Source organism: Rhizobium rosettiformans W3 (assembly GCF_004912135.1).
In the GTDB taxonomy this organism is placed as follows: Bacteria; Pseudomonadota; Alphaproteobacteria; order Rhizobiales; family Rhizobiaceae; genus Allorhizobium; species Allorhizobium rosettiformans.
Genome location: NZ_STGU01000003.1, coordinates 169,979 through 226,649, shown reverse-complemented (window position 1 = coordinate 226,649; position 56,671 = coordinate 169,979). Strand labels below are relative to the sequence as shown.

Annotated in this window: 56 protein-coding genes (2 of these 56 cut by a window edge); 45 read left to right on the top strand and 11 right to left on the bottom strand. The window is 63.3% G+C overall.

The window, feature by feature from the left end; translation table 11 throughout:
• The 4 genes from FAA86_RS07175 to FAA86_RS07160 form a co-directional block, all read left to right on the top strand.
• On the top strand, positions 1–264 hold the 3' end of the coding sequence (locus FAA86_RS07175) for an ABC transporter substrate-binding protein (protein WP_136539349.1). The gene continues 723 nt to the left of window position 1, outside the view; only the last 264 of its 987 coding nucleotides appear in the window; its start codon lies beyond the left edge, outside the window; its stop codon occupies positions 262–264.
• Between the two features lie 100 nt (positions 265–364).
• Entirely contained in the window at positions 365–1,918 is a 1,554-nt protein-coding gene (locus FAA86_RS07170) for a sugar ABC transporter ATP-binding protein (protein ID WP_136539348.1), read from the top strand.
• Between the two features lie 53 nt (positions 1,919–1,971).
• Positions 1,972–2,943, top strand: a complete 972-nt coding sequence (locus FAA86_RS07165; protein ID WP_136539347.1) for an ABC transporter permease — start codon at positions 1,972–1,974, stop codon at positions 2,941–2,943.
• 81 nt (positions 2,944–3,024) lie between these two features.
• A complete protein-coding gene (locus FAA86_RS07160; protein ID WP_136539346.1) occupies positions 3,025–4,041 on the top strand; it encodes a zinc-binding alcohol dehydrogenase family protein in 1,017 nt (338 codons plus the stop codon).
• 63 nt (positions 4,042–4,104) lie between these two features.
• On the opposite strand, the gene FAA86_RS07155 is transcribed toward FAA86_RS07160, so the two are convergent.
• The gene (locus tag FAA86_RS07155) at positions 4,105–4,713 is read right to left on the bottom strand and encodes an alpha/beta hydrolase (protein WP_136539345.1); all 609 of its coding nucleotides are present in this window, start codon (positions 4,711–4,713) and stop codon (positions 4,105–4,107) included.
• A 59-nt stretch (positions 4,714–4,772) separates the two neighbouring features.
• Positions 4,773–5,705, bottom strand: a complete 933-nt coding sequence (locus tag FAA86_RS07150) for a ring-cleaving dioxygenase (RefSeq protein ID WP_136539344.1) — start codon at positions 5,703–5,705, stop codon at positions 4,773–4,775.
• Positions 5,706–5,828: 123 nt separating this feature from the next.
• Between FAA86_RS07150 and FAA86_RS07145 the strand changes: the two genes are divergently transcribed.
• On the top strand, positions 5,829–6,740 hold the full coding sequence (locus tag FAA86_RS07145) for a LysR family transcriptional regulator (protein WP_136539343.1): 912 nt from the start codon (positions 5,829–5,831) through the stop codon (positions 6,738–6,740).
• A 6-nt stretch (positions 6,741–6,746) separates the two neighbouring features.
• On the opposite strand, the gene FAA86_RS07140 is transcribed toward FAA86_RS07145, so the two are convergent.
• Positions 6,747–7,433: a type 1 glutamine amidotransferase gene (locus FAA86_RS07140; protein ID WP_136539342.1), complete on the bottom strand. Its 687-nt coding sequence runs from the start codon at positions 7,431–7,433 to the stop codon at positions 6,747–6,749.
• A gap of 71 nt (positions 7,434–7,504) precedes the next feature.
• On the opposite strand from FAA86_RS07140, the gene FAA86_RS07135 reads away from it, so the two are divergent.
• Positions 7,505–8,281 (top strand): GntR family transcriptional regulator, encoded by a 777-nt coding sequence (locus tag FAA86_RS07135; RefSeq protein WP_246035016.1) that lies wholly within the window; start codon positions 7,505–7,507, stop codon positions 8,279–8,281.
• 14 nt (positions 8,282–8,295) lie between these two features.
• Here FAA86_RS07135 and FAA86_RS07130 read toward each other — a convergent pair whose 3' ends face one another.
• Positions 8,296–11,001 carry a cation-transporting P-type ATPase gene (locus tag FAA86_RS07130; protein WP_136539339.1) on the bottom strand — a complete coding sequence of 902 codons (2,706 nt, stop codon included), beginning with the start codon at positions 10,999–11,001 and terminating at the stop codon, positions 8,296–8,298.
• 380 nt (positions 11,002–11,381) lie between these two features.
• Between FAA86_RS07130 and FAA86_RS07125 the strand changes: the two genes are divergently transcribed.
• Positions 11,382–15,629 carry a hypothetical protein gene (locus tag FAA86_RS07125; protein WP_136539337.1) on the top strand — a complete coding sequence of 1,416 codons (4,248 nt, stop codon included), beginning with the start codon at positions 11,382–11,384 and terminating at the stop codon, positions 15,627–15,629.
• Positions 15,630–15,668: 39 nt separating this feature from the next.
• On the opposite strand, the gene phnF is transcribed toward FAA86_RS07125, so the two are convergent.
• Positions 15,669–16,388 (bottom strand): phosphonate metabolism transcriptional regulator PhnF, encoded by a 720-nt coding sequence (gene phnF / locus FAA86_RS07120; protein ID WP_136539335.1) that lies wholly within the window; start codon positions 16,386–16,388, stop codon positions 15,669–15,671.
• 102 nt (positions 16,389–16,490) lie between these two features.
• Here phnF and phnG point away from each other — a divergent pair, with 102 nt between their 5' ends.
• From phnG to FAA86_RS07030, 18 genes are all read left to right on the top strand, one after another.
• Positions 16,491–16,961, top strand: a complete 471-nt coding sequence (phnG, locus tag FAA86_RS07115) for a phosphonate C-P lyase system protein PhnG (RefSeq protein WP_136539333.1) — start codon at positions 16,491–16,493, stop codon at positions 16,959–16,961.
• Positions 16,961–17,569 carry a phosphonate C-P lyase system protein PhnH gene (gene phnH, locus FAA86_RS07110; RefSeq protein WP_136539331.1) on the top strand — a complete coding sequence of 203 codons (609 nt, stop codon included), beginning with the start codon at positions 16,961–16,963 and terminating at the stop codon, positions 17,567–17,569. The genes phnG and phnH overlap by 1 nt, the downstream gene beginning before the upstream one ends.
• 3 nt (positions 17,570–17,572) lie before the next feature.
• Positions 17,573–18,679 carry a carbon-phosphorus lyase complex subunit gene (locus FAA86_RS07105; protein ID WP_136539329.1) on the top strand — a complete coding sequence of 369 codons (1,107 nt, stop codon included), beginning with the start codon at positions 17,573–17,575 and terminating at the stop codon, positions 18,677–18,679.
• On the top strand, positions 18,676–19,569 hold the full coding sequence (locus FAA86_RS07100; RefSeq protein WP_136539327.1) for an alpha-D-ribose 1-methylphosphonate 5-phosphate C-P-lyase PhnJ: 894 nt from the start codon (positions 18,676–18,678) through the stop codon (positions 19,567–19,569). The genes FAA86_RS07105 and FAA86_RS07100 overlap by 4 nt, the downstream gene beginning before the upstream one ends.
• On the top strand, positions 19,566–20,342 hold the full coding sequence (phnK, locus tag FAA86_RS07095; RefSeq protein ID WP_113459016.1) for a phosphonate C-P lyase system protein PhnK: 777 nt from the start codon (positions 19,566–19,568) through the stop codon (positions 20,340–20,342). Before FAA86_RS07100 ends, phnK begins: the two co-directional genes overlap by 4 nt.
• 11 nt (positions 20,343–20,353) lie before the next feature.
• Positions 20,354–21,061 (top strand): phosphonate C-P lyase system protein PhnL, encoded by a 708-nt coding sequence (gene phnL, locus FAA86_RS07090; protein WP_136539325.1) that lies wholly within the window; start codon positions 20,354–20,356, stop codon positions 21,059–21,061.
• Positions 21,058–21,672 carry a DapH/DapD/GlmU-related protein gene (locus FAA86_RS07085; protein ID WP_136539323.1) on the top strand — a complete coding sequence of 205 codons (615 nt, stop codon included), beginning with the start codon at positions 21,058–21,060 and terminating at the stop codon, positions 21,670–21,672. Before phnL ends, FAA86_RS07085 begins: the two co-directional genes overlap by 4 nt.
• Before the next feature lie 121 nt (positions 21,673–21,793).
• A complete protein-coding gene (phnC, locus tag FAA86_RS07080; RefSeq protein WP_136539321.1) occupies positions 21,794–22,651 on the top strand; it encodes a phosphonate ABC transporter ATP-binding protein in 858 nt (285 codons plus the stop codon).
• Between the two features lie 78 nt (positions 22,652–22,729).
• The gene (gene phnD / locus FAA86_RS07075) at positions 22,730–23,635 is read left to right on the top strand and encodes a phosphonate ABC transporter substrate-binding protein (RefSeq protein WP_113459020.1); all 906 of its coding nucleotides are present in this window, start codon (positions 22,730–22,732) and stop codon (positions 23,633–23,635) included.
• Between the two features lie 82 nt (positions 23,636–23,717).
• Positions 23,718–24,680 carry a phosphonate ABC transporter, permease protein PhnE gene (gene phnE / locus FAA86_RS07070; protein ID WP_136539319.1) on the top strand — a complete coding sequence of 321 codons (963 nt, stop codon included), beginning with the start codon at positions 23,718–23,720 and terminating at the stop codon, positions 24,678–24,680.
• A gap of 7 nt (positions 24,681–24,687) precedes the next feature.
• Positions 24,688–26,214: a phosphonate ABC transporter, permease protein PhnE gene (phnE, locus tag FAA86_RS07065; RefSeq protein ID WP_136539317.1), complete on the top strand. Its 1,527-nt coding sequence runs from the start codon at positions 24,688–24,690 to the stop codon at positions 26,212–26,214.
• A gap of 50 nt (positions 26,215–26,264) precedes the next feature.
• Positions 26,265–26,966, top strand: coding sequence for a DUF1045 domain-containing protein (locus FAA86_RS07060; protein WP_136539315.1), 702 nt, complete (start codon positions 26,265–26,267; stop codon positions 26,964–26,966).
• 4 nt (positions 26,967–26,970) lie between these two features.
• Positions 26,971–28,107, top strand: coding sequence for an alpha-D-ribose 1-methylphosphonate 5-triphosphate diphosphatase (locus FAA86_RS07055; protein ID WP_136539313.1), 1,137 nt, complete (start codon positions 26,971–26,973; stop codon positions 28,105–28,107).
• Entirely contained in the window at positions 28,107–28,706 is a 600-nt protein-coding gene (phnN, locus tag FAA86_RS07050; RefSeq protein ID WP_136539311.1) for a phosphonate metabolism protein/1,5-bisphosphokinase (PRPP-forming) PhnN, read from the top strand. The genes FAA86_RS07055 and phnN overlap by 1 nt, the downstream gene beginning before the upstream one ends.
• Before the next feature lie 265 nt (positions 28,707–28,971).
• Positions 28,972–29,286, top strand: coding sequence for a 50S ribosomal protein L21 (gene rplU, locus FAA86_RS07045; RefSeq protein ID WP_113377745.1), 315 nt, complete (start codon positions 28,972–28,974; stop codon positions 29,284–29,286).
• A gap of 36 nt (positions 29,287–29,322) precedes the next feature.
• Positions 29,323–29,592: a 50S ribosomal protein L27 gene (rpmA, locus tag FAA86_RS07040; RefSeq protein WP_110791351.1), complete on the top strand. Its 270-nt coding sequence runs from the start codon at positions 29,323–29,325 to the stop codon at positions 29,590–29,592.
• Positions 29,593–29,718: 126 nt separating this feature from the next.
• Positions 29,719–30,357 carry a GNAT family N-acetyltransferase gene (locus FAA86_RS07035; RefSeq protein ID WP_136539309.1) on the top strand — a complete coding sequence of 213 codons (639 nt, stop codon included), beginning with the start codon at positions 29,719–29,721 and terminating at the stop codon, positions 30,355–30,357.
• Entirely contained in the window at positions 30,354–30,941 is a 588-nt protein-coding gene (locus FAA86_RS07030) for a GNAT family N-acetyltransferase (protein WP_136539307.1), read from the top strand. Before FAA86_RS07035 ends, FAA86_RS07030 begins: the two co-directional genes overlap by 4 nt.
• 33 nt (positions 30,942–30,974) lie before the next feature.
• Here FAA86_RS07030 and FAA86_RS07025 read toward each other — a convergent pair whose 3' ends face one another.
• A complete protein-coding gene (locus FAA86_RS07025; RefSeq protein WP_136539305.1) occupies positions 30,975–31,838 on the bottom strand; it encodes an endonuclease/exonuclease/phosphatase family protein in 864 nt (287 codons plus the stop codon).
• A gap of 86 nt (positions 31,839–31,924) precedes the next feature.
• Between FAA86_RS07025 and obgE the strand changes: the two genes are divergently transcribed.
• The 10 genes from obgE to FAA86_RS06975 all read left to right on the top strand — a co-directional run bounded on the left by obgE (position 31,925) and on the right by FAA86_RS06975 (position 41,903).
• Complete coding sequence (obgE, locus tag FAA86_RS07020) at positions 31,925–33,013, top strand: GTPase ObgE (protein WP_167494916.1); 1,089 nt, start codon at positions 31,925–31,927, stop codon at positions 33,011–33,013.
• Entirely contained in the window at positions 33,013–34,188 is a 1,176-nt protein-coding gene (gene proB / locus FAA86_RS07015) for a glutamate 5-kinase (RefSeq protein WP_136539303.1), read from the top strand. Before obgE ends, proB begins: the two co-directional genes overlap by 1 nt.
• On the top strand, positions 34,181–35,464 hold the full coding sequence (locus tag FAA86_RS07010) for a glutamate-5-semialdehyde dehydrogenase (RefSeq protein WP_136539301.1): 1,284 nt from the start codon (positions 34,181–34,183) through the stop codon (positions 35,462–35,464). The genes proB and FAA86_RS07010 overlap by 8 nt, the downstream gene beginning before the upstream one ends.
• Positions 35,465–35,501: 37 nt before the next feature.
• Positions 35,502–36,098 (top strand): nicotinate-nucleotide adenylyltransferase, encoded by a 597-nt coding sequence (locus FAA86_RS07005; protein WP_210309902.1) that lies wholly within the window; start codon positions 35,502–35,504, stop codon positions 36,096–36,098.
• Positions 36,099–36,225: 127 nt separating this feature from the next.
• Complete coding sequence (gene rsfS, locus FAA86_RS07000) at positions 36,226–36,636, top strand: ribosome silencing factor (protein ID WP_183954621.1); 411 nt, start codon at positions 36,226–36,228, stop codon at positions 36,634–36,636.
• Between the two features lie 103 nt (positions 36,637–36,739).
• Positions 36,740–37,222, top strand: a complete 483-nt coding sequence (gene rlmH / locus FAA86_RS06995; RefSeq protein ID WP_136539297.1) for a 23S rRNA (pseudouridine(1915)-N(3))-methyltransferase RlmH — start codon at positions 36,740–36,742, stop codon at positions 37,220–37,222.
• 148 nt (positions 37,223–37,370) lie between these two features.
• On the top strand, positions 37,371–38,786 hold the full coding sequence (locus FAA86_RS06990) for a murein hydrolase activator EnvC family protein (protein WP_136539700.1): 1,416 nt from the start codon (positions 37,371–37,373) through the stop codon (positions 38,784–38,786).
• Positions 38,776–40,095, top strand: coding sequence for a S41 family peptidase (locus tag FAA86_RS06985; protein WP_136539295.1), 1,320 nt, complete (start codon positions 38,776–38,778; stop codon positions 40,093–40,095). The genes FAA86_RS06990 and FAA86_RS06985 overlap by 11 nt, the downstream gene beginning before the upstream one ends.
• Positions 40,096–40,180: 85 nt before the next feature.
• Positions 40,181–41,362 (top strand): divergent polysaccharide deacetylase family protein, encoded by a 1,182-nt coding sequence (locus FAA86_RS06980; protein WP_136539293.1) that lies wholly within the window; start codon positions 40,181–40,183, stop codon positions 41,360–41,362.
• A 7-nt stretch (positions 41,363–41,369) separates the two neighbouring features.
• A complete protein-coding gene (locus FAA86_RS06975) occupies positions 41,370–41,903 on the top strand; it encodes an RNA pyrophosphohydrolase (RefSeq protein ID WP_136539291.1) in 534 nt (177 codons plus the stop codon).
• A 9-nt stretch (positions 41,904–41,912) separates the two neighbouring features.
• Here the strand turns inward: FAA86_RS06975 and FAA86_RS06970 are convergent, their stop codons facing one another.
• Complete coding sequence (locus tag FAA86_RS06970; protein WP_136539289.1) at positions 41,913–42,320, bottom strand: rhodanese-like domain-containing protein; 408 nt, start codon at positions 42,318–42,320, stop codon at positions 41,913–41,915.
• Between the two features lie 97 nt (positions 42,321–42,417).
• Between FAA86_RS06970 and ftrA the strand changes: the two genes are divergently transcribed.
• A complete protein-coding gene (gene ftrA / locus FAA86_RS06965; RefSeq protein ID WP_377344217.1) occupies positions 42,418–43,416 on the top strand; it encodes a transcriptional regulator FtrA in 999 nt (332 codons plus the stop codon).
• A 24-nt stretch (positions 43,417–43,440) separates the two neighbouring features.
• Here the strand turns inward: ftrA and FAA86_RS06960 are convergent, their stop codons facing one another.
• Together FAA86_RS06960 and FAA86_RS06955 are read right to left on the bottom strand one after the other, a co-directional pair.
• A complete protein-coding gene (locus FAA86_RS06960; protein ID WP_136539287.1) occupies positions 43,441–44,190 on the bottom strand; it encodes an SDR family oxidoreductase in 750 nt (249 codons plus the stop codon).
• A gap of 109 nt (positions 44,191–44,299) precedes the next feature.
• Positions 44,300–44,743 carry a metallopeptidase family protein gene (locus FAA86_RS06955; protein WP_113459038.1) on the bottom strand — a complete coding sequence of 148 codons (444 nt, stop codon included), beginning with the start codon at positions 44,741–44,743 and terminating at the stop codon, positions 44,300–44,302.
• Between the two features lie 159 nt (positions 44,744–44,902).
• Here FAA86_RS06955 and FAA86_RS24905 point away from each other — a divergent pair, with 159 nt between their 5' ends.
• The 5 genes from FAA86_RS24905 to bfr all read left to right on the top strand — a co-directional run bounded on the left by FAA86_RS24905 (position 44,903) and on the right by bfr (position 51,815).
• Positions 44,903–45,835 carry an ImuA family protein gene (locus tag FAA86_RS24905; protein WP_246035015.1) on the top strand — a complete coding sequence of 311 codons (933 nt, stop codon included), beginning with the start codon at positions 44,903–44,905 and terminating at the stop codon, positions 45,833–45,835.
• Between the two features lie 40 nt (positions 45,836–45,875).
• Complete coding sequence (locus FAA86_RS06950) at positions 45,876–47,303, top strand: Y-family DNA polymerase (RefSeq protein WP_246035028.1); 1,428 nt, start codon at positions 45,876–45,878, stop codon at positions 47,301–47,303.
• Positions 47,304–47,313: 10 nt separating this feature from the next.
• Positions 47,314–50,676, top strand: coding sequence for an error-prone DNA polymerase (locus FAA86_RS06945; protein ID WP_136539283.1), 3,363 nt, complete (start codon positions 47,314–47,316; stop codon positions 50,674–50,676).
• A 117-nt stretch (positions 50,677–50,793) separates the two neighbouring features.
• Entirely contained in the window at positions 50,794–51,117 is a 324-nt protein-coding gene (locus FAA86_RS06940) for a (2Fe-2S)-binding protein (protein ID WP_136539281.1), read from the top strand.
• A 212-nt stretch (positions 51,118–51,329) separates the two neighbouring features.
• Positions 51,330–51,815, top strand: coding sequence for a bacterioferritin (gene bfr, locus FAA86_RS06935; RefSeq protein WP_113459042.1), 486 nt, complete (start codon positions 51,330–51,332; stop codon positions 51,813–51,815).
• A gap of 101 nt (positions 51,816–51,916) precedes the next feature.
• Here bfr and FAA86_RS06930 read toward each other — a convergent pair whose 3' ends face one another.
• Positions 51,917–52,756 (bottom strand): AAA family ATPase, encoded by an 840-nt coding sequence (locus tag FAA86_RS06930; protein ID WP_136539696.1) that lies wholly within the window; start codon positions 52,754–52,756, stop codon positions 51,917–51,919.
• Positions 52,757–53,120: 364 nt separating this feature from the next.
• Here FAA86_RS06930 and FAA86_RS06925 point away from each other — a divergent pair, with 364 nt between their 5' ends.
• The 4 genes from FAA86_RS06925 to FAA86_RS06915 all read left to right on the top strand — a co-directional run bounded on the left by FAA86_RS06925 (position 53,121) and on the right by FAA86_RS06915 (position 56,113).
• Positions 53,121–53,402, top strand: coding sequence for a cold-shock protein (locus FAA86_RS06925; RefSeq protein WP_113459187.1), 282 nt, complete (start codon positions 53,121–53,123; stop codon positions 53,400–53,402).
• Positions 53,366–53,503: a hypothetical protein gene (locus FAA86_RS24535; RefSeq protein ID WP_167494915.1), complete on the top strand. Its 138-nt coding sequence runs from the start codon at positions 53,366–53,368 to the stop codon at positions 53,501–53,503. The genes FAA86_RS06925 and FAA86_RS24535 overlap by 37 nt, the downstream gene beginning before the upstream one ends.
• 122 nt (positions 53,504–53,625) lie before the next feature.
• The gene (locus FAA86_RS06920; RefSeq protein WP_136539279.1) at positions 53,626–54,279 is read left to right on the top strand and encodes a thiamine diphosphokinase; all 654 of its coding nucleotides are present in this window, start codon (positions 53,626–53,628) and stop codon (positions 54,277–54,279) included.
• A 4-nt stretch (positions 54,280–54,283) separates the two neighbouring features.
• Complete coding sequence (locus tag FAA86_RS06915) at positions 54,284–56,113, top strand: ABC-F family ATP-binding cassette domain-containing protein (protein ID WP_136539277.1); 1,830 nt, start codon at positions 54,284–54,286, stop codon at positions 56,111–56,113.
• 18 nt (positions 56,114–56,131) lie between these two features.
• Here FAA86_RS06915 and FAA86_RS06910 read toward each other — a convergent pair whose 3' ends face one another.
• Positions 56,132–56,671: the end of an ABC transporter ATP-binding protein/permease gene (locus FAA86_RS06910; protein WP_136539275.1), read on the bottom strand. Its footprint extends 1,239 nt past the window's final position; 540 of the gene's 1,779 nt are visible here — the last part of the coding sequence; its start codon lies beyond the right edge, outside the window; its stop codon occupies positions 56,132–56,134.

Genomic DNA, 56,671 nt, shown 5'->3' with positions numbered 1-56,671 from the left:
GCCGAAAACAAGCTCGGCGACAAGATCAAGGTCATCGGCTTCGACTCGGATGAAAAGACCGTCGGCTTCCTCAAGGAAGGCGTTCTCGCCGGCCTCGTCGTCCAGGATCCGTATCGCATGGGCTACGACGGCGTGAAGACCGCGCTCGCCGTGTCCAAGGGCGAGAAGGTCGAGACCTTCGTCGACACCGGCGCAAACCTGGTGACCCAGGCCAACATGGCGGACCCGAAGATCGACGCCCTTCTGAACCCGAAGGTCAACTGATCGAGACTTCGGCACGCGCGGCATCCGTCGCGCGTGCCGGACCGGAAACGGCAGGCGCGGGAGGCGTCGGCCGCTTTCATAGACTGACGGGAGGAATGACATGACTTCGCTGCACGATGTGAGCCACCGGCACGACAATCAGCCCGAGCTGATGGAAACCGACCGCATTCCGCCGGGAACGCCGATCCTCGAACTCGTCGGCCTGCAGAAGAAGTATGGCGCCGTCGAGGCCCTGAAGCCCGCGACCGTCACCTTCCTCGCCGGAGAAATTCACGCCATTGTCGGCGAAAACGGCGCCGGCAAATCCACCCTCATCAAGCTTCTGACCGGCGTTATTCCGCGCACCGCGGGCGAGATCCGCTGGTGCGGCAAGCCGGTTGCGCTTGCCACCCCGAACGAAGCGATCAATCGCGGCATCAACGCCGTTCACCAGGAAGTCGTGTTGTGCGCGCATCTCTCCGTCGCTGCCAACATGTTCCTCGGCGACGAGATGTCCTCGGGCGGCATCATGCGCCAGCGCGCCATGACGCAAGCCGCGCAAAACGTCCTCGACGACCTCGGCTTCAACCTGCCAGCCGGCGAAATCCTCGACAACCTCACGATCGGCCAGCAGCAGCTGGTGGCCACCGCCCGCGCCGCGATGCGCGGCATTCGCTTCCTGATCTTCGATGAACCGACGGCTTACCTGACACGTCAGGAATCCGCCCAGCTCTTCCGCCTGATCCGCCGTCTGCAGTCGGAAGGCGTGACCATCGTCTATATCAGCCACCGCATGGAAGAGGTCTTCGAACTGGCGGACCGCGTCTCGGTCCTGCGCGACGGCACCCATGTCGGCACCCGCCTGATCAGCGAGACGAACGATGCAGAGCTGATCTCGCTGATGATCAACCGTTCGATCGAGCAGACCTACCACAAGGAAAAGCTGCCGATCGGCGCGACCATACTCGAGACGAAAGGCCTGTCTGGGCCCGGCTTCTCGGATGTTTCGCTGACCGTCCGCTCCGGCGAGATCGTCGGTCTCTACGGCCTGATCGGCGCCGGCCGCAGTGAATTTGCGCTGGGCCTCTATGGTCGGCACAAGCCGACGGCCGGCGAGGTCTATTGGGACGGCAAGAAGGTCGTCATCGATACCGAGCGCAAGGCCATGGACCTCGGCATTGCGCTCGCCCCCGAAAGCCGCCGCGACCAGGGGCTGTGCCTCAACCTGCCGATCGGCCTCAACATCAACCTGCCGGTCTTTGGCCGCTTGAGCCGAGGGGTGACCATCAGCCCGAAGCTTGAAGCCAACAATGCCGACAAGCAGATCGACGACCTTAAGATCAAGACACCGACACGCGGGGTTCTGGCCTCTGCCATGTCTGGCGGCAACCAGCAGAAGATCGTCATCGGCAAATGGCTGAGCCATGGCGCTCGGCTCTTCATCTTCGACGAGCCGACCGTCGGCGTCGATGTCGGCACGAAGGCCGAGATCTACCGGCTCTTCGCCGAGCTGCTGAAGCAGGGAGCGGGCATCATCCTGATCTCGTCTTACCTGCCCGAGGTTTATGAACTGGCGGACCGGCTGCATGTCTTCCGCCAGGGCAGGCTGGTAGCAAGCCACGATTACCGGACCGCCTCGCACGAGGATGTGCTGACCGAGGCGATCGGCGTCTGAGACGAGATGCCCTGAAGAACAAGCGACATGAAAAGACGACTGGGAGGACACCAATGAGCACCGATAACACCGAGACCAAGGTCGCGCCGAAGAGGGGCATGAGCATCCTCTTCAGCCTCACGCTGCTCGGCCTCCTGCTCTTCCTCTGGCTACTACTCGGCTTTGCCACCAACAGCTTCTGGACGCCCAACAACATCAGCAACCTACTGCGCCAGGGCGCGATGACGGCAATCCTCGCCGTCGGGCAGACCTTTGTCATCATCACCGCGGGCATCGACCTCTCCGTGGGCGCCGTGGTCGGCTTTGCCAGCGTCATCATCGCCTGGTTGCTTGCAGCCGGCGTTCCGGTCTGGATCGCCATCATCCTGACGCTGCTGATGGGCGTCGCGATTGGCATGTTCCACGCCTTCGGCATCGTCCGCATGGGCCTGCCGCCCTTCATCATCACGCTCGCAACGCTCACCTCGCTGCGCGGCATCGGCCTCTTGATCACCAATGGCTCGACGATCTCGATCTCCAACGAGGCCTTCACCAACTTCGCCCGCGCCGACTTTCTCGGGGTCCCGAGCCTCTTCTGGATGGTCATCGTGGTGGCGATCCCAGCCTATGTCTTCCTGCACCTCAGCCGCTGGGGACGCTACCTCTTTGCAGTCGGCTCCAACAGCGAAGCCGCCCGCCTCTCCGGCGTCAACGTCACCCGCACGATCTACACCGCCTATATCCTGTCCTCGACCTGTGCTGCCTTCGTCGGGATCCTGCTTGCCTCGCGCATCGGGATCGGCAACGCCACCCAGGCTGAAGGCTGGGAACTGCAGGCGATCGCCTCCTCGGTCATCGGCGGTACCAGCCTGTTCGGCGCGGTCGGTTCGGTCCAGGGCCCGCTGCTCGGCGCCTTCATCCTGGCAACGATCAACAACGGCGCCAATCTGATGAACGTCAACTCCTTCTGGCAGCGCATTATCACCGGTGCTCTGATCATCCTGATCGTTTATTTCGACCAGCTGCGCCGCCGCGGCAGCCGCTGATTTTTCCCAAGGTGGGGGATGTCGCGAATGGCATCCCCTTTTTTTTCGTCAAACCTTGCCGGGTCACCGAAAGGAACCAGCATGAAGGCCGCATTGTGTGTCGAACCGGGCCGATTGGACGTCGTCGATCGCGATCCCGCCCCCCACCCGAAACAGGGTGAGGCCCGGATCGCCATCAGCCATGTCGGGATCTGCGGGACGGACTACCATATCTTCGAAGGCAAACACCCCTTCCTCGAATATCCCCGCGTCATGGGCCACGAGATCTCGGCGACGGTCCGCGAAGCCGGCGAAGGTGTCGATCTCGCCGTTGGCACGAAGGTGATCGTCAATCCCTACATCGCCTGCGGCACCTGCATTGCCTGCCGCAAGGACAAGCCCAATTGCTGCACCAACATCCGCGTGCTCGGTGTGCATACCGATGGCGCCATGTGCGAGGAAATCACCGTTCCTGCCATCAACCTTTATCCCGCTGACGACCTGTCCCCGGAAGCCGCAGCCACCGTCGAATTTCTGGCCATCGGCGCCCATGCCGTGCGTCGTTCCCTGGCTCCCGCCGGATGCAGGGCACTGGTCATTGGGGCCGGCCCCATCGGCCTCGGCACGGCGATCTTCGCCCGCATCGCCGGCCACGAGGTCACCTTGCTCGACACCAGCCGCGAGCGCCTGTCGATGGCAGCGAACCGCCTCGGCTTCACATCGGGTCTTCTCGCCGATGAGGGCCTCGAGGCTGCGGTCGCGGACCTGACCGGGGGCGATGGCTTCGATGTCGTCTTCGACGCCACAGGCTACCGCGCCTCGATGGAACGCGCCTTCCGCTTCGTCGCCCATGGCGGTGCGCTCGTCCTGGTCAGCGTCGTGAAGGAGGACATCACCTTCTCCGATCCGGAATTCCACAAGCGCGAGATGATGCTGATCGGCAGCCGCAACGCGACCCGCGTCGATTTCGATCACGTGCGCAAGTCGATTGCGGACGGCCTGGTGCCGATCGACCAGCTGATCACCCATCGCACGACGCTGGCAGATCTTGCCACGGATCTGCCGCGCTGGGCGCGCGAAAAATCCGGCCTGATCAAGGCCCTGATCCAGATCGGCTGAAAACCAGACACGCAAAAGGCCCGAAGCTCTGCCTCGGGCCTTTTCAATTCGATGTTCCTGAGCTCAGGCCTTCTGCAGGAAGGCTGCGATCGCATCGACCTCGCCTTGCGAGACTTCATGCCCGCCCTGATGCAGAAAGGTCTCGACCGATGCCCCCTGCGCCTCGAAGTAGGCGATCAGACGCTCGGTGAGCGGCAGCGGGCAGATCGGGTCGCGCTGGCCGGCCGTGACAAGGGCCGAGAGGGTTTGAAGCCCCGCCTGCGCCGGCGGATCGAAGGGGATCAGCGGATGCATCAGCACCACACGATCGAAGAGATCGGGGGCTCCGAATAGGACCGAAGCCAGGATATTCGCGCCGTTCGAATAACCGAGCCCGTAGATCGGGCGATCCGGGTTCTGCGCCTTGTGAGCATGAATGAATGCTGCCATCTTCGCCGTCCTCTCGGCGAGGTCGGCCATGTCGTAAACGCCTTCGCCTGTGCGCTTGAAAAAGCGAGCGGCACCGTATTCCGACACGTCGCCGCGCGGCGAGACAATCCCCGCCTCGGGCAGGATTCGGTTGATGAGCCCCGGAAACTGATGTTCGTCTCCACCCGTCCCATGGAACGTGAAGACGAGCGGGGCATCGGCCTGCGGGGCCTGATGGAAATGAATGTAGCTGTCAGTGGACATGTTGGGATCTCCAAAGCAGCCGACGCCCATTGAGAGGGCGCCGGACCACTGGTACGGGATTAGTCCTTGATCGGCGGCAGATGGGCTTCGATCTGCGAGCGATACTGCTGGTAGCGAGTCGGCAGCTTCAGCGCCTCGCCGAGATGTGCGGTGTCTTCGTCGCGGTTAAAGCCCGGCTCGTTCGTCGCGATCTCAAACAGCACGCCGCCTGGCGTGCGGAAATAGATCGCCCAGAAGTAGTCACGGTCGATGACCGGCGTCACCTGGTAACCCGTATCGAGCAGCGCCTTGCGCACGTCGAGCTGGGCCGCCCGGTCTTCAACGGCAAAGGCCACGTGGTGGACCGACCCTGCACCCTGCATGGCGCGCGATGCGCCGGGCAAGACTTCCAGATCGATATAGTCCGCGCCATTGCCGCCGGGGACTGCGTAGCGCACGAACTCGCCCTGCTTGTCGACCGGCTGGTAGCCCATGAACTTCAGGAGTTCACCCGTGGCCCCTTCGTCGCGCAGCCGCATGGTCACGCCCCGGAAGCCATGAATGCCTTCGGAAACACCGACCGGACCACCGGCAAACGGCACGCGGCTGTCGCCGTCGACTTCGGCAAGGGCAAAGCCGTCACCATCGGGACCCGCAAAACGCAGGCGGTCTTCACCGAAGAGCGAATAGGAGCCGAGCTCCTTCACACCTTCCTTCGACAGGCGCTCCTGCCAGAAACCGAGCGTGCCCTTCGGCACGGAGAACACGGTTTCCGAAACCTCGCCGGCGCCGCGGCCACCCTTGCCCATATTGGCAAAGGGGAAATAGGTCATGACCGATCCGGCATTGCCGACTTCGTCGCCGTAGTAGAGGTGGTAGACATCGGGAGCGTCGAAATTGACGGTCTTCTTGACGCGGCGCAGGCCGAGCGTCTTCGTGAAGAAGTCATTGTTTTCCTGGGCATCCGCGGCCATCGAGGTAACGTGATGCAGGCCTTTGATCTCGGTAAGCATGGCTCTGATCCTTTCCCGGCACTCGCGCCGGTCTTGTTCTGTTGAACGGAATATGGGCCATGGCTTTTCCGTTGTGAACCGTTGTAATGTTGCGGATATTATTTCACTGGAGGCAATAATCTGATGGGCGAACTCGAAGCGATCAGAACCTTCCTGACAGTTGCAGATCAAAGCAGCTTCAGCGCCGCCGCCCGCTTGCTCGGCATGACCCCGGCGTCGGTGACCCGTACGGTCTCGGGCCTGGAGGAACAGCTCGGCGTCCAGCTGCTGTTGCGCACCACTCGCAAGGTGTCGCTCACCTCAGCGGGTGCGGCCTATGCAGCCCGCGTCGCGCCATTGGCGGAAGGCCTCGCCCGCGCGACGGAAGAAACCCGCGATCTGCAGAAGGTCACCGCCGGCTCGCTGCGTGTCTCGGCGCCGATGTCGCTCGGCATGAAAGTCCTGCCGACCGTCCTGTCGCAATTTGCAATCATCCACCCGCGCACCAGCGTGGCGATCGAACTCTCCGATCGCTTCGTCGATATCGTCCAGGAAAACTATGACCTCGCGATCCGCATTTCCGGACCTCCGACCGACAAGTCGACCATCTGGCGCAAGATCCGCCCCGTGCCCCGCCTTCTCGTCGCCGCGCCGTCCTTCCTGACGCGCCAAGGCACGCCGAAGGTGCCGGAGGATCTGACGACGCTGGAATGCCTGAGCTATCATGACCAGTCGAAGACCGAGACATGGGAACTGACACGATCGGGGCAGACGAGGACCGTGGAAGCGCGGGGACGCTTCGCCATCAACAACGGGGATTTCCTCTGCAAACTGGCCGTCGAGGGGGAGGGCATTGCGCTGCTTCCCCGCTTCATCGTGCAGGAGGAGCTGCAGAAAGGGGCGCTGGTCGAAGTCCTGCCGGGATGGTCAACGCCGGAAATCTGGCTGACGCTCTACTACCCGCCCTACGAACAGCTGCCGCTGAGGGTGGCAACCTTTTCGGATTTCTTTGAGGCCTTCATCAAGGAAAGCTGGGACGCAGGCCCCACGTCCTGACCGGCTTCAGCGGTCGCGCGTGAAAAACTCGCCGATCTCCTGAGCGATCTTGTCGGTCGCGATTGGCACCTCGACCTTCTTCACCTGCTCGAAAAGCGGTTCCGGAATGGCAGCCTTGCGCGCTTCGGCCAGCCCTTCGAAGAAACGCGGCGAAAACTCCGGATGCGGCTGGTAGGAAAGCCCCCAGTCACCATAGCGGATGACGGCATTCTCGCAGGCATCGGTCTTGCCCACGACTTCAGCTCCCTCGGGCACCTTGATCACCTGATCCTGATGCCAGGCAAGCAGCACCTGTTCTTCGCCCGTATCGGAGCGCTTGTAGGTGACGGGACCGGCAGACCAGCCGCCCTTGAACTTCTCGACATGACCGCCGAGCGCCTTGGCCATCACCTGATGCCCGAAGCAGATGCCGACCATCGGCACCTTGGCTGCATGCACCTGGCGGATGAAATCCTCGAGCTTGCGGATCCATTCATGGTCCTCGTAGACCCCGAACTTCGAGCCCGTCAGCAGCCAGCCATCGGCCTCGTTCGGGCTTTCCGGGAACTCGCCATCCACCACGAAGAAGCGCTTGAACGTGAAGTCGAATTTGCCGAGCAGCGCGGCAAACATGTCGGCATAATTGCCGTACTCATCCGTGAGTTCGGCGGGCGAGTGACCCGTGACGAGAATGCCGATGGTCTTGGTGGTCATGTGAGCTTCCTGCTAAACAGCAAAAGGCGGATTGGGCCCTTGCACTCCGTCTGACTATACCAAATGTTAGTTTGATCAAATTTCAAGAGGGTGAACGCCCGAAGCGCGAGATTCAGCGCTTGGGCGGCATCCGTCAGGACAAGGAATCCGGTCGAACCATGGCGATCGAGGAACGCAGGGCTGAAGAATCGCTGAAGCAGCGTGTCTATCGGACGTTGCGCGCCCGTGTCATGTCAGGCGCCGTCGCCCCCGGTCTGCCCATCACCATCAATGGGGTCGCCGACGATCTGGGCGTGAGCGCCATGCCGGTTCGCGAGGCCCTGCATCGGCTGGTGGCCGATGGAGCGCTCGAATATCTCGACAATCGCCGCGTCCGCGTACCGGAAATGACGCTCTCGAAATTCGAGGAGATCATCGCCGCGCGCACGGCGCTTGAAACGCTCGCAGCGATCCGCGCCCTGCCGCACATCGACGCCAAACGCCTCGCGCGGCTCCAGGCGATCGACACCGAGATAGACGAGGCCTATGCCGCAAACGATCTGTTGCGCTCGACGGAGCTCAATTTCCTCTTCCATCGCACCCTCTACGAACCGGGGGCGAGCGGCGTGCTGCTCGATCTGATGGAATCCGTCTGGCTGCGCCTCGGTCCCTTCATGCGCCTTGCCACCGCCAAGCTTGAGGACAGCTACCGCATAGACCGCCACGCCGAGGCGATGGAGGCGATCCGCAACAGCGACACCGCAGCACTTGCCAGAGCCATCGAAGCCGACATTCAGGACGGCGTCGGCCATCTCGGCCGGCATTTCCTGCGCGAGGAAGCCTCACCCCCGAAACGGGCCACAACCTGATCTGCGGGAAACGCTCAAGCCCGCTTGCGCAGGGCAAGGCGCATCTGCTTTTCGATCTCCACCAGCGCGAAGAAGACCCAACCCAATCCCACGATCACCAGACCATCCATGAGCGGCACGCTTTCGGTGCCGAAGAGCCGCTGCATGAATGGCAGATAGGTGATGGCAAACTGCGCCACCGTCACCGAAATGACGCAGGCCCAGACGACCTTCGTTCCGCGCACCGCGCGCCAGGTCAGCGACGTCCCGTAAATGTTGCGAATGAAGAAGACGTGGAAGATTTCCATGACCACGAGTGTGTTCATCGCCATGGTCCGGGCAAGTTCCGCCGAATGGCCCTTGTCCAGGGCGTAGAAGAAGATCCCGAAGACGAGGGCCGCAAAGAGCATGGATACGAGGAAGATATGCCAGAGCAGGTCCGCCGTCAGCAGCGGCTCGTCGCGTCGGCGCGGCGGACGCTGCATTGTCCCGTCCTCGGAGGGCTCGAACGCCAGCGCCAGGCCAAGGGTCACCGCGGTGACCAGATTGATCCAGAGGATCTGGACGGCTGTTACCGGCAGAGCGAGCCCCGCAAAAAGCGCGATGATGATCGTTGCCGCCTCTCCTGCATTCGTCGGCAATGTCCAGCTGATCACCTTCTTGATGTTGTCGTAGACGGTGCGCCCCTCGCGCACCGCAGCCGCGATCGAAGCGAAATTGTCATCCGCAAGCACGAGCTCGGCCGCTTCCTTGGCCGCCTCGCTGCCCTTGATCCCCATGGCGATCCCGGCATCGGCACGCTTCAGCGCGGGTGCGTCGTTCACGCCGTCTCCGGTCATGGCAACCGTCAGGCCCTGTGACTGCAAAGCCGTGACGAGCCGCAACTTGTGCGCCGGCGAGGTGCGGGCAAAGATGTCGGTCTCGATGGCCGCCAGAGCAAGCGACGCATCGTCCATCCGGTCGATGTCTGCGCCGGTCAGCACGCGATCGCAGCGCTGCAGGCCGATCATTGCGGCAATCGCCCTCGCCGTCGCGGCATGATCGCCGGTGATCATCTTGACCCGGATCCCGGCCCGGTGGCACTCCGCAACGGCAGCGATCGCTTCCGGCCGCGGTGGATCCATGAGGCCGACAAGACCGATCAGGGTCAGCGAACCGACAAGCGCCTCTTGCGTCAGATGACGCATTTCCGGCCGCCATTCGCCGATGGCGACGGCAAGTACACGCTGCCCCTCGGCGGCAAGCATGTCCACCATATGCTCCCAATAGGCAACATCGAGAGGACCTGTCGAACCATCCGGCATGCGCTGACCCGCGCACAGCGCGAGGATCGCCTCCGGCGCGCCTTTGACATGCACGTGGCACTTGCCCTTGTCGTCGACATGGAGGACGGCCATGTAGCGATGGGCTGCATCAAAGGGAATGACGTCAACGCGTCTCCAGCCTTCCGTGAAGGGATCGGCACCCCCGCCAGTGATCTTCCCGGCAAGCGCCATCAAGGCGCCCTCCATGGGATCACCCTCGACCCGCCAGGCACCATTGGCCGAATGCAGCACCGCATCGTTGCAAAGGCCGGCTGCGCGCGCAAAGGCAGTGAGCACGGCGTGATCGCGCGGATCGGCATCCGCGTCCTTCCAGCGCACGGCGCCCTCCGGCGCGTAGCCTTCACCATCGACGGCGTAGACATGACCGGCGGCAACCAGGCTTGCCACCACCATTTCATTGCGCGTCAACGTGCCCGTCTTGTCCGTGCAGATCACCGAAACGGAGCCAAGGGTTTCGATTGCCGGCAGTCGCCGGACGATCGCGTTGCGTCGCGCCATGGCCTGCACCCCGACAGCCAGGGTTATCGTCATCACGGCCGGCAGGCCCTCGGGGATGGCAGCGACCGAGAGCCCGACAATCGTCATGAACAGTTCGGGAAAAGCGAGATGGCCGACGACCAGGCCATAGGCGAGAAGAAGAGCGGCAACGATCAGAATGAAAAGCGTCAGCCAGCGGGCGAAGACATCCATCTGCCTCACCAGCGGGGTCGACAGGGTCTCCACCTTCTGCAGCATGCCGCTGATCTTGCCGATTTCGGTCGCCATACCGGTTGCCACCACCACGCCGCGTCCGGTGCCAGCCGCAACGAGCGTGCCGCTGAACAGCATGGAACTGCGGTCACCGAGTGCAGCGTTGCTGGCCACAGGGTCGCTTGCCTTGTCCACCGGCACCGATTCGCCGGTGAGGGCCGCTTCCTCGACCCTCAGGCTCCGCGCCTCGATCAGCCGCAGATCCGCCGGCACGCGGTCCCCGGCTTCGACCAAGACAATATCACCCGGCACGAGCTCGCTGGCATCGACGGAGGTTCTTCGACCGTCGCGCAGCACCGCGGCATGCGGCGCGAGCATGTCCTTGATCGCGTCCATCGCGGCTTCCGCACGCCCCTCCTGCAGAAAACCGACGATGGCATTGCCGAGGATGACGGCAACGATGACGCCGCTGTCGATCCAGTGCTGCATGAACGCGGTCACCGCGGCCGATGCGATCAGCACGTAGATGAGCATATTGTGAAACTGCGAGAGGAAACGGATGAGCCACCCCCGCGGCGCGACCATCGGGAGCCGGTTGAAGCCATGGATGTGAAGCCTTTCCTCCGCCTCGTCGCTTCTGAGCCCCGATAATCGGGAAGCCGTCACCTCGAGTGCGCCCTCGGAAGGAAGAGCATGAAGCATCGGCATTTCGTGGCTGTCTGTCATGAATCTCCGCTCCAACCGGATCCGAATCACCTGAAACGCGAAAGCTCTCGCTCGATCGCTTGCAGCCCTGGGCTGCAAAACGAGGCAAGCATGGCGGTCCGATCGACCCCTCGCCTTGATCTAAGACAATTCTGGCTATGGCACCGGGAGAACGGCTCTGGCGGCTCCGGCCGGCAACCAACCGGGGGATGTGAAAGCACAGGCTCAGGCAAGCCTTGACCGCTAGAAGCGCATCCATGCTGGGTGGAGTGTCCAACTGCCGGGCAAGACCTTGTGCCGGAAGCCACTGAAAAGGTTGAGACGAATAGCCTCGATCGGACGGATGCCAACCGGTGAAACACTTTTGAGCGCATTCGTTTGAAAACAAGAGGCCGATAGACATGACGTCGTCCATTTCCCTGCTGAGCCCCGCCCAGATCCGGGCGCTCCCCAATTCGACGGTGAGCTCCTGGTCGGAGGAGGAGGTAAGCTACCTCTCGAGCGCGCAGGTGAGCGCGCTGACGTCGTCCCAGATCTCCGCTCTGCAGACGGAAGCAGTTGCTGGCCTCTCGACCACGCAGCTGAAGGCGATCGCGCCCCGCTCGATCACCGGCTTGACCCTCGACCAGATCACCGCGCTCTCGCCGGACGATGTCTCGAGCCTCGTCTCGACCCAGGTAGCAGCAATGTCTGCCACCCAGCTTGGCGGCCTGAGCAGCGAACAGTCGGAGGCCCTGACCCCGGCACAGATCGCACGACTGACAGCGAGCCAGCTCAGCGCCTTCAGCATTGAGGATCTCGCCACCTTCTCTGCCGAAGACATGGCCGCGATCAACACGGCAGCTCTCAGGGGCCAATCGCCGGAGCGGCTGGCCAGTTTCTCGGCGCTACAGATTGCGGCCTTGAAACCGAATCAGATTTCGGCCCTGACACCCACTCAGATTGCAGCACTGACGCCCGAACAGATCGGCGCTTTGTCGAACACGCAAATCGCTGCCATGAGCGCCACACAGGTCGCGGCCTTGACCTCCGAGCAGCTCGATGTCTTGTCGACTTCGCAATTCACCGCGATCAGCACCCGAGCGATCGTTGGATTGAGTACAGAGCAACTCGCCTCACTTGGCGACGAAAAGATCGGCGCGCTGACCACAGGCCAGCTCACAGCCCTCACCTCGAGGCAATTGGCCGCCTTGTCCGTTGAGCAGGTCGCCAACTTCTCAAACACCCAGATCGCCGCGCTCAATCCGCGCGCCATCTCCGGCCTCACCACCGATCGGGTGGCAGGCCTGTCTCCGTCTCAGGTTTCCAGCCTGACCGCCACCCAGATTGCCGCACTGACCCGCACCCAGATGTCGGCCCTTAGTGACGATCAGCTGGCCGCCTTGACGACGACCCAGATCCGCGCCTTGAGCGCCACCCAGATTGCAGCCCTGCCGACGGCCACCGTCGCGGGCTTTACCACGTCGCAAATCGCGGCCCTCACGCCAAAGGCCGTGGCCGGGCTCAATTCCGAGCAACTGGCAGCCCTGAGCGTCGAGCAGTTGCAGAGCCTCAGCACCTCGCAGATCGCCGGAATGACCGCCGCCCAGGTCGCAAGCCTGTCGACGACCCAGATCGCCGGCCTCTCGCCGGCTCAGATCGGCGCCTTCAACTCGCCGGCTGTCACCGGATTCACGCCCACCCAGATTGCCAGCTTGAGCCTCAGCCAGATCGGCGCCATGTCGAGCACGCAGATCGCGGCTTTGAAGGCAGCCCAGGTCGCCGCCTTGACGCCTGATCAGATTGCCGGCTTCACCGCGACCCAGATACGCGGCCTCACCGGCAACCAGATTGTCGCCATGTCCGTCGAAGCCATCGCCAGTTTCTCGGGCGACCAGATTGCAGCACTCAGCGTCCGCGCCATCGCGGGCCTGACGGCCGATCAGATCGGCGCCATGTCCCTGGATCAGCTGGATGGTCTGAGCACCACCCAGATCGGCGCCCTGAGCGCTGCCCAGATTGCAGCACTGCCTTCGGACCTGATCGACGGCATGAGCCCAACCAAGATCGCCGCCATCAGCGCAAAGGCGATCACCGGCCTGACTGCCGAACGCATGGCATCGCTTGGGCCTGAGCAGATTGCCGCTCTGACGACCACCCAGATCCGCGCCTTGAAGGCGGAGCAGATTTCCGGACTGACTGCCTTCCAGACCGAAGCCATGTCGAATGGCCAGATCGGGGCTCTCTCGGCCGCCCAGATCTCGGCCCTGTCCGTGGACGCGGTCAAGGCCTGGTCGCCGACCCAGATTGCTGCCCTTTCTCCGGCCTCGATCACGGGGCTGACCACGGACCAGATCGCAGCCCTCGATGACAGCCAGATCGAGGGCCTGACCGCTGCGCAGATCGCAAGAATGACCGGTCCGCAGATCGGCGCGCTGTCGGAAGCACAGCTTGCAGCCTTCCTGCCGGCGGAAATCGCGGCGATCTCGACGAGCGCCATCTCCTCCATCTCGGCCGACAAGATCGACGGCCTGAGCCTGGAACAGATCGCCAAACTGACCACGGCCCAGATTGCCGCGATGAAGAGCGAACAGGTCGTGGCCTTCACGCCGACCCAGCTCGCTTCGCTGACCGCAAGCCAGCTGCAGTCCGTCACGGCAGCCCAGATCGCGTCGCTGTCGCCGACCAACATCGCCTCTCTTTCGCGGGAACAGATCGCGGGCCTCTCCGCCCGCACCATTGCCGCCCTCAGCACCGATCAGATCGCCGCCATGTCGGCGGATCAGATCGACGCCATGACGGCAACGCAGATTTCCGGCCTGACCGCGGCGCAACTCGGCGCCATGCGCAAGTCCGACATTCTCGCCTTCCTGCCAGCCGAAATTGCCGCCATCAGCACCAGCGCCTTTGCAAGCCTGGACGCTGAGACGATCGCCGCCCTGAACCTCGACCAGGTCGCCGCCCTGACACCGGCGCAACTCGGCGCGATGAGTGCTGACCAGGTGGCGGCCCTCACCCCGACCCAGGTCGATGTCTTGAGCGCAAAGCAGATTGCAGGCTTCGGCGCGACCCAGTCCGCGGCGCTGACCACCGCCGCACTGGGGGCCATGTCTCCCGAGCAGGTCGCAGCTCTGAGCACCTCGGCGATAGCAGCCCTCTCGACCACGCAGATTGCGGCGCTTTCGACCAACCAGATCGAGGCCCTGACCTCGGCCCAGATGGGGGCGCTGACCGCAACGCAGGTGGCAGCCCTCACGCCCACACAGCTCAGCAATCTCTCCACCGCGAAGCTCGCTGCGATCGGTGCGGCCGGCATTGCCGGCATGACGAACCAGCAGATCGCAGCGCTCGGAGCCGACCAGATTGCGGCTCTGACGACGAGCCAGATCGCAGCTCTGACGCCCGCCCAGGTGGGTGCGCTTACGCCGCAACAGGTGACGCTCTTCACCACGACACAGATCGGCGCCCTCAGCGCCAGCCAGGTCGCCGCACTCTCCAACGACAGTCTGGCCACCCTGACGAGCGAGAAGATCGCGGCGCTGAACGTCAAGGCAATCCCGGGACTGACCACCTCCCAGATCGCCTCGATGTCGACGACGCAGATCGACAGTCTCAGCCAGACGCAGATCGCAGCGCTCACCGCAACACAGATCGGTGCGCTCTCCTCTGCACAGCTGGGAACGCTGTCCAACGCAGAGCTCGCAGCCATTGCGCCGACCGCGATTTCCGGCCTCTCGGCCGCCAACATCGCCGGCCTGAGCCAGGAGCAGATCGGCGTGCTGACGGCAGCCCAGGTCGGCGCCTTGACCTTCGACCAGCTGAATGCCCTGCGGCCCGACCAGCTCGGCGTCATGACCGCAACCCAGATCGGCGCGCTGACGGCAACCCAGATCGCATCGCTTTCGGCCGGAACCATCTCCGCCCTCTCGGCGACCCAGATTGCCGCCATCTCCACCAAGGCCATCCCCGGCCTGAGCTCGGCGCAGATTGCCACGCTGACGGCAAGCCAGCTGGACGCGATGACCTCGGCCCAGTTCGGCGCCTTGAGCGCCACGCAGCTGGCGGCCTTCAGCCCCACCGCGCTCGAAACCCTGACCGCCGCGGACATCGCGGCATTGTCACCAAGCGCGATCGGCGGGCTGACGCCTGCAGTCTTTGCAACGCTGCAGCCTGAACAGATTGCGGCCCTGACGACGGGACAGATCGCCGGCCTGAGCTATCATCAGCTGCGGGCGATGACGCAGGATCAGATCGGCGCACTGACGACGGCACAAGTCGGCGCCATGAACGCGATCCAGCTCGCCACGCTTGGAACCGACAAGCTCGCCTGGATGTCGACGAGCCAGATCGCCGCCATGGATCCCAAGGCGATCGGCGGCCTGACGGTGGCGCAGGTCAGCAGCATGACGGCGGACCAGGCGGAAGCCCTGACGCCGACCCAGGTCGCCGGGCTGAACTCGGCGCAGCTGACGGCGCTCGGCGCGACCAACTTCAGAACCTTCTCGACGGAAGACATCGCAGCCATCAGCCAGCAGGCACTTCCCGGTCTGACGGTGAGCCAGATCTCCAACATGACGCCGGCGCAGCTGCAGGCGATCAGCGCCACCCAGTCCAACAATCTGAGTCCTGAGCAGATTGCAGCCATCCTCGCCGCCTACCAGGCTGTCTGAGGATGAAAGAATGAGAGGTCGGCCTGCAGCCGGCCTCTTTCAGTTTCGGATGGTGAACTGCACGCGATCCGCCGGGAAACGGGTCACCGCAAACTGGATCGGGCACCCCTGCGGATCCGTGTTGACGGCCCGCGTGACGAGCACGATCGCGCCCGGCGTCAGCTCCAGATGGGCGACATCATCGGGTTCGGCATGAACGGCTGAAATCTCCGTCACATCGCGCAGATAGTCCTCCACCCCGCAGGCTGAGAGAGCCCGCGTGATCGAGCCGGTTTCGGCGAAGGCCTTGTCGATGCCGGCGAAGCGCTCGGACGGAAACCACATGGTGGAGCGCGAGACGGCCCGTCCGTCAGCCTTGCGGATGCCATCCAGTCTCAAGACCTCCTCACCGCGCGCCAACTGCAGCCGGTCACTCAACTCCGGCGTGGCCACCTCCCTTGAAGAGGACAGGAGAATACCCTTCAGCTCGCGGGCCTGTTCACCGATCCCTTCGGTGAAACGGGTCCGCCGTCCGATCGGGAAATCGAACTTGTCGCGCTGGGTGATCATCGTCCCGCGCCCCTGCGCGGCACGCACGATGCCCTCCTGCGCGAGTGCCGCGAGCGCCGCACGCACGGTATGGCGATTGACCCCGAATTCTTCCGCCAGCGCAGTTTCTGCCGGCACCATACCCGTCCTGTCATAGAGACCTGCCAGGATATTGGCGCGGATCCGATCGGAAATCTGGCGCCAGAGGGCAACGCCCTTCTGTCTCTGCATCACTGTTTTCGGTGTCCTTGTCACAAGCTTGTCACGACCAGCGGTTACTCCTAAAGTAACTTGTATGGTTGTCTATATTACTAGACATTTCGAGGACTGACAATGGACACAGCCAGGGAAATTGAAACAGGCCCGCAGATCGATCGAAAGCGGATCGCCGACCTGCTCGCCAAGGCAACGATAGCAGAGCTCGAGAGCGCACTTGCAGCGCTCGGCCCCATCCCGGACTTCACCGCCTTGCGTGGTCCCGAAACCGGGCTCGTGATGGTCAAGGGCCGGATCGGCGGCGGCGGCGCGCCCTTCAACCTCGGTGAAGCGACGGTCAGCCGGGCCAGCATTCGCCTAGCCGACGGACGTGTGGGCCATGGTTACCGTCTGGGCACCGACCGCAAGGCAGCCCAGTTCTCGGCCGTGCTCGACGCTCTGGCACAGGACGAGGCCGCAAGGAACACGCTCGAAACAGCCCTCTTCGCACCCCTCGAAGCCCGCCTCACCCAAGAGGCCGAACGCCTCGAGGCCGAAACGGCCGCGACGAAGGTCGATTTCTTCACCATGGTTCGAGGAGAAGATTGATGCTCGACCTCACTGAAAGCCTGGACGGCGGCTTCCCCGATGCTGTCACCCACGCCCAAGCGGTTTTTCGCAGCGTCATGGACGCCACGGCCTGCCCGGGAAGCCAGGGCGTGATCGACGTGCCGGTAGCCCCGCCTGCACCGCTTGGCGTGGCAGCAGGCGCCGTGCTCCTGACGCTCTGCGACCACGACACCCCGATCTGGCTGACACCGGTCTTGGCCAAGTCCGCCCTGCCGGGCTGGATCGGGTTCCACACCGGCGCCAGCCTGACATCCACGAAGTCCGATGCGAAATTCGCCTTCGTCGAAGCGGGAGCACCCGTCCCCTCGCTCACGCAGTTTGCGCTCGGCACCCAGGAATATCCGGATCGTTCGACGACGCTGGTCGTCGAGATCGCGGCTCTCGAGGGCGGCCAGCCTCTGCAGCTCTCGGGCCCCGGCATTCGCGACACCGCCATGATCGCACCGAAGGGTCTGCCGGAAACCTTCCTGCGCCAATGGGCCGACAATCGCGCGGTTTTCCCCCGTGGCGTCGACCTGGTGCTGACCTGTGGCCCGCGCTTCATCGCGCTGCCGCGCACGACCAAAATCCGCGAGATGGAGGCCTGAGCCATGTATGTTGCCGTCAAGGGTGGCGAAAAAGCCATCGCCAACGCCCACAAGCTCCTTGCCGACCGCCGCCGAGGTGACCGGGCGCTGCCATCGGTGACGATCGACCAGATCGTCGCGCAGCTCGGCCTTGCCGTCGATCGCGTCATGGCCGAAGCCTCGCTCTATGACTGCGCGCTCGCGGCGCTTGCCCTTAAGCAGTCGCGCGGCGACATGATCGAGGCGATCTTCCTGCTGCGCGCCTACCGCACCACGCTGCCACGCTTCGGCACCTCCCGGCCGATCGAAACAGGTAAGATGCGCGTCGAGCGCCGCGTCTCCGCCACCTACAAGGATCTGCCCGGCGGGCAGCTGCTCGGCCCCACCTTCGACTACACCCACCGCCTGCTTGATCCCTCGCTGCTCGATGACGAGACGGTGGATACCGGCGAGCAGCGCGAGGAAGGCCTGGAGCATGTCATGCGGGTCTCCGACATTCTGGACGGTGAAGGCCTGATCGAGCCGGATGGCGAAATGCCCGAGGATCACGTCGCCGGCGACATCACCCGCGAGCCGATGGAATTTCCGATGCCGCGCGACCTGCGCCTCCAGGCGCTGGCCCGCGGCGACGAAGGCTTCCTTCTGGCACTCGGCTATTCCACCCAGCGCGGCTATGGCCGCACGCATCCCTTTGTCGGCGAAATCCGCATGGGTCTGGTCGAGGTCGAATTCGACGTGCCGGAACTGGGCTTCGCCGTCTCGCTTGGCGAAATCCGCGTGACCGAATGCCAGATGGTCAACCAGTTCAAGGGCTCGGCCAAGGCCCCGCCGCAATTCACCCGCGGCTACGGCCTCGTCTTCGGCCAGAGCGAACGAAAGGCCATGTCCATGTCGCTCGTCGACCGGGCGCTCAGAACCCAGGAATTCGGCGAGGATGTCGTCGCCCCGGCCCAGGACGAGGAATTCGTGATTTCCCATTGCGACAACGTCCAGGCGACCGGTTTCGTCGAGCACCTGAAGCTGCCGCATTACGTCGACTTCCAGGCCGAGCTCGACCTCGTGCGCCGCATGCGGGCAAAGCATGATGCAAGCCGCCCCGAACAGTCAGATTTGAAAGAGGCCGCAGAATGACCGCGCTGGCAACCGAACTCGCCACCTACAACTTCGCCTATCTGGACGAACAGACCAAGCGCATGATCCGCCGCGCGATCCTGAAGGCGATCGCCATTCCCGGCTACCAGGTCCCCTTCGCCAGCAGAGAAATGCCGATGCCCTATGGCTGGGGCACCGGCGGCGTGCAGGTCACCGCCTCGATCATCGGCCGCGATGACACGCTGAAGGTCATCGACCAGGGCGCCGACGACACGACCAACGCCGTCTCCATCCGCGCCTTCTTTCAGAAGGTCGCCGAGGTCGCCGTCACCACCAAGACCAGCGAAGCCACGATCATCCAGACCCGCCACCGGATCCCCGAGGAGAAGCTCCGGGATGGTCAGGTTCTGGTCTACCAGGTCCCGATCCCCGAACCCTTGCGCTTCCTTGAGCCGCGCGAGACCGAGACCCGCAAGATGCATGCGCTGGAAGAATACGGCCTCATGCATGTCAAGCTTTACGAAGACATCGCAAAGCACGGCCGCATCGCCACGACCTATGCCTATCCGGTGAAGGTCGAGGGCCGCTATGTGATGGATCCGTCGCCGACGCCGAAATTCGACAATCCGAAGATGCACATGTCCGAAGCCCTGCAGCTCTTCGGCGCCGGCCGCGAGAAACGCATCTATGCCGTTCCGCCCTACACCGACGTCGTCAGCCTCGACTTCGAGGATCACCCCTTCGAAATCCAGACCTTCGACAAGCCCTGCGCGCTCTGCGGCGCCCACAACGTCTATCTCGACGAGGTCGTGCTCGACGACAAGGGCGGCCGGATGTTCGTCTGCTCCGACACCGACCACTGCGAGACCCGCCAGGCAGAAGGCCATGTCGGCGAAATGCTCGCCCAGAACAAGGAGGCCGCAGAATGAGCGACCAGCCCCTTCTGAAAGTTCGCAACCTTTCGAAATTCTACGGCAACCGCATCGGCTGCTCCGAAGTCTCCTTTGACCTTTGGCCGGGCGAAGTGCTCGCCATCGTCGGCGAAAGCGGATCAGGCAAGACGACGCTTCTGAACTGCCTGTCCACCCGGCTGATGCCGACGACCGGCTGTGTCGACTACCACATGCGCGACGGTCAGTACCGCGAACTCTACCATATGGGCGAGGCCGAACGCCGCTTCCTGATGCGCACCGACTGGGGTTTCGTGCACCAGAACCCGGCTGACGGCCTGCGCATGACGGTCTCGGCCGGCGCCAATGTCGGCGAACGTCTGATGGCTGTCGGTGATCGCCACTACGGAAAGATCCGCCAGACGGCGAGCGAATGGCTGGAGCGCGTGGAAATCTCCACGGATCGCATCGACGACCAGCCGCGCGCCTTCTCGGGCGGCATGCGCCAGCGCCTGCAGATCGCCCGCAATCTCGTCACCGGTCCCCGCCTCGTCTTCATGGACGAGCCGACCGGCGGCCTCGATGTCTCGGTCCAGGCGCGCCTGCTCGATCTCGTCCGCGGCCTCGTCAACGACCTCGGCCTCTCGGCCATCGTCGTCACCCACGATCTCGCGGTCGCCCGCCTCCTCTCGCACCGCATGATGGTGATGAAGGATGGCCATGTGATCGAACACGGCCTCACCGACCGCGTGCTCGACGATCCCCGCGAACCCTATACGCAGCTGCTTGTATCCTCGATCCTGCAGGTCTGACGGAGACACCCATGGCTACGCCTCTCATCGTTTCAGAAGTCGCCAAAAGCTTCACCATGCATTTGCGCGGTGGGCTCGTCCTGCCCGTGGTCGCAAACGTCTCCTTTTCGGTTGCATCAGGCGAATGCGTCGTGCTCGGCGGCCCCTCCGGGATCGGCAAGAGCTCGATCTTGAAGATGCTCTACGGCAACTACGCCGTCGACCAGGGCCAGATCCTCGTCAACCATGGTGGCCGTATCGTCGACATCGCTTCGGCCGACCCGCGCACGGTGCTCGAAGTCCGTCGTGCCACGCTGGGTTATGTAAGCCAGTTCCTGCGCACTGTCCCGCGCGTCTCGACTCTCGACGTGGTCGCCGAACCGCTCGTCGCACGCGGTGTATCGGCAGACGAAGCTCGCGAGCGGGCCAGCGAACTATTAAGCCGGCTAAACTTGCCGCGCGATCTCTGGCAGCTGCCGCCTTCGACCTTCTCGGGCGGCGAACAGCAACGGGTCAACATCGCCCGCGGCTTCATCACCGACCATTCGGTCCTGCTCCTAGATGAACCGACTGCCTCGCTCGACGCCGCAAACCGCGCCGTGGTCGTCTCGATGATCCGCGCCAAGAAGGAAGCCGGCGTCGCCCTGCTCGGCATCTTCCACGACGAGGAAGTGCGCGAAGCCGTCGCCGACCGTATCCTCGACGTCATGCAGTTTTCGCCGCGAAAGACCGCAGCATGACCAAAAAGCTCGGGATCGCCCCCCTTGTCCACGAGACCGCCCGGGTCGTGAATTCGACGCTCGGTCGCTACACGGAAGTCGCTGATCGTTGCCGTCTGGAAGAAGTCGAGATGGGCGACTATTCCTACATCATGCAGGACGGCTCGATCTGGTGCGCGACGGTCGGCAAATTTGCCAACATCGCAGCAAGCGTGCGCATCAACGCCACCAACCATCCGACCTGGCGCCCCACGCTGCACCACTTCACCTACCGCGCCGGCGACTATTTCGACGGCGCCGAAAACGACCACGACTTCTTCGCCTGGCGCCGCGACAATCGCGTCACAATCGGCCACGACGTCTGGATCGGCCATGGCGCGACCGTCCTTCCTGGGGTCACCGTTGGGGATGGCGCAGTGATCGGCGCCGGCGCCGTCGTCTCACGTGACGTCGCCCCCTACACAATCGTCGGTGGCGTGCCCGCGAAACTCATTCGAGAGCGGTTCCCGCAGGCTGTCGCCGAGCGCATGCAGGCGCTTGCCTGGTGGGACTGGGACCACGACCGACTGTTCGGCGCGCTTGAGGATTTCCGTCACATGGATGCGGAACAATTCATCGAAAAATACGCATAATTGCAGCGAAATCAGAATCTTATCTGGTTTCACAAATCCTACACGAAACTGACATTCGCATTTCACGGGCCAAAGCTAATGCCTATCCAGTACCGCAATCAATGACGGCGAAGGAAAGACGATGCTCTTCAGGCTGGACAACCTCACCCGCCAGTTCGGAACCAACAAGGCCGTGGACTCGGTCACGCTTGAGATCCCGGCTGGCCAGATGGTCGGCGTGATCGGCCGCTCCGGCGCCGGCAAGTCGACGCTGCTGCGCATGATCAACCGCCTGGTCGATCCCACCTCCGGCAGCATCCGTTTCGGCGATCTCGAAATCTCGAACCTGCATGGCACGGCGCTGCGCAACTGGCAGCGCGACTGCGCCATGATCTTCCAGCAGTTCAACCTGGTGCCGCGCCTTGACGTGCTCACCAATGTCCTGCTCGGCCGCCTCAACCATCGTTCGACGGCCCTCTCGATCCTCAACGTCTTCACCCGCGAGGAGCGCCTGATGGCGATCGCCGCCCTTGAGCGTCTGGGCATCGAGCAGACCGCGCTCCAGGCCGCCGGCACCCTGTCGGGTGGCCAGCAGCAGCGCGTGGCGATTGCCCGCGCCCTGATGCAGTCGCCGAAAATGGTCCTCGCCGACGAGCCGATCGCCTCGCTCGATCCGCTCAACGCGAAGATCGTGATGGACGCCCTGCGCGACATCAACGAGCGCGAAGGCATCACCGTCATCACCAATCTGCACACGCTCGATACCGCCCGCAATTACTGTGAGCGCATCATCGGCATGGCGCGTGGCCGCGTCGTCTTCGACGGCTCGCCGAACGAACTCACGGCCGAGGCTGTGCATGAAATCTACGGCGCCGACCAGCATGGCGCCGGCATCGACGAGACCATGACCTCGACGAGCATCAACATTGCGCATCAGGACAATGAGCAGTGCAAGATCCCATCCGCTGGCCTCCGCCCTCTCGCCGTCGCTGAGGCCTGAGCCACGAAGATCGCTGGCCCTGCGACACGGGCGATACGTCAAGACATACCCTCATCCTACGAAACAGGAGATGAACTCATGTTGAAGAAGACCCTGCTCGCCACGGCGGCTCTCGTTGCTCTGGCCTCCGGCGTTCACGCCGAAGACCTCAAGGAATTCCGCATCGGCATCCTCGGCGGCGAAAACGAAGCCGACCGCCTGCGCAACTTCCAGTGCATGACCGAAAAGCTTCCGTCGGTTCTCGGCGTTGAAAAGGTCTCGCTCTTCCCGGCCGCCGACTATGACGGCGTTGTTCAGGGCCTGCTGGGCGGCACGCTTGATTACGCCGAACTCGGCGCATCGGCCTTTGCCAAGGTTTACCTCGCCAAGGCTGACGCCGTCGAGCCGATCCTGACCACTGTCCAGACCGACGGTTCCAGCGGCTACTACTCGATCATGGTCGCTCGCAAGGATTCGGGCATCACCAAGGTCGAAGACATCAAGGGCAAGAAGCTCGGCTATGCCGATCCGGACTCCACCTCCGGCTACCTCGTCCCCCTCGTCACCCTGCCGGAAGCGCTCGGCGGCCCGGTTGACCAGGTTGTCGCCTCCACCGGCTTCGGCGGCGGCCACGAAAACCTCGTCCTCGAAGTCGTCAAGGGCACCTTCGACGTTGGCACGACCTGGGGTTCTGGCGTCGGCGAGTTCAAGGACGGCTACACTTCCGGCAACCTGCGCAAGATGGTCGACAAGGGCATCCTGAACATGGATGACCTGGTTGAAGTCTGGAAGTCCCCGCTGATCCCGAACGGTCCGGTCGTCGTTCGCACCTCGATGAACGAAGACATGAAGACCAAGTTCAAAGAATTCATGATGGGCCTGCCGGAATCTGACCCGGCCTGCTTCTCGGCCATCCAGGGCGGCGATTTCAAGGGCTTCACCGAAGTCAACGTCGACTTCTACAAGCCGATCATCGACGCTCGTAAGGCCACCATCGGCGGCTGATCGCTGACGTAAGCAATGGGACCGCCGGTCGGGACACCGCCGGCGGTCTTTCCTTGAAGCCTTTCCAGAAGGAATTGCGGTGATGGCCATGACGGCGACACAGCCCCCCCTGAGCGAGCGCGGCGCCGCCGTCGAGCGCCACTGGCAGGAACTTGCCGCCAAGCGGCGCATGTATACGGGCCTCGGCGCCGTGATCCTGTTCCTGGCGGTGACCGGTTCGCTGTGGTTCGCCAACGAGACCAATGCCGGCAAGTTCTTCGACCGGCTGCCTTATTTTTTCGATTTCGTCGGTGAGCTTGTCCCCCGCGACGGCTGGGAAATCTGGCGTGCTCTGTTCGACCTGCCGTCCCCCTACGACGACGGAAGCCTGAAATACAATTATCCGGAAGGCCGGTTCTACATCACCGAGAGCCTCTACATCCCGGAATACTTCCACAAGATGCTCGAGACGGTGAACATCGCGCTGCTCTCGACCGTGATCGCCATGATCTTCGGCTATGCGCTGGCATTCCTGGCGGCGAAGAACACCATGGCCAGCGCCTGGATTCGCTGGCCGGTACGCCGCTTCATGGAAATCCTCCGTGCCTTTCCGGAAGTGGTCATCGCCGGCTTCTTCCTGGCGATCCTGTCGCTCGGTCCGATCCCCGCCATTATTGCCGTCACGGTCCATACCATCGGGGCGCTCGGCAAGATGTTCTTCGAGGTCATCGAGAACGCCGATATGCGGCCGGACGAGGGTCTGAGAGCCGTTGGTGCGAACTGGTTCGAACGCGTCTGGTTCGCCATCACACCCCAGGTCATGCCTAACTTCATGAGCTATTTCCTGCTGCGTCTCGAGATCAACGTGCGCGCGTCGACCATTATCGGCGCAGTCGGTGGCGGCGGAATTGGTGAAGCACTCCGTCTCTCGATCGGCCAGGGACACGAAGCCAAGACGCTGGCCATCATCCTTCTTCTTCTGTCGACCGTCATTGCCGTCGACCAGTTCTCTGCCTGGCTCCGCCGCAAGCTTGTCGGCGAGCAGGCCTTCCAGTCGGTCACGTGAGGTTCCCATGTCGATGATCAACTCCGCCGAACTGAACCGCCTCGCCGAACGCTACCCGCACGTTCTGGAGCGCAGCCTCTGGCAACGCTACCGGATCCCTTTCTCAATCGGGATGCTATCGCTGTACTTCCTGTTCTGCTGGTGGTTTTTCGCCATCGGCAAGACGCTGTCGGAAGCCAATTGGGGCATCGCGAGCAACTATCTCGCCGACTGGGTATCGTACGAAATCCGTCCCGAATTCGACATTGACCGAGATGGTGCGCTGACGATCAGCTATCCCCGCTTCGATCCGATCGGCCCGAACCCAAACCCGGACTGGATCGAGACGACGCGCACAACGATCACCCGATCAGAAGCGCCAACGCCCTCCGCCGCAGCGCCCGCCCCGACTGCTCCTAAGCCGAGCTCCTCGTTCAGCTTCATGGCTTCCCCCACGCCGCAGGCATCGGCCCCCACAACGGCGGCCGGCAGCGCTGCGGCTGCGCCGGCAGTGACGACGGAGGAGGTGATCACTGAGGCACAGGTCGCCCTTTCAGGAAGCGCCCGAATCGACATCGCGGGTGACCGCGTGACGCTGACCCGCGGCAGTGAGACGGTAACGCTTCTGCTCGACCCGGAAGACGACACCGTGATGATCGAGGGCGCCCGGCCAGACTGGGTGGAGCAGCGCCTCGAAGGCGGTCGCGTCATCGCTTTTTTCGGCTCAGCCGGCTGGATCGACGTCTCCTCCGATCGTGTCCGTGTGCGCAAGCGTTTCTTCGGTTGGGAAAACTTCGTCTTCGACACCAACTCGCCCTTCTTCGGCCTCTCTTCCGGTGAAGTCTGGCAGCAGATCACCTCCGGCGAACGCATCGATCCGAAGATGAGCAATCTGGCACTCGCCTGGAACAACATCCTCTACAACGCGTCATGGCAGCACCTCGACGTCTGGACCAAGTTGTTGCAGACCATCGTCATGGCTTTCATGGGCACCCTGCTCGCCATGCTGGTCGCCTTCCCGCTTTCCTTTATCGCCGCGCGCAACATCACTCGCAACCGACCGGTCAACCAGATCACCAAGCGCTTCTTCGACTTCGTCCGGTCGGTCGACATGCTGATCTGGGCCCTGTTCTTCACCCGCGCCTTCGGGCCGGGACCGCTTGCCGGCATTTCCGCGATTTTCGTCACCGACACCGGCACGCTCGGCAAGCTCTACGCCGAGGCCCTGGAGAACATCGATGACAAGCAGCGCGAGGGCGTGAAATCGGTCGGCGCGCCCTCCGCAGCCGTGCAGCGCTTCGGCGTCCTGCCGCAGGTCATGCCGGTCTTTGCCTCCCAGGCGCTCTACTTCTGGGAATCCAACACCCGCTCGGCCACGATCATTGGCGCTGTCGGCGCCGGCGGCATCGGTCTGAAGCTCTGGGAAGCCATGCGCACCAATTCCGACTGGGAAAACGTCGCCTACATGGTGCTGCTCATCCTCATCGTGGTGTTTCTATTCGATGCCATCTCCAATAGCCTGCGCTCGCGCCTGATCGGCAAGAGTCGCCACTGACATACCGGGCGGGACCAGCCGCCCGCACTTAAGATACGAAAGCCAAAGCCTTGCGTTACGCCCTCTACTTCGCCCCCGCCGCCGATGATCCGCTGAACAGAACGGCAGCGGAATGGCTGGGGCGGGATGCGTTCACCAGGACCGAGTTTCCCAAGGCCGCAGACGGCGGCCTATCGAGCGACGAACTACATGCGCTGACGGCCGATCCGAGACGCTACGGCTTCCATGCAACCCTGAAAGCACCCTTCCACCTGGCCGATGGGCGAAGCGAAGTTGACCTCCTGGACGCGATGAAAGCCTTCACCGCGAAAACGTCCGCCTTCGATATTCCTTCCGTGGTGGTCGGGCAGTTGGGCCACTTCTTCGCCCTGGTGCCGGAGAACCTTCACCCACCCTTGCAGGCGTTCGCGGCAAGCGTCGTGGAAACCTTCGAGTCCTTCCGCGCACCGCTTTCCGAGACAGATATCGCAAGGCGCAAGCCCGACTCGTTGCCGCCACGCCAGCGGGAAAACCTTGTCACTTGGGGTTACCCTTACGTCTTCGACGACTTCCGCTTCCACATGACCCTGACGGGCCCTGTGCCCGAAGCACAGGCGCCGGCCATGGCAGCAATCTTGAGCCGACGCTTCGCTGATTTCATCCGCCGCCCCTTGAGGATCGACGCTCTCGTCCTTTGTGTCGAACCCGAACGCGGTGCTCCATTTTTCGTCCATTCATGGCTGCCCCTGAAGGCGGCCCAACAGAACGGCTGATCCCATGTCTGAACAGATACTTTCAAACGCCCGCATTGTCCTCGAAGACCGGATCATCGATGGCAGCGTCGTCATTCGTGACGGCAAGATCGCATCGATCGACGAGGGAAAGAGCAGCACGGGCGAAGACTTCGGCGGTGATTACCTGATCCCCGGTCTTGTCGAACTGCACACCGACCATCTGGAATCGCACTATTCCCCGCGCCCCGGCGTACGCTGGCACATGACCTCGGCCATCCAGGCCCATGACGCCCAGATCGTCACCTCGGGCATCACCACCGTTTTCGACTGCCTGCGCATGGGCTCCGACGAAGATGGCGGCTTTGACAAGGGCGAGATGCGCGAGATGGCCGACGCCATCCAGGCCGCAGAACGCGACGACCGGCTGCGCGCGGAGCACCTCATTCACCTGCGCTGTGAAGTCGCCTCGGACAATGTGCTCGATCACTTCGCCGATTTCGAGAACGACCCGCATGTGCGCCTCGTCTCGCTGATGGACCATTCCCCGGGCCAGCGTCAGTTCCAGACGATGGACCAGTACACGCTCTACTACAAGACCAAGCGCGGCCTGACCGACGAGCAGTTCTCCCGCTTCGTGGAAAGCCGCCTCTCGCTCTCGCAGAAATATTCCGCGGTCCATCGGGATGCGCTCGCCAAGGTCTGCGCCGAGCGCGGCATCACCGTTGCAAGCCATGACGATGCGACGCTGGCCCATGTTGAAGAGGCCAAGGGACACGGCGTGAAGCTCGCGGAATTTCCGACCAGCTTCGAAGCTGCGGAAGCCTCCCACAAATCCGGCATGAGCGTCTTGATGGGCGCCCCGAACGTCGTGCGCGGCAAGTCGCATTCCGGCAACATCGCCGCCCGCGATCTCGCCAAGCGCGGCGTGCTCGACGTCCTCTCCTCCGACTACGTGCCGCTTAGCCTCCTGCATGCAAGCTTCGTGCTCGCCGACGAAATCGACGGCATCTCGCTGCCCCAGGCGATCGCCATGGTCACATCAACGCCGGCACGCACCGTCAGCCTCGACGATCGCGGCCGCATCGAATCCGGCCTGCGGGCCGATCTCGTGCGCGTCCGGCGGACGGATGGCGTTCCGGTCATCCGCTCGGTCTGGCGAGAAGGGCGTCGGGTGGCTTGATGACGCAAGCAGTCACGGAGCGGTCGGCAGGCACGGACACCGTCAGCGGCACGCTGGTTGCCGTCGTCGGCCCGAGCGGCGTCGGCAAGGACAGCCTGATGGACTTCGCGCGCCTGCACTTCGCCGGTCGCTCGGACCTGCATTTCGTCCGCCGCGTGATTACCCGTCCGCGCGATGCCGTCGGCGAGGACCATGAACCCGTGACGCTCGACCGCTTCGAAGCGCTTTCGCAGGCAGGCGCCTTCGCCGTCAGCTGGCGGGCCCATGGGCTCGGCTATGGCATTCCTGCCGATGTCTACCAGAGCCTCGGCCGTGGAGACGTCGTCATCGCCAATGGATCCCGCTCGGCGCTCGAAGCCTTCCGCTCAGCCTTCGCGAATCTCGTCGTCGTCAATGTCACCGCGCGGCCTGAAGTCCTGGCCAAGCGCCTTGCGGCCCGCGGCCGGGAAACCGCTGCCGACATCGAAGCCCGGCTCGCCCGCGCGACCGAGCCCTTGTCTCCGGACTTGCACGTCGTCGAAATCGACAACAGCGGCGAATTGGACGCGGCCGGCAGAACGCTTGTCGATCTGATCGAGAGCCTGCTACACAAGGACTGAGGAGCCCGTGGCACCGGTTCACTGATAAGCCTGCCACACTCTGAACGCGAAAGCTTCGCCGCCTCGCTTTTTCCAGGCTTTCGGCTTGACTCCCGTCATGCCCTCACGTATGCGACGCTCGACTTAAAGCGTAGGCGAACTGCGCCTTTCGTTCTTCGCGATCTCGCGAAGCGCAACCGGCGGATCGTTTGATCCGCTCCTCCGACTGGCAAAAAGACGGCCCCTCGACAAGGGGAGAGCCGGAACGAACATGAAAGGATAAAAAATGTTCGCAGTCATCAAGACCGGCGGTAAGCAGTACCGCGTTAACGCCAACGACGTGCTGACCATCGAAAAGCTGGAAGCCGAAGCTGGCGCAACCATCGAATTCAACGAAGTTCTCGTCGTCGGCGAAGGCGAATCTGCAACCATCGGCGCGCCCTTCGTGGCTGGCGCCAAGGTTACGGCCGAAGTTGTCGAACAGACCCGCGGCAAGAAGGTCATCGCCTTCAAGAAGCGTCGTCGTCAGAACTCGAAGCGTTCGCGCGGCCATCGTCAGCACCACACCGTGGTGCGTATCACCGACATCGTCGCCGCCTGAAGCGCGTCTAACTACAAGGTTTAAAGGAGAACTCCCATGGCACACAAAAAAGCTGGCGGTTCCTCGCGCAACGGTCGCGATTCCAATTCCAAGCGCCTCGGCGTGAAGAAGTTCGGTGGCGAAGTCGTCATTCCGGGCAACATTATCGTGCGTCAGCGCGGCACCCAGTGGCATCCGGGCGCGAACGTCGGCATGGGCAAGGACCATACCCTCTTTGCACTCACGGCCGGCAATGTGGACTACCGTACGAAGTCGAACGGTCGAGTCTTCGTGTCTGTAATGCCGAAAGCCGAAGCAGCGGAATAAGCCGGTAGCGCTCTAAAACAGCCGGCGTCTCATCGACCCGGCTGACCGCACCAGGTTCAGTCAGACAAAAAGGGGAGATGGGGCGCCATCTCCCCTTTTTTCTTGTCCAACGAAGGAGACTGAACCATGCAAAGTCTGATGATGAGGGACGACCAATCACGGTCGCCCGAAGAACGGCCAAGGCCCGATCGGCCGAGGAGCGATTGCCCTGTCTTATTGTCGCAAAGGCTGGTCCTGCGCGCACCCCACACCGAAGACATCGACGCCCTTGCCCATCTCGCCAACAACGCCGCCATTGCCACCATGGTGGCGCGCATGCCGCATCCCTATACGGCGAAAGACGCGGCCGACTTCGTGCGACGCACGAATATCGGCGAGATTGGCAAGTGCGTCTATGCCATCACAAAAGCGGACAATGGCGAGTTCCTCGGTTGCTGCGCGCTGGAGCCCAATCCGGCCGACGATACTATCCTGGAAATGGGCTACTGGCTGGGCGAACCCTACTGGAACAAGGGTTATGCCACCGAGGCAGCCCATGCCCTGATCGACATGGCCTTCCGCACTCGCGAATGGGTGAGCCGCATTGATGCACGCTGCCGCGTCACCAACATCGCCTCGCGCCGGGTCATCCAGAAGTCCGGCTTCCAGTTCCAGGGCACCGGCATGGTCGGCAACCTTGCCATGGGCGGGCCAGTCCCCGTCGAATGGTACAGGCTCGACCGCAAGACCTGGCTGTCCTTGAAGAGCTGGGGGGAAATGCGATGAGCGCGATGCTGGCCGAAAGACCCGCCACAATGCCGCTGATGCCGGGCGCCTGCCCGGTCATCGAAACGGCACGTCTGGTGCTGCGCCCTCACCGCATGCAGGATGCGGATGCGATTGCGAACTCGCTCAGCGATTTCGCCGTTGCCCGCATGCTGACGCGCGTGCCGGTCCCTTACGACCGCGAGGATGGACGCGACTGGCTGAACATGGTGACGTCGGGCCTCAAGCCCGACTGGCACTTCGCGATCACGCTCGATGGCGTCCATATCGGGGTTGCGTCCCTGGAGCGCCGCCACGGCCTCTGGCACATCGGCTACTGGCTGAACCGCTTCTACTGGAGCAAGGGCATCATGTCCGAAGCTGTCGAGGCAGCCCTCGACCGCTTCTTCTGGCGCATGCCGCAAGCCGAGATTTTCGGCGGCGCCTTTGCCGACAACCCGGCATCGCTTCGCCTGCTGGAAGCCCGCGGTTTTCGCACGGTCGGCGTTGAGGACGTGTTCTCCAAGGCGCGCAATACCATGGCGCCGCTGGTCGAATTCCGTCTGTCCCAGCCGGACTTCGCTGGCCGTAGGAGACTTGCATAGCCGACAATGCTCCGGGCGCCAGCCGCCCGGGGCTCACCCTTCCGCCAGTTCGACCCAGACCGGCAGATGGTCGGAACCACGGGCGGAAGTATCCACCCGACAGGCCTCAAGGCGACCCGCAAGGCCGCCGCTGACGAAACAGTAATCGAGATGCATGCGCCGCGCCCCATCCTCGCTGATCCAGCTATACCCGTCCGCCGGGCGGGCCTTGAGGTATGCCTCCGCGTCCGTCGGAAACCCGGAACGCGGCGCGCGCCCGTAATAGGCGTCGTTGCGGCCGACCATGGCGATATATTCGGGGCTTTCCGGCTCCATGTTGAAGTCGCCCATGATCAGGAAGTCCTGCGGCAGCGGCGGATCCGGCAGGCCGAATTCATTGACGCCGGTCAGGGCGCCCCATTCCTCGCCGTAGAGCTGGACGCGATCCTTGAGGAAGGCGATTTGCGCCAGCCGCTCGTCCGGCGAGACGTGATCGAGATGAACGGAATAGACCCTGAGCGCCCTGCCCGGCGCCTCGATCACCGCCTCCAGTGCGCCCCGTTGCAGATTGAGCCTGTCGAAGGTCCGGTGGCGCGGCAAGAGCAGGTTACGGCTGGCGCGGATCGGAAAGCGCGACAGCACCATATTGCCGAACTGGAAGCGCCGCTCCCGCAGGCGCCCATCGGTGACCGCATGATCGACCAGCACATCGCAGGCCGGTCCGAAGACAGTGAAATAGGTCGGAAAGGCCGCCGAGAAGATCTCGACGAGGTCCGCATAGTCGTTCCGGCTGTAACCGCGGGTGACTTCCTGCAACGCAATCACATCGGCATCGCGGATGCTGTCGGCGATGCGATCGGGGTCGAAACGCCCGTCCTGACCGAAGCCGTATTGGATGTTGTAGCTTACGAACTTCACGATACTCTTTGACCTCCGCGCCAAGCGGCTATATCGATGGCCGCAATCTCCGCGCAGAACCTGACAGAAGAATTGACGGCAGCAAGATGAAATTTCTCGATGAGGCTAAGGTATACATTCGCTCGGGCGACGGCGGCGCCGGTGCTGTCTCGTTTCGGCGCGAAAAGTTCATCGAGTTCGGCGGACCCGACGGCGGCGACGGCGGCCGCGGCGGCGACGTGTGGGTCGAGGCCGTCAACGGCCTGAACACGCTCATCGACTTCCGCTTCCAGCAGCACTTCAAGGCAAAGACCGGCACGCACGGCATGGGCCGCAACCGGACCGGCGCCAATGGCGAAGACGTGACGCTGAAGGTTCCGGTCGGCACCCAGATCTTCGAAGAGGACAACGAGACCCTGATCGTCGACCTGACGGCCGAGGGCCAGCGCTTCCGCATCGCCAAGGGCGGCAATGGCGGCTTCGGCAACGCCCATTTCAAGACCTCGACGAACCAGGCGCCCGATTGGGCCAATCCGGGTCTCGAGGGTGAGGAAAAGACCGTCTGGCTGCGCCTGAAGCTGATCGCCGATGCCGGTCTCGTTGGCCTGCCCAATGCCGGCAAGTCGACGTTCCTGGCCTCGGTCACCCGCGCACGGCCGAAGATTGCCAATTACCCGTTCACGACGCTGCATCCGAACCTCGGCGTTGCCACCGTCGACGAACGCGAATTCATCCTCGCCGACATTCCGGGCCTGATCGAAGGTGCCCATGAAGGCGTCGGCATCGGCGACCGCTTCCTCGGCCACGTCGAACGCACCCGCGTGCTTCTGCACCTCGTCTCCGCCCAGGAAGAGCAGGTCGGCAAGGCCTACAAGACCGTCCGCCACGAACTCGATGCCTATGGCGGCGGCCTCGAAGACAAGCCGGAAATCGTGGCTCTCTCCCAGATCGACGTGCTGGACGAGGCGGAACTCAAGAAGAAGGCAGCGGAGCTGAAGAAGGCCTGCGGCCAGACACCGCTGCTTCTCTCGGCCATTACCAACAAGGGCATGACGGATGCGCTGCGCGCCCTGCGCGATGTAATCGTCGCGGCCCAGGGCAATCAGCCCCTGCCCGAGAAGCGTGAGAAGAACCGGCGGAAGCGGGACGACGACGGCAATCTCGAAGCCGGCTTCGACGAGGAAGGCGACGACTGATGACCACCCGGCTCCGCTCGCTCTCCCGCGTGAAGCGGGTCGTCATCAAGATCGGCTCCGCCCTTCTGGTTGATCGCGGTTCCGGCATGCGCAAAGCCTGGCTCGATGCCATCTGCGATGACATCGCGGCATTGAAGGCAAGAGGCACGGACGTTCTCGTTGTCTCCTCGGGCGCTATCGCGCTCGGCCGCACCGTGCTCGACATGCCCTCGGGCGCCCTGAAGCTCGAGGAAAGCCAGGCCTGCGCGGCCGTCGGTCAGATTGCGCTGGCCCGCCATTGGGCAGAAAGCCTCTCCCGCCACCAGATCGTCGCCGGTCAGATCCTGCTGACGCTGGGCGACACCGAAGAACGCCGCCGCTATCTCAACGCTCGCGCCACCCTCAATCAACTCTTGAAGATTGGCGCTGTGCCGATCATCAACGAGAACGATACGGTCGCGACGACCGAAATCCGCTACGGCGACAACGATCGCCTGGCCGCCCGCGTCGCCACCATGGCCGGCGCCGACCTGCTCGTTCTGCTCTCCGACATCGATGGCCTCTATACGGCCCCGCCCCATCTCGACCCGCAGGCGCAGTTCCTCGACACGATCGAAGAGATCACGCCCGCGATCGAAGCCATGGCCGGCGGTGCAGCCTCGGAACTGTCGCGCGGCGGTATGCGCACCAAGATCGACGCCGGCAAGATCGCAACCAGCGCCGGCTGCGCCATGATCATTGCCTCGGGCAAGACGATGAACCCGCTCGCAGGGATCGAAAACGGCGCCCGCCATTCCTGGTTTGCCGCCTCCAAGTCGCCGGTCACGGCACGCAAGACCTGGATCGCCGGTCAGCTACAGCCGGCCGGTATCGTGCAGGTGGACAATGGTGCCGAAGGTGCGCTGCGCTCCGGCAAGAGCCTGCTGCCCGCAGGCGTGCGATCCGTCTCCGGCGCCTTCCATCGCGGCGATACCGTGTCGATCGTGACGACTGAGGGGCGCGAGATCGCCCGTGGCCTCGCGGGTTATGATGCCGACGAGGCGCGCCGCATCTGCGGGCGCAAGTCCAACGAGATCGAGAAGATCCTCGGTTATCCCGGCCGCGCCGCCATGATCCATCGAGACGATCTCGTCATGATCGAACCGAAACTGCGGGACACCGCAGCGAGTGACCGCAAGGATGCAGCCCATGCTTGATGCCGTGTCGAACCAGAACTCCGTCGAAGGCCTGATGCTCGACATCGGCCGCCGCGCCCGCGCCGCCGCTCGACCGCTGGCCATCGCCTCGACGGATGCCAAGAACAAGGCGCTTCTCGCCATGGCCGAAGCTCTGGTCGCCGCCGAGGCCGAGATCCTTGCGGCCAATGCGCTCGACCTGAAGAACGCGGCAGCCGCAAACCTTGCCGCTTCCTTCGTCGATCGTCTGACCCTGAATTCTGCCCGTGTCGCAGCGATTGCCGAGTCGATGCGCGAGATTGCCGAGCTGCCCGATCCCGTCGGCAGCATGATCACCGAATGGGACCGCCCGAACGGCTTGCACATCGAGCGCGTGCGCACGCCCCTTGGCGTGATCGGCGTGATCTACGAGAGCCGCCCGAACGTGACCGCGGATGCGGGCGCCCTCTGCCTGAAGGCCGGCAATGCCGTCATCCTGCGCGGCGGCTCGGACTCGGTCCATTCCTCGCGGGCGATCCATGCCTGCCTCGTGCAGGGCCTCGTCACCGCCGGCCTGCCCGCCGATGCCATCCAGCTTGTGCCCACCACGGATCGCGCCGCCGTCGGCGCGCTGCTGTCGGGCCTTGAAGGATCGATCGACGTGATCGTGCCCCGCGGCGGCAAAAGCCTTGTCGCGCGCGTGCAGCAGGAAGCCCGCGTGCCGGTTTTCGCCCATCTCGAAGGCCTCTGCCACGTCTATGTCGACGGCTCTGCCGATCTCGACATGGCAAAGAAGATCGTCGTCAACGCCAAGATGCGCCGCACCGGCATCTGCGGCTCGGCCGAAACCCTGCTCGTCGACAGTGCCGCCATCTCCACCCATCTGCAGCCGCTGATCGAAGTTCTGACCGAAGCCGGCTGCGAAATCCGCGCCTCGGCCACGGTGCTGCGGGTCATCCCGGGCTTGAAGCCGGCCACGGAAGAAGACTGGCGCACGGAATATCTTGACGCGATCATCTCGGTGGCGGTCGTTGACGGGATCGGTGGGGCGATCGATCACATAGCCCGCTATTCGTCGAACCACACCGAGGCCGTCATCGCGGAAGATCCCGCCGTCGTCGAGCGTTTCTTCAATGAGATTGATTCCGCGATCCTGCTGCACAATGCATCCACCCAGTTCGCCGATGGTGGCGAATTCGGCATGGGGGCTGAGATCGGCATTGCGACCGGCAAGATGCATGCGCGCGGTCCCGTCGGCGTCGAGCAGCTGACCTCCTTCAAGTACCGGGTTCGCGGCAACGGCCAGGTCCGTCCCTGAGGTGGTGGAAACCGCACTCGCCCATCGCTATACCGTGATGCCGCATGTCGAGCGCGGCATGGTGGTCGGCCTGTTCGGCGGCTCCTTCAACCCCCCGCATCAGGGGCACCTGCTGGTGGCCGAGATCGCCTTGAGACGTCTTGGCCTCGATCAGCTCTGGTGGCTGGTGACGCCGGGCAATCCGCTCAAGAGCCGCAACGAGTTGGCGCCTCTGGCGGAGCGGCTGGAGGCCTGCGAAGCGCTGGCCGAGGATCCGAGGATCAAGATCACCGCCTTCGAAAAGACGCTTGGCACGAGCTACACCGCCCGGACGCTGGACTTCATCCGCGCCCGCAATCCCCATGTCCATTTCATCTGGATCATGGGAGCCGACAATCTGGCCGGCTTCCACCGCTGGCAGCGCTGGCAGAAGATCGCAACGACCTTCCCGATCGCCGTCATCGACCGGCCAGGCTCCACGCTCGCCTATCTCTCGTCGAAGACGGCACGCACCTTCGACTACGCACGGGTCGACGAGGAGGATGCCGGTGTTCTCTGGCAGAAGCGGGCACCGGCCTGGACCTTCATTCACGGGCCGCGCTCGACCCTGAGCTCTACCGCGATCCGGGCCGCGGCAGGCAAGCCGAGATCTTGACGATCCGGACCTTCGGCATTTTCGACCATGCCTTGAAAGTTTAACAGATCGATGCCACCTTTTGGTGGCGATCCGAGTTATAGAATCGCAGACGTGCTGTTCTGTTATTCCAAGGAAAGGACGAACTCTGACAACAGTACACACCAAGGGACGCGCCTCTCGCGCTATCCCGAAGAGCATGGAACGTGGCGCCGATGCTGCAGCCCGTGCGCTTGAGCTGGTCCTCGCAAGCCTCGAGGACTCCAAAGCAGAAGACATCGTCTCTATCGACATTGCCGGCAAATCGGCCCTGGGCGACTACATGGTGGTCGTGTCCGGACGCTCGAACCGTCATGTCTCGGCGATCAGCGAACACCTCATTTCCGATCTGAAGGACGAAGGCCTGGGTTCTGCCCGCGTCGAAGGTCTCGACAGTGGCGATTGGGTGCTGATCGATACGGGAGACATCATCGTGCATGTGTTCCGGCCCGAAATCCGTGAGTTCTACAACATCGAAAAGATGTGGGCGGCTCCGGACATCGAGGATCGCTTGCACTAATACGGCCGGCCGTCCTCAAGGACGGTCCCGAAGCCGGATTGACACGGCAGGGTAGTTCCTGCCGATAGAGATGGTTTTGTGACCTGAAACTGGGACTGCCCGCATGAAAATTGGCATCTATGCCGTGGGCCGGCTGAAAGCCGGTCCGGAGAAGGAACTCGCGTCCCGCTATTTGGACCGTCTTGCCAAGGCCGGGCCGCAATGTGGCCTCGAATTCACCCGCTCCGTCGAACTGAATGAAAGCCGCGCCGGCAATGCCGACACGAGAAAGCGCGAGGAAGCCCAGGAGCTTTCCCGCCAGATCCCCGAAGGCGCGCTCATTGTCGTCCTCGACGAGCGCGGCAAGGCCTTTGACAGTGCCGAATTCGCGAAATTCGTCGGAGACGCAGCCGATAACGGCCAGCGCGACATGGCCTTCGTCATCGGTGGCGCCGATGGCATCGATCCCGAGCTACGCGACCGCGCCCGCCTCGTCCTCAATCTTGGCAAGCTCACCTGGCCACATCAGCTGGTCCGCATCCTGATCGCCGAGCAGCTTTACCGCGCCGTGACCATCCTGACGGGACATCCCTATCACCGCGTTTGACGGCGCCGATCCCCATCGGTGACGCAATGCTTTGCCTTGATCGCAAATCAGCGTATTTTCGCCGCCGAACCGGATAGAGCCCTTGCCCACCGTCACCGAAGACATCGCAGCCGTCCTTCAAGGCCGCCGCCGAAAGGCGGGCCTGGCGATGGCTTGTGTTCTCGGAAGCCTTCTCGCATCGGCCTCGCCGCTTCTGACGCTGGCACAGCAGGCGCAGACCCCGGCAGCCCCAGGCGCCACGACGGGAGCCCTTCCGACCGCCCCGGCTCAGACAGGCGACCGGGTCGTGGCCGATCCGGCACCGGATCCGGCGCTCGAACTGCGCTCCAAGCGCGACCAGGTCAGCGCCGAACTGCAGGCCATTGCCTCCAGCATGAAGCTCTCGGAGGAAAAGGCGGCCGAACTGCAGAAGAGCATCGAAGATCTGGAAAAGACCTCGGAGAGCCTGAAGACGGCCCTGATCGAGTCGGCCAGCCGCCGCAAGGACATCGAGAAGCAGATCAGCGAGGGCGAGAAGCGCCTGGCGGACATTGGTCTTCGCGAAGACGAGATCCGCGCCTCCTTCCGCGAACGCCGGGCCATGCTGGCCGAGGTTCTGGCCGCCCTCCAGCGCATGGGACGCAATCCCCCGCCCGCTTTGCTCGTCAGCCCCGAAGACGCCTTGGGATCGGTCCGCACCGCAATCCTGCTCGGTGCCGTGGTGCCCGGGATCCGCCACGAAACCGACAAGCTTGCCGCCGATCTCGAAGAGTTGATCGCGCTGCGCGAGGCCGGCAGGAAGGAGATGGACGGCATGGTCGCCGCCATTGCCAACCGCCAGGAAGAGGAGCGGCGGATGGATCTTCTGGTGGCGGAAAACGAGCGCCTCGCCCGCACCAACTCTCTCCAGCTCCAGGCAGAACGCAAACAATCGGAAGCACTTGCCGAACGCGCCTCGACCATGGAGGCGCTGATCCGCTCGTTGGAAAACGAGATCACCTCGGTGCGCCAGGCCGCCGAATTGGCGCGCGCGGAAGAGCTCAAACGCAGCCAGATGAGCGAGGAGCAGAGGGCCCGCGCCCTGGAGCTTGCCCAGTCTGGACTGCCCGATAAAAACCGCATTGCGCCAGCATATCCGTTCTCGGAGCTGAAGCAGAAATTGGAATTGCCGGTTGCCGGCGAAACCCTGCGACAGTTCGGTGATCCGGACGGAACGGGCCACCAGGCTCAAGGGGTCGTCATTGCCTCGCAGCCTGGCGCGCTGGTGACCGCACCGGCGGATGCATGGGTGGTGTTTGCTGGAAATTTCCGAAGCTACGGCCAGATGATCATTCTGAACACGGGCGACGGCTATCACATGGTGCTGTCTGGTATGGACCGGATCAGCACGAGCCAGGGCAAGTTTGTTCTCTCCGGAGAGCCGCTGGCGACCATGGGTGAGAAAAGAGTGGCGAGCGCGACGGTATTGGCGCTGGAAACCGATCGGCCAACACTTTACATTGAACTTCGGAAAGACGGTAAACCGGTTGATTCCCGTCCCTGGTGGGCCGGAGGCGATTCTGGAAAGGCACAGAATGATACGTAGGGTCTCTCTTCTCCTCGTCGGCGCACTGATGGGCGCAACCGCGATGAGCGTCATCTATTCGGCAGGTGTTCCGGCGCAAGCGGCGGGCAATTCTACCTACAAGGAACTCTCGATCTTCGGCGACGTCTTCGAGCGCATCCGCGCCCAATACGTCACCCCGCCGGACGAGAACAAGCTGGTCGAAAGCGCCATCAACGGCATGCTGACCTCGCTCGACCCGCACTCGGTCTACATGAACGCCAAGGACGCGGCCGACATGCAGACCCAGACCCGCGGTGAATTCGGCGGCATCGGCATCGAAGTGACGATGGAAGAAGAACTGGTCAAGGTCATCACCCCGATCGATGACACGCCCGGCGCCAAGGCCGGCATCCTCGCCGGCGACTTCATCTCCGAGATCAACGGCGAAAGCGTTCGCGGTCTGAAGCTCGAAGAAGCCGTCGAGAAGATGCGCGGTGCCGTCAACACGCCGATCAAGCTGACCATCCTGCGTGAAGGCGCCGACAAGCCGCTCGACATCACCGTGACCCGCGAAATCATCCCGATCCGCGCCGTGAAGTCGCGCGTTGAAGGCGATGTCGGTTATCTCCGCGTCATCTCCTTCACCGAGAAGACCTATGACGACCTGGAAGCCGCGATCGAGAAGATCAAGAAGGAAGTGCCGGAAGACAAGCTGAAGGGCTTTGTCCTCGACCTCCGCCTCAACCCGGGCGGTCTGCTCGATCAGGCGATCTATGTCTCCGACGCCTTCCTGGAGCGCGGCGAAGTCGTCTCGACCCGCTCGCGTGATCCGCAGGATACCCGCCGCTTCAACGCAACGGCCGGCGATCTGACCGATGGTAAGCCGGTGGTCGTGCTGATCAATGGCGGCTCGGCATCGGCGTCCGAAATCGTGGCCGGCGCCCTGCAGGACCTGAAGCGCGCGACGGTGCTCGGCACCCGCTCCTTCGGCAAGGGCTCCGTGCAGACCATCATCCCGATGGGCGACAAGGGTGCGCTGCGTCTGACGACGGCGCTCTACTATACCCCCTCGGGCAACTCGATCCAGGGAACCGGCATCGAGCCTGACATCAAGGTCGAGCAGCCTCTTCCGGAAGAGCTCCAAGGCAAGGTGCGCACCGAGGGCGAATCCTCGCTTCCGGGTCACATCAAGGGCCAGAACGAGAATGAAGAGGGCTCCGGTTCGGTCGCCTACGTGCCGCCGGAAGCCAAGGACGACGTCCAGCTCAACTACGCGCTCGACCTGCTGCGGGGCGTGAAGACCGATCCGGCCTTCCCGGCAGACCCGCAAAAGGCGTCGCTGCAGTAAACCACTTGAAAATGGCCGCCCGCGTATCGATGATGCGCGGGCGGCCTCTTCGTATCTGGGCCGCCGGCATCACTGGAAATCGCGCATGGACCTTCATGCACCGCTCGGTCAGGAGCGAAAGGACAAACGCCGCGGCAGGTCACGCCTGCGCCTGTCCACCGTGTCTTCCGTATTTGCCGCTCTCGCTCTGCTCGGCCTGTCTGCCTGGACCTCGCTGGCGCCCGTACCGCTTCAGAGCAATCCGCCGATCGGCCTCACACCGGCACCGCCGGAACCGACCAACATCGCCAGCAGTCAGCCCGATCGTGATCCGACCGAGGCTCCGGCAGGCCTTGCGACAAGCGGCCCTGATGACGGCGCCGTCATCCGTCGCACCACGACCGCAGACGGCAATGTCGTTACCACCTTCAGCCCCAATGCACGTCAGGGCCCGGTCGTCATCGGCGCCAGCCGGACCCAGGACCCGCGCCTGGCAGGCCAGCCCAACGAGGACCTGATCGAGGCGACGGACGCCGGTGAACTCCCCACCGTCTCCGCATCGGGCCTGCGCCCTGTCGATTTTTACGCCCGCCCCTGGTCCGGCGCGCGCGGCACCCGCATCGCGATCGTGATCGGCGGCATAGGCCTGAGCCAGACCGGCAGCCAGAAGGCGGTCCAGGACCTGCCTGAGGACATCACGCTCGCCTTCGCCGCCACCGGCAACAGCCTGCAGCGCTGGATGCAGGAAGCCCGTCGCAAGGGCCACGAAATCCTGCTCCAGGTCCCTATGGAGCCCTTCGACTATCCGGCGATCGATCCTGGCCGAGGCACGCTGCTGGCCGAGAAGGCGGCTGCCAGCAATCTCGCCAATCTGCACCAGGCCATGGCCCAGATCACCAATTACACGGGCATCATGAACTATATGGGCGCCCGCTTCCTGTCCGATGACAAGGCCATGGACCCCGTCATGCGTGACATCGGCAAACGCGGCCTGATGTTCCTCGACGACGGCTCGACCGCCCGCTCGCTGTCAGGCGATTACGCCAAGGCGATTGGCTTCCCGCATGCCTATGCCGACGTGATGATCGACGCCCAGGTCGACCGTCAGGCGATCCTGGCCAAGCTCGACGAGTTGGAACGCATCGCAAGGCGCAATGGCCAGGCCATCGGCGTCGGGGCAGCCTTTGACGAAACCATTTCAGCGGTTGCCGAATGGCGCAACGAGGCCGTTGCCCGCGGCATCGAATTCGTCGGCATTTCCGCTCTGGCGAACGAAAACACACCTTGAGGACATCATGACGAAGACCGGAACGACGAAGCCGCAGGTAAAGGCCGAGGATCTGCCCTATCGCCCCTGTGTCGGGATCATGGTGCTGAACCGAGAGGGACTTGTCTGGGCGGGCCGACGCATCCCCGAGGGCAATTCCGAATATGACGGTTCGCCGCAGCTTTGGCAGATGCCGCAAGGCGGCATCGACCCGGGCGAAGATCCGCTGCCGGCCGCCATACGCGAGCTCTATGAGGAAACGGGCATCAAGACCGTTTCGCTGCTCGCCGAGGCCAGCCGCTGGATCAACTACGATCTGCCCGCCGAGCTGATCGGCATCGGCTTGAAGGGCAAGTTCCGCGGTCAGACCCAGCGCTGGTTCGCCTTCCGCTTCGAAGGCGACGAAAGCGAGATCGCCATCAACCCGCCCCCGGGCGGCCATGAGGCGGAATTCGATGCCTGGGAATGGAAGCCCATGCAGGACCTGCCCGGCCTGATCGTCCCCTTCAAGCGCGAGGTCTACGACCAGGTCGTCGCCGAATTCGCCCATCTGGCGGGGTGAGGCTCACCCTCAGGCGTTTTGGAGGCCATGGGCCACGGCAAAGCCTTCATCCGCCCAGCCGGTCATGCCGCCGATCATGACCTTCACCTTCCGTCCAAGGCGGGCAAGGCGGAGCGCTGCCCGGTCGGTGCCGTTGCAATGCGGGCCGGCGCAATAGACGACGAAGAGTGTCTCCTCCGGCCATTCCGCCATGCGCCGCTCCGTCATCTTGCCGTGCGGCAGGTTGATCGCGCCCGGCAAATGTGCCCTTTCGAAGAGCTTCGGTCCCCGCACGTCGAGGAGAACGAAATCGGCCTCACCGCGGCTCATCACCTCATGCACGTCCCAGCAATCCGTTTCGAAGGCGAGCCGCGCGACATAATGCGCTTCGACAAGGGCGGGATCGGCGGCAGGGATTTCGGTGACGAGGCTTGGCATGGGTGGCTCCTTTCGATTTCGGATATCGGGGAGCTTGCCTTTTCCTGCCGTTTGGCGAAATTGGCGCAGATGACAACATGCGTAAAGATCACGCCAAATGCCCGCACCGGTTTCGCCTCTCTCCACCTCCATGCTGACCGGACCAAGGGTCGTTACGCTTGCCTATGACGGGCTCTGTACCTTCGAATTCGGCGTCGCCGTCGAGGTGTTCGGCCTTGCCCGCCTGGAGATGGGCAATGGCTGGTACCGCCACGCCACCGCCGCGATCGAGCTCGGGCCTTTGCGGGCTGCCGGTGGCCTGACCGTCACGGCGGCGGGAGGGCTGGAGCTTCTGGCGGAAGCGGACCTCATCGTTGTGCCCGGCTGGCGCGGCATCGATGAAGCCGTGCCGGTCGCGCTTGTCGATGCCTTGCGCGCAGCCCATGCCCGCGGCGCGCGTCTGATGTCGCTCTGTTCGGGTGTTGCGGTGCTCGCCGCAACAGGCCTTCTCGATGGCCGGCACGCGACCACGCATTGGCGTTATGCCGATGCGATCAGGTCCCGCCATCCGCTGATCCGCCTCGATCCGGATGTGCTCTACGTCGATGAAGGCGAAATCCTCAGCGCTGCCGGCAGTGCAGCCGGGATCGATCTCTGCCTGCATGTGGTGCGCCGGGATTTCGGCGCCGAGGCCGCCAACAGCGTCGCCCGCCGTCTGGTGGTCCCGCCCCATCGCGAGGGCGGGCAGGCCCAGTTCATCGTCAGGCCAGTTCCGCAGGACCGCGAGGGCAAGAGGCTCGGACCGCTCATCGACTGGATCGACCGCAACCTGCAGCGGGAGATCACGCTCTCCGAAATGGCAGCCCGCGCCGGCATGAGCGCGCGCACCTTTCAGCGGCGCTTCCGCGATTTGACCGGCAACAGCCCGGGCGAGTTTCTCCTCGCCCGCAGGCTGCGCCATGCCTGCGATCTGCTGGAGCGCCAGGCAGCGCTCTCGCTCGATGACATCGCGCTTGCCGCCGGTTTCGGCACGCCGGCCACGCTCCGCCACCATTTCCGGACCCGGCTTGCGACGAGCCCGACGGCCTATCGGGCCCGCTTTGGCCATGCGAACTGAGACCGGCCCGCGACAGCGAGGCGATCATTTGACCGCCGAATTGCCGCCGTCGGCGTAAAGGGCGGAGCCTGCAACGAAACTGCCCATGGGCCCGGCGAGGAAGAGGGCGGCAGCGGCGATCTCCTCCGGTTCTGCAATGCGTTTCAGGGCATGCAGGGAGGCCGCCCAATCCTTTTGCGCCTGGTCCCCGGCCATCGCCGTATCGGTCCCGCCCGGCAGCAGGGCATTGGCTCTGACACCCACTGCCGCATAATCCGCGGTGATCCCTTTGACGAGGCCCATCAGTCCAGCCTTCGCCGCACCATAGGCAGCCATGCCGGGCAGGCCGACACTGGTGCCAACGAAGCTGGACACGAAGACAAGCGCGCCGCCGCCAGTCTTGAGCATAGCCGGGATCTGCACCCGAGCCGCCAGAAAGGCGGAGGTGAGATTGCCGCTGAGCACGGCATTCCAGCTGTCGGGATCAAGGTCTGCGAGAGGCGCGATCTGTCCCACGGTGCCGGCATTGTTGATCGCAATATCGAGGCGGCCGAAACACTCAAGCGCCGTTTCAACCAGCCGCATATGCGTATCGGCCAGTGTGACGTCTCCGGGGATGGCCGCAGCCTGGCCACCATCCCGTCGGATCTCCTCCGCCACGCTTTCAAGGGCGTCGACGCCGCGCGCGTTTAAGACGACACTGGCGCCCTCTCTGGCAAACAAGCGTGCCGTTGCCCGCCCGATACCGGATGAGGCACCGGTGATGATGGCAACCTTGCCGTGAAGACGCGTCATGATCAAAACCTCCGTGATTGGGAGGCCGGTGATAGGCGAACGCCAATGCTCGACCCACCCGTTTCCTGCGGGCAGGGCTGCATCGGTCAAAAAAATGAGAGCGAGGGCGTTACCGCTCGGCGGCAGCGGCTTCTTCGGCGCTTTCTTCGATCCGCTCCATGTCGTCGTCGGACAGACCGAAATGATGGCCGATCTCGTGAATCAGCACATGGGTGATGATGTCGCCGAGCGTCTCTTCGTTTTCGGCCCAATAGTCGAGGATCGGGCGACGATAGAGAATGATCCGGTTCGGCATCAGGCCGGTTTCCATCGAAAACCGCTCCGAAATCCCGCGCCCTTCGAACAGGCCGAGCAGGTCGAAGGGCGTTTCCAGCGCCATGTCTTCGAACACTTCGTCGGTGGGGAAATCGGTGATCTCGATGATCAGGTCCTTGGTGAGATCACGGAATTCCTGCGGCAGATGGCCATAGGCCTCGATCGCCAGCGACTCGAATGTGCTGATCGTCGGGGCATGTCGTTCGCGCCAATCCTCGCTCTGGTCTATGCGGGCCATGGATACTCCTTAACTGCCGAACATATAGGGGTTTTGCCGCGCCATTTCGAGAGTGAATTCAGTCAAGGAATAAATTCTTATTTGAATCCGGTTGACTCTTTCCTGAAGCTCTGGAATCCATAGGAACAAATAGAGAACAATTCATCAGGAGAGATCGTCATGGGCGAGAGCCCTCAGGCGCGTGAGACGCTTTTTGCCTTGCGGGAAGCCATTGCCCGGATCGAGGGAAAGCCGGACCATGTCGCGCGCACGGCCGCATCCACGGCCGCATCCTTGCATCCGCAAAGCGGCAATGGCGCCCTTGAGGGAGATCGCAAGGATCTGTTCGACGGCCTGATGAACCAGATGCTGGCGCCGGGAAACCTGATCGAAATGCGAGGACGACGGCTGCAGCAGGCCGGCGCCGTGATGGGCTTCGGTCTGGCGCTGGCCCTCATGAGCGCCGAGAAGGACAGGGGAGCAAGGCAGCGCCTGCTGTTCATTGCCGATCCGCATGTCGTGCGCGAGGCCGGCCTCGCCTATGCGCCCGGCCTTCTCGATTTCGGCCTGTCGTCGGCAACGCTGGTGCATGCCATGCCGCGCCGCATCGAGGATGCGCTGTGGCTTGTCGAGGCAGCACTCGCCTCCCGCGCCTTTTCGGCCATTCTCCTGGAAGTACACGGCAATCCAAAGAAATTCGGCCTCACCGAAAGCCGGCGCTTGAGCCTCAAGGCACGCGCCACCGGTGGCAGGCTGATCCTCCTCCGGCAGGCCGGCGAAGAGGAGGCCTCCAGCGCTCTTCTTCGCCTGTCTGTCGAACCCGCGCCAGCGGCGGCGCGAACCCTTGCAGACGGATCCCTGCTGGGCGGCAGCATCGGGTCACCAGTCTTTCGCATCACCCTTGAGAAATCCCGCATTCCGGGCTCACCCGAACTCACTCTGGAGTGGAATTCCGATGACCGCCGCCTTCGCCTTTTCGAACAGTTCGCATCCTCAAGCCTCGGATCGTCGCATTCTGTCGCTCTTTTTCCCAAGGCTTCCGACCGACCGCATCGCCCGGCGCCGCTGGGGTCTCTCCTGGCGTTTGCCCCCCGCCTCGACCGCGCCTCCTGAGCGCGCGCCCTTCGTCTGCGCTGGCCGCATCGCCAATGCCATGCGCATCACGGCACTGGACGAGGCGGCGGAAAGCCTGGGCCTTCGGGTGGGACAGGGCCTGGCAGAGGCACGCGCCATTTGCGCCAAACTCGATGTGATCGAAGCGGATCCGGCCGCTGACCGCGCCCTCCTGAAAGCGATCGCCGACTGGTGTGATCGCTACACACCGCTGGTCGCCCTCGACGGCGAGGACGGCCTGATGCTGGATATCACCGGCTGCGCCCATCTCTTCGGCGGCGAGGAGCGGCTGATCCGGGATGTCGATCATCGGCTCACCGCCTTCGGTTTCGCCGTCCGCATTTCGGTCGGCCCGACACCGGGCCTCGCCCGGGCCTGCAGCCGTTTCGGCGGGCCACAGCGTGTCGCACCATCGGACATGGCTGCAGCGCTCGCCCCCCTCCCCATCGCCGCTTTAAGGCTTGAAACACAGACCGTCATGGACCTCGCCCGTGTTGGGCTGAAGACCATCGCCGATCTGCTGGCGGCCCCCCGGCCGCCGATCACGCGCCGCTTCGGCTCCGGCCCCATGCTCCGCCTCGATCAGGCACTCGGCCGGGAAGGCGAACCGATCTCGCCCCGGCGTCATCTGCCGCTTCTCTCGGCCGAGCGTCGCCTCGCCGAGCCGATCATGACCGAGGATCAGGTTCTCGATCTCGCCGGTCGTCTGGCCGCAGGTCTCAAGACATCGCTCGAAGCCCGTGGCGAGGGCGGTCGCCTGTTCGAACTCTTGGTGTTTCGCGTCGATGGCCGCGTCTTCCGCATCGAGGTCGGCGCCTCTGCACCGCTGCGCGACGCCACCCGCATCCGCGCCCTCTTCGAAGAGCGGCTCAGCGTTTTGCAGGATGAACTCGATGCCGGCTTCGGTTTCGAACTGGTGCGCCTCAACGTTCTCCTGAGTGAGAGCTTCGACGATGCCCAGCCGGCTTTGGCAGACGAGACGAACGACCGGGAGGATCTCACCCGCTTCCTCGACCAGGTCGCCGCCCGCTTGGGCGAGCGGGCGCTGCGCCTGCCCGTCTCGTTGGCCAGCCACTGGCCGGAACGGGCAACGCTGCATGCCCCCGTCAGCGACGCCTCGAAATCCCTTGATCTTGTCCCACCCCAGACACAGAAGGCGGCCCGGACGGTCCGAGGCCTTCGCCCACTGCGCCTGCTCGATCGTCCCGAGGAAGTGGAGGTCATGTCCGCCGTCCCCGATGGTCCGCCGGCCAGCTTTCGCTGGCGGCGCGTACAGCGGCGTGTCCTCAGGGCGGAAGGGCCGGAGCGCGTCGCCCCGGAATGGTGGGTGGATGACGAGGATTCACCGCCGCGCGATTATTTTCGCATCGAGGACACCGAAGGCCAGCGCTTCTGGCTCTATCGCGAGGGCCTTTATGAACGACGCACCGTCAGGCCGAGCTGGTTCCTCCAGGGTTTCTTCGCGTGAGGCATGAGCCATGACCGTTCAGCCCTTTTACGAGATCGGATTGCGCAGCAACTTTTCCTTCCTGGATGGGGCATCCCATGCCGAGGAACTGGTGGAGCGCGCACTCCTTCTCGGTCTCTCGGGTCTCGGCCTTGCAGATCGAAACACGGTCGCCGGTGTAGTGCGCCTGCATGCCTCCGCCAAGCTGAACGGTCTGGAATTCCGCCCCGGAGCGCGGCTCGTCTTTGACGACGACACGCCGGAACTGCTTGCCTATCCGATGAACCGTAAGGGATGGGGCAATCTCTGCCGCATGCTGAGCCAGGGCAATCTGCGCTCGAAGAAGGGGGTCTGCACCCTCTGGCAGGCGGATCTTCTGGAATGGTCCGGGGATCTTCTCTTCGTGGCCATGCCGCCTTCGCTGCCCGAAACCGCCGATGTCCAGACCTTCGAGACCAGTCTGGCCCCCATCCGCGCCCAGCTGGAGAGCCGCCTCTACCTTGCTCTGACACCTCGCTACGATGGTTTCGACCAGAAGACCTTCGCCGAACTCGGCGGGATCGCCGACCGTCTCGGCCTGCCGCTGATCGCCACGAATGACGCGTTTTACCACGCGCCGGACCGCAAGCCCGTTGCCGATGTCGTCGTCGCGATCCGCGAGCATCTGCCGATCGCCGAAGCCGGTCTGCGCCTGCATCCCCATGCCGAACGGCACCTGAAGAGCCCGGCCGAAATGGCCCGTCTGCTGCGCGCCTGGCCCGAAGCGCTCGACAACAATATACGTTTCTTTAGCCGGCTGAATTTTTCGCTGGACGAGCTGTCGCATCAATATCCCGACGAGATCTTCGATGGCGAATCCCCGGCCCGCGCGCTGCGCCGCCTGACCTATGAGGGCGCCCGCAAACGCTATGGGGACGACATTCCAAAGAAGGTCCTGGGTCTCCTGGACTATGAGCTGAAACTCATCGCGGAAAAACGCTACGAGCCCTACTTCCTGACCGTCTACCGGATCGTCTGCCATGCCCGAGAGGTCGGCATTCTCTGTCAGGGTCGCGGATCCGCGGCCAATTCTGCCGTCTGCTTCTGTCTCGGCATTACCGAAGTCGACCCGCAGAAGACGACGCTGCTCTTCGATCGCTTCATCTCCACCGAACGCGACGAACCACCTGATATCGATGTCGATTTCGAACACGAGAAGCGGGAGGATGTCATCCGCTTCATCTATGAAACCTATGGCCGGGAACATGCAGCCCTGACCGCCGCCGTCATCAGCTACCGCGCCCGCTCGGCCGGTCGCGAGGTCGCAAAAGCTTTCGGCCTTTCGGAAGATGTCCAGTCGGCGCTTGCCGGCTCGATCTGGGGCTGGTGGACCAACGACTTCACCGAGGAACAGGCAAACGCAGCAGGTCTCGACCTGCAGGATCCCACCACCCGGCGTGTGCTGAACTATGCCCAGACCCTGCAGGGCTTTCCCCGCCACCTGTCGCAACATGTCGGCGGCTTCGTCATCACGCGCGATCGTCTCGACGAAGTCGTGCCGATCATGAACACGGCCGATGGCCGCTTCATGGTCGAATGGGACAAGGATGATCTCGACACCTTGAAGATCCTGAAGATCGACGTGCTGGCGCTCGGCATGCTCACCTGTCTCGCCAAGGCCTTCAAGCTCTTGTCGAGCCATTACGATCGCCACGAGACCCTCGCCTCGGTCAACCAGGACCAATGTCCTGAGGTATACGACATGATCTGCCGCGCCGACACACTCGGCGTCTTCCAGATCGAAAGCCGCGCCCAGATGAGCATGCTGCCCCGGCTGAAGCCGCGCGAATTCTATGATCTGGTGATCGAGGTCGCGATCGTCCGGCCTGGCCCCATCCAGGGCAACATGGTCCATCCCTATCTCAAGCGCCGTGAAGACAAGCTTGCAGGTCGGCCGATCGATTACCCCAGCGAAGAACTGCGCACCGTGCTGGAGCGCACGCTCGGTGTACCGCTCTTCCAGGAACAGGCGATGCAGATCGCCATCACGGCGGCCGAGTTCACCCCCGCAGAGGCCGACCGCCTCAGGCGCGCCATGGCCACCTTCCGCCGCACTGGCCAGGTCTCGAGCTTCCAGAAACGCATGGTGGAAGGCATGGTGCGACGGGGCTATGATCCCGAATTCGCCGCCCGCTGCTTCAGCCAGATCGAGGGTTTCGGCGAATACGGCTTTCCCGAAAGCCATGCCGCCTCTTTTGCCCTGCTGGTTTATGTCTCCTGCTGGTTTAAGGCTTTTTACCCGGATGTCTTTTGCGCCGCGATCCTGAACTCCCAGCCCATGGGCTTTTACGCGCCCGCCCAGCTGGTGCGCGATGCGCGCGAACACGGTGTCGATATCCGTCCCGTCGACGTCAATCATTCTGAGTTCGATTGCCTCCTGGAAGGCAATGAAAACGGATCATGCGCCTTCGATCCGGATCGCATCACCCCGCGTCATCGCATGATGAGAAGCGTCATCCGCTCGAAACAGGCCGTGCGCCTCGGTTTTCGCCAGATCAAGGGTCTCCCGAAAGACGCCGCCGATCTCCTCGTTGCGCGACGGGGAAAGGGCTATGATTCCGTTCGCGACCTGTGGCTGCGCACCCGGCTTCCCCGGGCCGTGATCGAAAAGCTTGCGGATGCGGACTGTTTCTCGTCCCTCGGCCTGTCGAGGCGCGATGCCCTCTGGGCTGCCCAGGCGCTGGATGGAGACGCGGCCGTCGAAGTCCTGCCGCTGTTCGAAACGGTCCGCCAGGACGATCTTCAGGACGAGGCCGAGATGCTTCTTCCCCGCATGCCGCCGGGGGAAGAGGTGCTGAGCGATTACCGCACGCTAACCTTCTCCTTGAAGGCGCATCCCGTCTCCTTTCTGCGCGACGCCATGCATCGCGCAGGCCTCCGCTCGGCGGCAGATCTGGAACGCCTGCCGCATGGGGCAAAGGTGGAAATTGCCGGCCTCGTGCTCGTGCGCCAGCGCCCCGGCTCGGCCAAGGGCGTGATCTTCATGACGCTCGAAGACGAGACGGGAACATCCAATGTCATTGTCTGGCCCAAGGTCTTTGAGCGCTATCGTCCCGTTGTCATGGGTGCCCGGCTGGTGGCGCTGCGGGGACGCCTGCAAAAGGCCCATGGTGTCATCCATGTCGTGGCCGACCATCTGGTCGATGCCAGCTCCCGCCTCGGTCTGCTTCTGGGCGATCTGAAGACGCTCGACACCCTCGCCCATGCCGATGAAGTGCGCCGCCCGGGCGTCGATCAACGGCAGGCCAAGCAGGAGAAAACCCCGCGTCCCGCCCTTGTGGCCGCGCCACCTCCCGGCCATCCCCGGCGCAGTGCCATGGCCGATCTCATGCCGAAGGGACGCAATTTCCATTGAACGCCGGCTCGGGCTTTCGATCACATCTGTCGCCGGTCCCTCGAATTTTCTTGACAAAGCGCATCGTGTTTACGAGAAAGACGACAGTGAATGTCATGTTTGACGAGAGCCCCGACCATGCTGGTCTGCAGCTGCAATTACATCACCGACAAAGAGATCAAGGCCGTCATCAACGAGATGCTCGATGAGGACTGTTGGCAGCTGATCGTCCCCGGCAAGGTTTACCATGCCATGGGCAAGCGCGGTCGCTGCTGTGGCTGCTTCCCGAACGTCGTCGATCTCATCATCCGCACCACCCAGGAATACCACGCCGTCCGCCAGACCGAAGAAACCAAGGTCATCAATTTCATGGAGCGCCTGAAGCAGTTCCATGAAGAGCAGAAGGCCGCCCTTGCCGCGCGCCGTCAGGCGATGATCGAGGCGAGGCGCGCTGCGGGCTGACGGTTGCTTTCCCGTCGGTCATTCCCGCTCGAACTCCCATCCCCCAATGCAATTTACCTGTCTTTCCGGCAATGCCTCTGGCTTTGCCGCGGGCTCTGCATAGGGCATACTAGGCTCAACCCGCAGAATTAGAATCTTTCTAAAAAACTCTCGACACACCCGGGCGTCATCGATAAAGTTGCAACATTCCATTCACATAAGGGACGAACATCATGAAGGGTGATCCGAAGGTCATTGAACGGCTCAACGAGGCGCTGTTCCTCGAGCTTGGCGCGGTCAATCAGTACTGGCTGCACTACCGCCTGCTGAACGACTGGGGCTACACGAAGCTCGCCAAGAAGGAGCGCGCCGAGTCGATCGAGGAAATGCAGCACGCCGACAAGCTCATCGACCGGATCATCTTCCTCGAAGGTCACCCGAACCTCCAGCAGGTCGCTCCACTGCGCATCGGCCAGAACGTCAAGGAAGTCCTGGAAGCCGACCTCGCCGGCGAATACGACGCCCGCACCGCCTACAAGGCCTCCCGCGACATCTGTCATCAGGCCGGTGACTACGTCTCGATGAAGATCTTCGAAGAATTGCTGATGGACGAAGAAGGCCATATCGACTTCCTCGAGACCCAGCTCGAGCTTCTGTCCAAGATCGGCGAAGAAAAATACGGCCAACTCAACGCCGATTCGGCCGATTCCGCCGAATAATCCGAGCATTCAACCGACCACGAGAGGCCTCGCTTGCGGAGCCTTTTTTCGTGAGGACAAGCTCGTGCGGCAGCCGCTGCCAAGCGATCCCTACCCCAATCTCAGCGATCTCGCCGCGCCATGAAGGCGAGACGCTCGAAGAGATGCACATCCTGCTCGTTCTTCAGGAGAGCGCCGTGCAGCTTCGGCAGGGCATTCTTCACCTCCCCGCGCAGGTCAGCCGGGTCGACATCCTCGGCGACGAGAAGCCTGATCCAGTCAAGCGCTTCCGATGTCGAAGGCTTCTTTTTCAGCCCCGGCGTTTCGCGGATCTCGTAGAATTGCGTCAGCGCATTGCGCAGCAAGGTCTTCTTGATGCCGGGATAGTGAACCTCGACGATTTTCTCCAGCGTCTCGGCATCGGGAAAGCGGATGTAGTGGAAGAAGCAGCGGCGCAGGAAAGCGTCCGGCAGTTCCTTTTCGTTGTTGGAAGTGATGATCACGATCGGCCGGATCTTCGCCGTCACCGTCTCACCCGTCTCGTAGACGTGAAACTCCATCCGGTCGAGTTCCTGCAGAAGATCATTCGGAAACTCGATATCCGCCTTGTCGATCTCGTCGATCAGCAGAACCGTCTTGCGCTCTGCGGCAAAGGCCTGCCAGAGCTTGCCCCGGCGGATGTAGTTTCTGACGTCGTTGACGCGGACGTCCCCAAGCTGGCTGTCGCGCAGGCGCGAGACGGCGTCATACTCGTAAAGCCCCTGCTGCGCCTTGGTGGTCGACTTGACATTCCATTCCAGCATGTCGAGACCGAGTGCGGCGGCAACCTGGCGCGCAAGTTCGGTCTTGCCGGTGCCGGGTTCCCCTTTGACCAGAAGCGGCCGCTCCAGCCGGATCGCGGCATTGACCGCAACCATCAGATCCTTGTCAGCCACATAGTCGGCGGTACCTTGAAACTGCATCATAACTGAGCCTCGCTCCATACTCGGCGGCAACGTAGTGACGCGTGTGACCGGGTGCAAGCACAGGTGCGGCTTTCGACCATTTGGCAGAAATAGCTTGTGTTTTCCCAGCAATCTGACAGGCTGCATCCCATGAACGCTGATGCGTGTCCGTCTGCAAGTGCCCCATCCGCAAGGACGGAATTTCGGGCTCCGGACATCACCGACCTTCTCATCGACCCACTATTCGCAGTCTGGACCAATTGGTCCGGCAGCAATGCCTCTTATAACGGCAGTCTCCTGTAGACCGGCGGACGTTCTGTCCGACCCGCATCTCTCATGGATGTCTGTCCCGACCGCAGCCTCCCAGCTGCAGGAGACCCGCTTGACCAGACACCTTTATTCCATCGGCGACACAGTAACGCTGAAAGATGGCCCCATCCGCCTCGCCCGCAGCAATGGCTCCTGCAAGGTGCTGGCGACGCTCCCCGAAACGGGCGGCAGCAGGCAATACCGCGTGCGTTTCGAAAGCGAGAGCTTCGACCGTTGCATCGCCGAAACCGATATCGATCCAAGCCGCAGCAAGGCATCCGCCCGGGCACCGGCCACGCCGAAGAAGGAAACCACATCATGGCTAAAGGCCAGCAGCGTTCGAACCGCGAAGTAAGGAAGCCGAAACAGGACAAGGCCAAGCCGGCAGCAACCCCGGTTTCGACCTTCACCACGCAGATCAAGAGTGCGGAGGCCGCTTCTCCCAAGAAGCGCTGAAATCGTTAGACCCGGACCATGCCTGAAACGGCTGGTCCGGGAAGTCTGTCACAAGCAGTCCAGCGCTGTCTGCGACGCATTCTCCTTTCCCTTTCGGGTGAAGATGCGGTATGGGCAGGCGCATGAACGCCACCTCCTTCACCCTCCTGCTCGGCGGCACCCTGACCGTAACCGACCGCCTGCGCGCCCTGACGCAAGTAAGCCGCGTGATCGCGGCCGACAGCGGCATGCGTCACGCCCTTGAGCTGAATGTCTTGCCGGAGCTCTGGGTCGGAGATTTCGACAGCAGCGACGCGGCCTTGATCGAACGCTTTCCCTCGGTGGAGCGCCGCACCTACCCGGCCGCCAAAGCCGCGACCGATGGCGAGATCGCCGTCGCCGAAGCGATCGCTCGCGGTGCCACGCGCCTGATTTTCGCCGGTGCGCTGGGTGGCGAACGCTCCGACCATGCGCTCCAGCACTATCTGAATGCGCTCGGCCTCGTCGAAGACGGTTATGAAGTGGTGCTGACCTCGGGCGAGGAAGAGGCCTATCCTTTCGCGGAGGACAGCGAACTCGCCCTCGAGCTTCCCAAAGGCGCGCTCTTCTCGGTCCTCGGCTTCACCACGCTCGAAGGCCTGACGATCAACAACGCGCGCTATCCTTTGCAGGATTTCAAACTGCCTTTTGGCTCGTCGCGCACGATCTCCAACATTGCCGAGGGGCCGATCTCGGTCTCGCTGTCCCGTGGCCGGGCCATGCTGCTCGCCCGCCCTTACGATCTTTCCGGAGCCTGATGCCTTGGCGCCTCCCATTCTGAAACTCGACGATATCCATCTCTCCTTCGGCGGCACGCCCTTGCTCGCCGGTGCCGGTCTGCAGGTGGAGCCCGGCGACCGCATCTGCCTGGTGGGACGCAACGGCTCGGGCAAATCGACGCTGATGAAGATCGCGGCCGGCCTCGTCGAAGCCCAATCGGGCGAAGTCTTCCGCCACCCCGCCTCGACCATTCGTTATCTCGAACAGGCCCCGGATTTCGCAGGATTCGCGACCGTCCAGGCCTATGCCGAAGCGGGCTTGGGTCCGGGCGACGATCCCTATCGCGTCACTTACCTCTTGGAGCATCTCGGTCTCACCGGTCAGGAAGACCCGACCCGTCTCTCCGGCGGCGAAGCCCGCCGTGCGGCCCTTGCCCGCGTGCTCGCACCCGAGCCGGACATCCTGATGCTCGACGAGCCGACCAACCATCTCGACCTGCCGACGATCGAGTGGCTGGAAGGCGAGCTGTCGAAAAGCCGCAGTGCGCTCGTCCTCATTTCCCACGACCGGCGTTTCCTCGAAAAGATTTCGACCGCCACCGTCTGGCTCGATCGCGGCCTGTCTCGGCGCCTCAACCGCGGCTTTGCCCATTTCGAGGAATGGCGCGACCAGGTGCTCGAAGAAGAAGAGATCGAGCAGCACAAGCTCGGTCGTCAGATCGAGCGTGAGGAACACTGGCTGCGCTACGGGGTCACCGCGCGGCGCAAGCGCAATATGCGCCGCCTCGGCAATCTCCAGGCGCTGCGTGCCAATTACCGCGGCCACAAGGGCCCCCAGGGTACGATCCAGGCCTCCGTGACCGAGGGCAAGGAAAGCGGCAAGCTGGTCATCGAGGCCGACAAGATCACCAAGACCTATGGTGATCGCACCATTGTCGCGCCCTTCTCGATCCGTGTCCATCGCGGCGACTGCATCGGTCTGATCGGCCCGAACGGCGCCGGCAAGACGACGCTCCTGAAAATGCTGACGGGCCAGCTGGAGCCGGACGAAGGTCTGGTGAAGCTCGGCACCAACCTCGAAATCGCAGTCCTCGACCAGAAGCGCGAGGACCTGAATCCCGATGATTCCCTTGCCCATTACCTGACCGATGGTCGCGGCGAAAACCTTCTGGTCAATGGCGAGCAGAAGCATGTCACCGGCTATATGAAGGACTTCCTCTTCCAGCCGGAACAGGCCCGCACCCCGATCCGCAACCTCTCGGGCGGCGAACGTGCCCGCCTGATGCTGGCGCGGATCATGGCCAAGCCCTCGAACCTCCTGATCCTGGACGAGCCGACCAACGACCTCGACATCGAGACGCTCGATCTGCTGCAGGAAATCGTCGCCGGCTATTCCGGCACCGTCATCCTCGTCAGCCACGACCGTGACTTCCTCGACCGCACGGTGACCTCGACCATCGCGCCGGCCAATCCGGATGCCCCCGATGGCCGCTGGATCGAATATGCCGGCGGCTATTCCGACATGCTCGCCCAGCGCAAGGGCGTCGAGGACGAGCGCAAGCGCGTCGAAAAGGCGGAGAAGGCGAAAGCCCAGGAATCCTCGGGCGGCAAGCCTACCGGCAGCGCAAACAGCAAGAGCAAGCTCTCCTTCAAGCAGAAGTTTGCGCTCGAAAACCTGCCGAAGGAAATGGAGAAGGCCGAGAAGGAGATCGCCGCCCGCGAAGCGAAGATGGCCGATCCCAACCTCTTCACCAAGGACCCGGCAACCTTCAACAAGCTCGCCGCCGAAATGGAAAAGCTGCGCGCCGATGTCACACGCATGGAAGAAGAATGGCTGGAGCTTGAAATGCTGCGCGAGGAGCTGGAAGGCTGAGCCTGAGCGCCTGCGATCTCAGGCCCGTTCCGCCTCGATCTTCTCCAGATGAACGGCGCTTGCGCCTGTTGCATCGGCGAAGGCAAGCGACCGACCGAGATAGATCAGGGTCGTCTCCTGCATCTGCGTAAGAATGCTCGTGAGCCGCCTTTCCGTGTCCGGCTCCAGCCCCTCCAGAACGTCATGCATGACCAGCCAGCGCGGCTTGCGAATGAGGATATTGGCGAAGGCCAGCGCCATCTGCTGGTCCTTGTCGAGGATGCGCTCCCATCTGCCTCTCTCGTCGAGACGTCCGGTAAGGTCTGCGAGACCCACGGCGCGAAGCGCCTCGATCATCTCGGCATCTGAGAAGCGTGCCGATGCAACGGGATAGGCGAGAAGACTGCGCAAGCGGCCCTCGGGCAGGTAGCCGGTCTGCGGCACGAAGATGATGTCCTGGTCCCGAGGCAGCGCAATCCGCCCCCGCCCGAAGGGCCAGATACCCGCCATGGCGTGAAACAGCATCTTGCGATTGATGCCCTGGTCGCCATTGATCATCACGCGATCGCCGGGCGCAAC

Bases quoted from the DNA above. Each gene is read 5' to 3' on its own strand.
- FAA86_RS07170 (WP_136539348.1), top strand. From the start codon at position 365: ATGACTTCGCTGCACGATGTGAGCCACCGGCACGACAATCAGCCCGAG.
- FAA86_RS07165 (WP_136539347.1), top strand. From the start codon at position 1,972: ATGAGCACCGATAACACCGAGACCAAGGTCGCGCCGAAGAGGGGCATG.
- FAA86_RS07160 (WP_136539346.1), top strand. From the start codon at position 3,025: ATGAAGGCCGCATTGTGTGTCGAACCGGGCCGATTGGACGTCGTCGAT.
- FAA86_RS07155 (WP_136539345.1), bottom strand. From the start codon at position 4,713: ATGTCCACTGACAGCTACATTCATTTCCATCAGGCCCCGCAGGCCGAT.
- FAA86_RS07150 (WP_136539344.1), bottom strand. From the start codon at position 5,705: ATGCTTACCGAGATCAAAGGCCTGCATCACGTTACCTCGATGGCCGCG.
- FAA86_RS07145 (WP_136539343.1), top strand. From the start codon at position 5,829: ATGGGCGAACTCGAAGCGATCAGAACCTTCCTGACAGTTGCAGATCAA.
- FAA86_RS07140 (WP_136539342.1), bottom strand. From the start codon at position 7,433: ATGACCACCAAGACCATCGGCATTCTCGTCACGGGTCACTCGCCCGCC.
- FAA86_RS07130 (WP_136539339.1), bottom strand. From the start codon at position 11,001: ATGACAGACAGCCACGAAATGCCGATGCTTCATGCTCTTCCTTCCGAG.
- FAA86_RS07125 (WP_136539337.1), top strand. From the start codon at position 11,382: ATGACGTCGTCCATTTCCCTGCTGAGCCCCGCCCAGATCCGGGCGCTC.
- phnF (WP_136539335.1), bottom strand. From the start codon at position 16,388: ATGCAGAGACAGAAGGGCGTTGCCCTCTGGCGCCAGATTTCCGATCGG.
- phnG (WP_136539333.1), top strand. From the start codon at position 16,491: ATGGACACAGCCAGGGAAATTGAAACAGGCCCGCAGATCGATCGAAAG.
- phnH (WP_136539331.1), top strand. From the start codon at position 16,961: ATGCTCGACCTCACTGAAAGCCTGGACGGCGGCTTCCCCGATGCTGTC.
- FAA86_RS07105 (WP_136539329.1), top strand. From the start codon at position 17,573: ATGTATGTTGCCGTCAAGGGTGGCGAAAAAGCCATCGCCAACGCCCAC.
- FAA86_RS07100 (WP_136539327.1), top strand. From the start codon at position 18,676: ATGACCGCGCTGGCAACCGAACTCGCCACCTACAACTTCGCCTATCTG.
- phnK (WP_113459016.1), top strand. From the start codon at position 19,566: ATGAGCGACCAGCCCCTTCTGAAAGTTCGCAACCTTTCGAAATTCTAC.
- phnL (WP_136539325.1), top strand. From the start codon at position 20,354: ATGGCTACGCCTCTCATCGTTTCAGAAGTCGCCAAAAGCTTCACCATG.
- FAA86_RS07085 (WP_136539323.1), top strand. From the start codon at position 21,058: ATGACCAAAAAGCTCGGGATCGCCCCCCTTGTCCACGAGACCGCCCGG.
- phnC (WP_136539321.1), top strand. From the start codon at position 21,794: ATGCTCTTCAGGCTGGACAACCTCACCCGCCAGTTCGGAACCAACAAG.
- phnD (WP_113459020.1), top strand. From the start codon at position 22,730: ATGTTGAAGAAGACCCTGCTCGCCACGGCGGCTCTCGTTGCTCTGGCC.
- phnE (WP_136539319.1), top strand. From the start codon at position 23,718: ATGGCCATGACGGCGACACAGCCCCCCCTGAGCGAGCGCGGCGCCGCC.
- phnE (WP_136539317.1), top strand. From the start codon at position 24,688: ATGTCGATGATCAACTCCGCCGAACTGAACCGCCTCGCCGAACGCTAC.
- FAA86_RS07055 (WP_136539313.1), top strand. From the start codon at position 26,971: ATGTCTGAACAGATACTTTCAAACGCCCGCATTGTCCTCGAAGACCGG.
- phnN (WP_136539311.1), top strand. From the start codon at position 28,107: ATGACGCAAGCAGTCACGGAGCGGTCGGCAGGCACGGACACCGTCAGC.
- rplU (WP_113377745.1), top strand. From the start codon at position 28,972: ATGTTCGCAGTCATCAAGACCGGCGGTAAGCAGTACCGCGTTAACGCC.
- rpmA (WP_110791351.1), top strand. From the start codon at position 29,323: ATGGCACACAAAAAAGCTGGCGGTTCCTCGCGCAACGGTCGCGATTCC.
- FAA86_RS07035 (WP_136539309.1), top strand. From the start codon at position 29,719: ATGCAAAGTCTGATGATGAGGGACGACCAATCACGGTCGCCCGAAGAA.
- FAA86_RS07030 (WP_136539307.1), top strand. From the start codon at position 30,354: ATGAGCGCGATGCTGGCCGAAAGACCCGCCACAATGCCGCTGATGCCG.
- obgE (WP_167494916.1), top strand. From the start codon at position 31,925: ATGAAATTTCTCGATGAGGCTAAGGTATACATTCGCTCGGGCGACGGC.
- proB (WP_136539303.1), top strand. From the start codon at position 33,013: ATGACCACCCGGCTCCGCTCGCTCTCCCGCGTGAAGCGGGTCGTCATC.
- FAA86_RS07010 (WP_136539301.1), top strand. From the start codon at position 34,181: ATGCTTGATGCCGTGTCGAACCAGAACTCCGTCGAAGGCCTGATGCTC.
- FAA86_RS07005 (WP_210309902.1), top strand. From the start codon at position 35,502: ATGCCGCATGTCGAGCGCGGCATGGTGGTCGGCCTGTTCGGCGGCTCC.
- rlmH (WP_136539297.1), top strand. From the start codon at position 36,740: ATGAAAATTGGCATCTATGCCGTGGGCCGGCTGAAAGCCGGTCCGGAG.
- FAA86_RS06990 (WP_136539700.1), top strand. From the start codon at position 37,371: ATGGCTTGTGTTCTCGGAAGCCTTCTCGCATCGGCCTCGCCGCTTCTG.
- FAA86_RS06985 (WP_136539295.1), top strand. From the start codon at position 38,776: ATGATACGTAGGGTCTCTCTTCTCCTCGTCGGCGCACTGATGGGCGCA.
- FAA86_RS06980 (WP_136539293.1), top strand. From the start codon at position 40,181: ATGGACCTTCATGCACCGCTCGGTCAGGAGCGAAAGGACAAACGCCGC.
- FAA86_RS06975 (WP_136539291.1), top strand. From the start codon at position 41,370: ATGACGAAGACCGGAACGACGAAGCCGCAGGTAAAGGCCGAGGATCTG.
- FAA86_RS06970 (WP_136539289.1), bottom strand. From the start codon at position 42,320: ATGCCAAGCCTCGTCACCGAAATCCCTGCCGCCGATCCCGCCCTTGTC.
- ftrA (WP_377344217.1), top strand. From the start codon at position 42,418: ATGCCCGCACCGGTTTCGCCTCTCTCCACCTCCATGCTGACCGGACCA.
- FAA86_RS06960 (WP_136539287.1), bottom strand. From the start codon at position 44,190: ATGACGCGTCTTCACGGCAAGGTTGCCATCATCACCGGTGCCTCATCC.
- FAA86_RS06955 (WP_113459038.1), bottom strand. From the start codon at position 44,743: ATGGCCCGCATAGACCAGAGCGAGGATTGGCGCGAACGACATGCCCCG.
- FAA86_RS24905 (WP_246035015.1), top strand. From the start codon at position 44,903: ATGGGCGAGAGCCCTCAGGCGCGTGAGACGCTTTTTGCCTTGCGGGAA.
- FAA86_RS06950 (WP_246035028.1), top strand. From the start codon at position 45,876: ATGCGCATCACGGCACTGGACGAGGCGGCGGAAAGCCTGGGCCTTCGG.
- FAA86_RS06945 (WP_136539283.1), top strand. From the start codon at position 47,314: ATGACCGTTCAGCCCTTTTACGAGATCGGATTGCGCAGCAACTTTTCC.
- FAA86_RS06940 (WP_136539281.1), top strand. From the start codon at position 50,794: ATGCTGGTCTGCAGCTGCAATTACATCACCGACAAAGAGATCAAGGCC.
- bfr (WP_113459042.1), top strand. From the start codon at position 51,330: ATGAAGGGTGATCCGAAGGTCATTGAACGGCTCAACGAGGCGCTGTTC.
- FAA86_RS06930 (WP_136539696.1), bottom strand. From the start codon at position 52,756: ATGCAGTTTCAAGGTACCGCCGACTATGTGGCTGACAAGGATCTGATG.
- FAA86_RS24535 (WP_167494915.1), top strand. From the start codon at position 53,366: ATGGCTAAAGGCCAGCAGCGTTCGAACCGCGAAGTAAGGAAGCCGAAA.
- FAA86_RS06920 (WP_136539279.1), top strand. From the start codon at position 53,626: ATGAACGCCACCTCCTTCACCCTCCTGCTCGGCGGCACCCTGACCGTA.